Source organism: Enterobacter sp. BIDMC109, assembly GCF_001037885.1.
GTDB lineage: Bacteria > Pseudomonadota > Gammaproteobacteria > Enterobacterales > Enterobacteriaceae > Enterobacter > Enterobacter hormaechei_C.
On the sequence record NZ_KQ090002.1, the window covers coordinates 3721502 to 3779172 of the forward strand.

At 55.5% G+C, this 57671-nt stretch carries 54 protein-coding genes, 1 pseudogene and 1 other annotated feature (2 of these 56 running past the window's edge); of the genes and pseudogenes, 20 read left to right on the plus strand and 35 right to left on the minus strand.

All coding sequences use genetic code 11. The features are described 5' to 3' along the window. The 5 genes in view from surA to apaH are tightly spaced (at most 4 nt apart) and all read left to right on the plus strand, a layout consistent with a single transcriptional unit that may run on beyond the window. Positions 1–32, plus strand: the final stretch of a protein-coding gene (gene surA / locus SK62_RS17515) for a peptidylprolyl isomerase SurA (RefSeq protein WP_017383803.1). The gene continues 1255 nt to the left of window position 1, outside the view; 32 of the gene's 1287 nt are visible here — the last part of the coding sequence; its start codon lies off the left edge, out of view; it ends in the stop codon at positions 30–32. Continuing rightward, positions 32–1018 carry a 4-hydroxythreonine-4-phosphate dehydrogenase PdxA gene (gene pdxA, locus SK62_RS17520; protein WP_017694531.1) on the plus strand — a complete coding sequence of 329 codons (987 nt, stop codon included), beginning with the start codon at positions 32–34 and terminating at the stop codon, positions 1016–1018. Before surA ends, pdxA begins: the two co-directional genes overlap by 1 nt. Next, entirely contained in the window at positions 1015–1836 is an 822-nt protein-coding gene (gene rsmA, locus SK62_RS17525) for a 16S rRNA (adenine(1518)-N(6)/adenine(1519)-N(6))-dimethyltransferase RsmA (protein ID WP_003856423.1), read from the plus strand. Before pdxA ends, rsmA begins: the two co-directional genes overlap by 4 nt. A gap of 3 nt (positions 1837–1839) precedes the next feature. Then, complete coding sequence (gene apaG / locus SK62_RS17530; protein WP_003856425.1) at positions 1840–2217, plus strand: Co2+/Mg2+ efflux protein ApaG; 378 nt, start codon at positions 1840–1842, stop codon at positions 2215–2217. Between the two features lie 4 nt (positions 2218–2221). Then, on the plus strand, positions 2222–3070 hold the full coding sequence (gene apaH / locus SK62_RS17535; protein ID WP_015572649.1) for a bis(5'-nucleosyl)-tetraphosphatase (symmetrical) ApaH: 849 nt from the start codon (positions 2222–2224) through the stop codon (positions 3068–3070). Between the two features lie 39 nt (positions 3071–3109). Here the strand turns inward: apaH and folA are convergent, their stop codons facing one another. From folA to kefF, 3 genes are all read right to left on the minus strand, one after another. Beyond that, entirely contained in the window at positions 3110–3589 is a 480-nt protein-coding gene (gene folA, locus SK62_RS17540; protein ID WP_047718823.1) for a type 3 dihydrofolate reductase, read from the minus strand. Positions 3590–3703: 114 nt separating this feature from the next. Further along, positions 3704–5569 (minus strand): glutathione-regulated potassium-efflux system protein KefC, encoded by a 1866-nt coding sequence (gene kefC / locus SK62_RS17545; RefSeq protein WP_015572648.1) that lies wholly within the window; start codon positions 5567–5569, stop codon positions 3704–3706. Continuing rightward, entirely contained in the window at positions 5562–6092 is a 531-nt protein-coding gene (gene kefF, locus SK62_RS17550) for a glutathione-regulated potassium-efflux system oxidoreductase KefF (protein ID WP_023303067.1), read from the minus strand. The genes kefC and kefF overlap by 8 nt, the downstream gene beginning before the upstream one ends. Positions 6093–6463: 371 nt before the next feature. Here kefF and SK62_RS17555 point away from each other — a divergent pair, with 371 nt between their 5' ends. Beyond that, positions 6464–9457 (plus strand): autotransporter family protein, encoded by a 2994-nt coding sequence (locus SK62_RS17555; RefSeq protein WP_047718825.1) that lies wholly within the window; start codon positions 6464–6466, stop codon positions 9455–9457. Positions 9458–9505: 48 nt separating this feature from the next. On the opposite strand, the gene SK62_RS17560 is transcribed toward SK62_RS17555, so the two are convergent. The 5 genes from SK62_RS17560 to SK62_RS17580 form a co-directional block, all read right to left on the minus strand. After that, positions 9506–9739 (minus strand): YgdI/YgdR family lipoprotein, encoded by a 234-nt coding sequence (locus tag SK62_RS17560; protein WP_003856439.1) that lies wholly within the window; start codon positions 9737–9739, stop codon positions 9506–9508. A gap of 140 nt (positions 9740–9879) precedes the next feature. Beyond that, entirely contained in the window at positions 9880–13104 is a 3225-nt protein-coding gene (carB, locus tag SK62_RS17565; protein ID WP_023295906.1) for a carbamoyl-phosphate synthase large subunit, read from the minus strand. 18 nt (positions 13105–13122) lie between these two features. Next, positions 13123–14271, minus strand: coding sequence for a glutamine-hydrolyzing carbamoyl-phosphate synthase small subunit (gene carA, locus SK62_RS17570; RefSeq protein ID WP_023295905.1), 1149 nt, complete (start codon positions 14269–14271; stop codon positions 13123–13125). 454 nt (positions 14272–14725) lie between these two features. Then, entirely contained in the window at positions 14726–15547 is an 822-nt protein-coding gene (gene dapB / locus SK62_RS17575) for a 4-hydroxy-tetrahydrodipicolinate reductase (RefSeq protein ID WP_032620890.1), read from the minus strand. 132 nt (positions 15548–15679) lie between these two features. Beyond that, complete coding sequence (locus SK62_RS17580) at positions 15680–16687, minus strand: LacI family DNA-binding transcriptional regulator (protein ID WP_015572642.1); 1008 nt, start codon at positions 16685–16687, stop codon at positions 15680–15682. Between the two features lie 187 nt (positions 16688–16874). Between SK62_RS17580 and SK62_RS17585 the strand changes: the two genes are divergently transcribed. From SK62_RS17585 to SK62_RS17605, 5 genes are read left to right on the plus strand one after another with little or no spacing between them, the layout of a single operon-like run. Then, entirely contained in the window at positions 16875–18617 is a 1743-nt protein-coding gene (locus SK62_RS17585; protein ID WP_048249767.1) for a class I mannose-6-phosphate isomerase, read from the plus strand. 2 nt (positions 18618–18619) lie between these two features. Continuing rightward, on the plus strand, positions 18620–19048 hold the full coding sequence (locus SK62_RS17590; RefSeq protein WP_017383812.1) for a PTS sugar transporter subunit IIA: 429 nt from the start codon (positions 18620–18622) through the stop codon (positions 19046–19048). Between the two features lie 10 nt (positions 19049–19058). Continuing rightward, on the plus strand, positions 19059–19553 hold the full coding sequence (locus SK62_RS17595; RefSeq protein ID WP_015572639.1) for a PTS sugar transporter subunit IIB: 495 nt from the start codon (positions 19059–19061) through the stop codon (positions 19551–19553). Between the two features lie 10 nt (positions 19554–19563). Further along, on the plus strand, positions 19564–20361 hold the full coding sequence (locus SK62_RS17600; protein ID WP_047718828.1) for a PTS mannose/fructose/sorbose/N-acetylgalactosamine transporter subunit IIC: 798 nt from the start codon (positions 19564–19566) through the stop codon (positions 20359–20361). Next, entirely contained in the window at positions 20361–21179 is an 819-nt protein-coding gene (locus tag SK62_RS17605; protein ID WP_015572637.1) for a PTS system mannose/fructose/sorbose family transporter subunit IID, read from the plus strand. The genes SK62_RS17600 and SK62_RS17605 overlap by 1 nt, the downstream gene beginning before the upstream one ends. A 27-nt stretch (positions 21180–21206) precedes the next feature. Here SK62_RS17605 and SK62_RS17610 read toward each other — a convergent pair whose 3' ends face one another. The 8 genes and pseudogenes from SK62_RS17610 to SK62_RS23220 form a co-directional block, all read right to left on the minus strand. Continuing rightward, positions 21207–21977: a glucose-6-phosphate isomerase family protein gene (locus tag SK62_RS17610; RefSeq protein ID WP_047718831.1), complete on the minus strand. Its 771-nt coding sequence runs from the start codon at positions 21975–21977 to the stop codon at positions 21207–21209. Further along, entirely contained in the window at positions 21970–22524 is a 555-nt protein-coding gene (locus tag SK62_RS17615) for a glucose-6-phosphate isomerase family protein (RefSeq protein ID WP_032652534.1), read from the minus strand. The genes SK62_RS17610 and SK62_RS17615 overlap by 8 nt, the downstream gene beginning before the upstream one ends. 156 nt (positions 22525–22680) lie before the next feature. Further along, a complete protein-coding gene (gene ispH / locus SK62_RS17620; protein ID WP_017383814.1) occupies positions 22681–23631 on the minus strand; it encodes a 4-hydroxy-3-methylbut-2-enyl diphosphate reductase in 951 nt (316 codons plus the stop codon). Between the two features lies 1 nt (position 23632). Continuing rightward, complete coding sequence (gene fkpB, locus SK62_RS17625) at positions 23633–24082, minus strand: FKBP-type peptidyl-prolyl cis-trans isomerase (RefSeq protein ID WP_015572634.1); 450 nt, start codon at positions 24080–24082, stop codon at positions 23633–23635. A 116-nt stretch (positions 24083–24198) separates the two neighbouring features. Next, positions 24199–24699, minus strand: a complete 501-nt coding sequence (gene lspA, locus SK62_RS17630; RefSeq protein ID WP_003856452.1) for a signal peptidase II — start codon at positions 24697–24699, stop codon at positions 24199–24201. After that, a complete protein-coding gene (gene ileS, locus SK62_RS17635) occupies positions 24699–27515 on the minus strand; it encodes an isoleucine--tRNA ligase (protein WP_017383815.1) in 2817 nt (938 codons plus the stop codon). The genes lspA and ileS overlap by 1 nt, the downstream gene beginning before the upstream one ends. Before the next feature lie 45 nt (positions 27516–27560). Then, positions 27561–28487 carry a bifunctional riboflavin kinase/FAD synthetase gene (gene ribF, locus SK62_RS17640; protein WP_003856456.1) on the minus strand — a complete coding sequence of 309 codons (927 nt, stop codon included), beginning with the start codon at positions 28485–28487 and terminating at the stop codon, positions 27561–27563. 7 nt (positions 28488–28494) lie between these two features. Beyond that, a pseudogene (locus SK62_RS23220) lies at positions 28495–28700 on the minus strand (DUF2575 domain-containing protein); the annotation flags it as partial. 115 nt (positions 28701–28815) lie between these two features. On the opposite strand from SK62_RS23220, the gene rpsT reads away from it, so the two are divergent. After that, on the plus strand, positions 28816–29079 hold the full coding sequence (gene rpsT, locus SK62_RS17645; protein ID WP_003856458.1) for a 30S ribosomal protein S20: 264 nt from the start codon (positions 28816–28818) through the stop codon (positions 29077–29079). Between the two features lie 58 nt (positions 29080–29137). On the opposite strand, the gene nhaR is transcribed toward rpsT, so the two are convergent. From nhaR to dnaK, 4 genes are all read right to left on the minus strand, one after another. Next, positions 29138–30037, minus strand: coding sequence for a transcriptional activator NhaR (nhaR, locus tag SK62_RS17650; protein WP_003856462.1), 900 nt, complete (start codon positions 30035–30037; stop codon positions 29138–29140). A 59-nt stretch (positions 30038–30096) separates the two neighbouring features. Next, positions 30097–31272, minus strand: coding sequence for a Na+/H+ antiporter NhaA (nhaA, locus tag SK62_RS17655; protein ID WP_017383817.1), 1176 nt, complete (start codon positions 31270–31272; stop codon positions 30097–30099). 172 nt (positions 31273–31444) lie between these two features. Continuing rightward, positions 31445–32590 (minus strand): molecular chaperone DnaJ, encoded by a 1146-nt coding sequence (dnaJ, locus tag SK62_RS17660; RefSeq protein WP_014830600.1) that lies wholly within the window; start codon positions 32588–32590, stop codon positions 31445–31447. A gap of 87 nt (positions 32591–32677) precedes the next feature. Next, the gene (gene dnaK / locus SK62_RS17665) at positions 32678–34591 is read right to left on the minus strand and encodes a molecular chaperone DnaK (RefSeq protein WP_006810169.1); all 1914 of its coding nucleotides are present in this window, start codon (positions 34589–34591) and stop codon (positions 32678–32680) included. 296 nt (positions 34592–34887) lie between these two features. On the opposite strand from dnaK, the gene satP reads away from it, so the two are divergent. Next, positions 34888–35454 carry an acetate uptake transporter gene (satP, locus tag SK62_RS17675; protein WP_039271756.1) on the plus strand — a complete coding sequence of 189 codons (567 nt, stop codon included), beginning with the start codon at positions 34888–34890 and terminating at the stop codon, positions 35452–35454. Here the strand turns inward: satP and SK62_RS17680 are convergent. The 3 genes from SK62_RS17680 to tal form a co-directional block, all read right to left on the minus strand. After that, the gene (locus SK62_RS17680) at positions 35431–36753 is read right to left on the minus strand and encodes an MFS transporter (protein WP_033486730.1); all 1323 of its coding nucleotides are present in this window, start codon (positions 36751–36753) and stop codon (positions 35431–35433) included. The genes satP and SK62_RS17680 overlap by 24 nt on opposite strands. 122 nt (positions 36754–36875) lie before the next feature. After that, complete coding sequence (gene mog, locus SK62_RS17685; protein ID WP_039271759.1) at positions 36876–37463, minus strand: molybdopterin adenylyltransferase; 588 nt, start codon at positions 37461–37463, stop codon at positions 36876–36878. 110 nt (positions 37464–37573) lie between these two features. Next, the gene (gene tal / locus SK62_RS17690; protein WP_039271762.1) at positions 37574–38527 is read right to left on the minus strand and encodes a transaldolase; all 954 of its coding nucleotides are present in this window, start codon (positions 38525–38527) and stop codon (positions 37574–37576) included. 262 nt (positions 38528–38789) lie between these two features. Here tal and SK62_RS17695 point away from each other — a divergent pair, with 262 nt between their 5' ends. Together SK62_RS17695 and yaaA are read left to right on the plus strand one after the other, a co-directional pair. Further along, on the plus strand, positions 38790–40223 hold the full coding sequence (locus SK62_RS17695) for an alanine/glycine:cation symporter family protein (protein ID WP_023303057.1): 1434 nt from the start codon (positions 38790–38792) through the stop codon (positions 40221–40223). A 66-nt stretch (positions 40224–40289) separates the two neighbouring features. After that, positions 40290–41063, plus strand: a complete 774-nt coding sequence (gene yaaA, locus SK62_RS17700; protein ID WP_047718389.1) for a peroxide stress protein YaaA — start codon at positions 40290–40292, stop codon at positions 41061–41063. 32 nt (positions 41064–41095) lie between these two features. On the opposite strand, the gene SK62_RS17705 is transcribed toward yaaA, so the two are convergent. From SK62_RS17705 to yjjY, 7 genes are all read right to left on the minus strand, one after another. Beyond that, positions 41096–41383 carry a DUF2502 domain-containing protein gene (locus SK62_RS17705; protein WP_015572627.1) on the minus strand — a complete coding sequence of 96 codons (288 nt, stop codon included), beginning with the start codon at positions 41381–41383 and terminating at the stop codon, positions 41096–41098. 248 nt (positions 41384–41631) lie between these two features. Then, the gene (gene thrC, locus SK62_RS17710) at positions 41632–42918 is read right to left on the minus strand and encodes a threonine synthase (protein ID WP_047718387.1); all 1287 of its coding nucleotides are present in this window, start codon (positions 42916–42918) and stop codon (positions 41632–41634) included. 3 nt (positions 42919–42921) lie between these two features. Next, the gene (gene thrB / locus SK62_RS17715) at positions 42922–43851 is read right to left on the minus strand and encodes a homoserine kinase (RefSeq protein WP_022650380.1); all 930 of its coding nucleotides are present in this window, start codon (positions 43849–43851) and stop codon (positions 42922–42924) included. Between the two features lies 1 nt (position 43852). Then, positions 43853–46315 carry a bifunctional aspartate kinase/homoserine dehydrogenase I gene (gene thrA, locus SK62_RS17720; RefSeq protein ID WP_023295899.1) on the minus strand — a complete coding sequence of 821 codons (2463 nt, stop codon included), beginning with the start codon at positions 46313–46315 and terminating at the stop codon, positions 43853–43855. A gap of 24 nt (positions 46316–46339) precedes the next feature. Next, positions 46340–46457, minus strand: a sequence feature (Thr leader region). After that, on the minus strand, positions 46396–46464 hold the full coding sequence (gene thrL / locus SK62_RS22495; protein ID WP_015572623.1) for a thr operon leader peptide: 69 nt from the start codon (positions 46462–46464) through the stop codon (positions 46396–46398). (Overlaps the previous feature by 62 nt.) A 211-nt stretch (positions 46465–46675) precedes the next feature. Next, the gene (locus SK62_RS17725) at positions 46676–47362 is read right to left on the minus strand and encodes a tRNA/rRNA methyltransferase (RefSeq protein WP_023295898.1); all 687 of its coding nucleotides are present in this window, start codon (positions 47360–47362) and stop codon (positions 46676–46678) included. Between the two features lie 399 nt (positions 47363–47761). Next, positions 47762–47902, minus strand: coding sequence for a YjjY family protein (gene yjjY / locus SK62_RS22985; RefSeq protein WP_001541509.1), 141 nt, complete (start codon positions 47900–47902; stop codon positions 47762–47764). 95 nt (positions 47903–47997) lie between these two features. On the opposite strand from yjjY, the gene arcA reads away from it, so the two are divergent. Continuing rightward, the gene (arcA, locus tag SK62_RS17730; RefSeq protein WP_047718386.1) at positions 47998–48714 is read left to right on the plus strand and encodes a two-component system response regulator ArcA; all 717 of its coding nucleotides are present in this window, start codon (positions 47998–48000) and stop codon (positions 48712–48714) included. A 48-nt stretch (positions 48715–48762) separates the two neighbouring features. On the opposite strand, the gene creA is transcribed toward arcA, so the two are convergent. Continuing rightward, positions 48763–49233: a protein CreA gene (creA, locus tag SK62_RS17735; protein ID WP_017383825.1), complete on the minus strand. Its 471-nt coding sequence runs from the start codon at positions 49231–49233 to the stop codon at positions 48763–48765. Between the two features lie 214 nt (positions 49234–49447). On the opposite strand from creA, the gene robA reads away from it, so the two are divergent. Next, the gene (gene robA / locus SK62_RS17740) at positions 49448–50317 is read left to right on the plus strand and encodes an MDR efflux pump AcrAB transcriptional activator RobA (RefSeq protein ID WP_015572620.1); all 870 of its coding nucleotides are present in this window, start codon (positions 49448–49450) and stop codon (positions 50315–50317) included. Here robA and gpmB read toward each other — a convergent pair. Continuing rightward, positions 50314–50961 (minus strand): 2,3-diphosphoglycerate-dependent phosphoglycerate mutase GpmB, encoded by a 648-nt coding sequence (gene gpmB, locus SK62_RS17745; protein ID WP_047052512.1) that lies wholly within the window; start codon positions 50959–50961, stop codon positions 50314–50316. The two genes, robA and gpmB, sit on opposite strands and share 4 nt — an antisense overlap. 48 nt (positions 50962–51009) lie before the next feature. Here gpmB and yjjX point away from each other — a divergent pair, with 48 nt between their 5' ends. Beyond that, positions 51010–51525, plus strand: coding sequence for an inosine/xanthosine triphosphatase (gene yjjX, locus SK62_RS17750; protein ID WP_015572619.1), 516 nt, complete (start codon positions 51010–51012; stop codon positions 51523–51525). Between the two features lie 27 nt (positions 51526–51552). Here yjjX and trpR read toward each other — a convergent pair whose 3' ends face one another. Both trpR and sltY read right to left on the minus strand, forming a co-directional pair. Continuing rightward, complete coding sequence (gene trpR / locus SK62_RS17755) at positions 51553–51882, minus strand: trp operon repressor (protein ID WP_003856511.1); 330 nt, start codon at positions 51880–51882, stop codon at positions 51553–51555. Positions 51883–51937: 55 nt separating this feature from the next. Next, entirely contained in the window at positions 51938–53875 is a 1938-nt protein-coding gene (sltY, locus tag SK62_RS17760; protein ID WP_017694548.1) for a murein transglycosylase, read from the minus strand. 226 nt (positions 53876–54101) lie between these two features. Here sltY and ettA point away from each other — a divergent pair, with 226 nt between their 5' ends. Continuing rightward, positions 54102–55769, plus strand: coding sequence for an energy-dependent translational throttle protein EttA (gene ettA / locus SK62_RS17765; RefSeq protein WP_039271771.1), 1668 nt, complete (start codon positions 54102–54104; stop codon positions 55767–55769). Between the two features lie 129 nt (positions 55770–55898). Here ettA and SK62_RS17770 read toward each other — a convergent pair whose 3' ends face one another. After that, positions 55899–56798: a LysR family transcriptional regulator gene (locus tag SK62_RS17770; protein ID WP_032647182.1), complete on the minus strand. Its 900-nt coding sequence runs from the start codon at positions 56796–56798 to the stop codon at positions 55899–55901. 108 nt (positions 56799–56906) lie between these two features. Between SK62_RS17770 and SK62_RS17775 the strand changes: the two genes are divergently transcribed. Continuing rightward, on the plus strand, positions 56907–57671 hold the 5' portion of the coding sequence (locus SK62_RS17775; protein ID WP_023295896.1) for a zinc-binding alcohol dehydrogenase family protein. 237 nt of this gene lie beyond the right edge of the window; 765 of the gene's 1002 nt are visible here — the first part of the coding sequence; the start codon lies at positions 56907–56909; its stop codon lies beyond the right edge, outside the window.

Genomic DNA, 57671 nt, shown 5'->3' on the forward strand with positions numbered 1-57671 from the left:
CCAGCGCTTACGTGAAAGTGTTGAGCAACTGATGATACCGCATCGTGTTGTGATCACCCCCGGCGAACCCGCCGGGATTGGGCCTGACCTTGTGGTTCAGCTCGCCCAGCGCAGCTGGCCGGTAGAGTTGGTTGTCTGCGCAGATGCAACACTGTTACAAGACCGGGCGGCTTTGCTCGGTCTGCCTTTAACGCTCCTCCCTTACGTTGAAGGCCAACAGCCCGCACCGCAGCAGGCGGGGACTCTCACCCTGCTTTCTGTTCCGCTCCGTGCGCCTGTTGTCCCCGGTGAGTTACACACCGAAAACGGCCACTACGTTGTCGAGACGCTGGCGCGCGCCTGTGACGGTTGCCTTCAGGGCGAATTTGCCGCCCTGATCACCGGTCCGGTGCATAAAGGCGTGATCAATGACGCGGGCATTCCGTTTACCGGGCATACCGAATTTTTCGAAGAGCGTTCGCACAGCCCGAAAGTGGTGATGATGCTGGCAACCGAAGCAATGCGCGTTGCGCTGGTAACAACGCACCTGCCGATCAAAGCCATTCCAGATGCCATTACGCCTGAACTCCTGCGTGAGATCATTGGCATTTTGCATCACGATCTGCAAACCAAATTCGGCATTCCGCAGCCGCATGTGCTGGTTTGCGGCCTGAATCCGCACGCGGGTGAGGGCGGACATATGGGCACCGAAGAGATCGACACCATCATTCCGGTGCTTGAGGAGATGCGGGCGAAGGGGATGAACCTCAGCGGGCCTCTGCCTGCCGACACCCTTTTCCAGCCCAAATACCTGGATAATGCCGACGCCGTACTCGCGATGTACCACGATCAGGGTCTGCCCGTGCTAAAATACCAGGGCTTTGGCCGCGGGGTGAATATCACCCTCGGTTTACCCTTTATTCGAACGTCCGTTGACCACGGTACTGCGCTGGATCTGGCAGGCCAGGGAAAAGCGGATGTCGGCAGTTTTATTACGGCGCTTAATCTCGCCATCAAAATGATTGTTAATACTCAATGACTAATCGAGTCCATCAGGGCCACTTAGCCCGTAAACGCTTCGGGCAAAACTTCCTCAACGATCAGTTTGTGATCGACAGTATCGTTTCTGCCATTAATCCGCAGAAAGGTCAGGCCATGGTCGAAATCGGCCCGGGTCTTGCCGCGCTGACCGAGCCGGTAGGCGAACGCCTCGACGAACTGACCGTTATCGAACTCGACCGCGATCTGGCCGCGCGTCTGCAAACGCACCCGTTCCTCGGGCCGAAGCTGACGATTTATCAGCAGGATGCGATGACCATGAACTTTGGCGAACTGTCAGAAAAAATGGGACAGCCGCTGCGCGTGTTCGGTAACCTGCCGTACAACATCTCCACCCCGCTGATGTTCCATCTGTTTAGCTATACTGATGCCATTGCCGACATGCACTTCATGTTGCAAAAAGAGGTCGTTAACCGTCTGGTTGCAGGGCCGAACAGTAAAGCGTATGGTCGTTTAAGCGTGATGGCGCAATATTACTGCAACGTGATCCCGGTATTAGAAGTACCGCCTTCCGCATTCACGCCACCGCCAAAGGTAGATTCTGCGGTTGTGCGCCTGGTGCCACATAAAACGATGCCGTACCCGGTCAAAGACCTGCGCGTGCTGAGCCGTATCACGACAGAAGCCTTTAACCAGCGCCGTAAAACGATTCGTAACAGCCTTGGCAATCTGTTTACCGTTGACGTATTAGCTGAGTTGGGCATCGACCCGGCAATGCGTGCGGAAAATATTTCCGTAGAGCAGTACTGCAAGCTGGCTAATTACATCAGCGACAATGCGCCGCCGAAGGAGAGCTAAGCCATGATTGATTCGCCCCGCGTCTGTGTTCAGGTTCAAAGCGTCTACATTGAGTCCCAATCCACACCGGATGAAGAACGTTTTGTCTTTGCTTATACCGTAACCATTCGCAATCTGGGGCGGATGCCTGTGCAACTGCTCGGGCGCTACTGGCTTATCACCAACGGCAATGGCCGTGAAATTGAAGTCCAGGGCGAAGGCGTGGTCGGTGAACAACCCCATATCGCCCCTGGCGAAGAGTATCAGTACACCAGCGGCGCGGTAATTGAAACGCCGCTGGGTACCATGCAAGGCCATTATGAAATGGTCGATGCCGACGGCAATGCTTTCCGCATTGCTATTCCCGTATTCCGTCTCGCCGTACCTACACTTATTCATTAATCTAATGTCTACATATCTGATTGGCGACGTTCACGGTTGCTACGATGAACTGATCGCATTATTAAAACAGGTCGACTTCACCCCCGGGCAGGACACGCTCTGGCTGACGGGCGACTTAGTGGCGCGCGGTCCCGGTTCCCTGGACGTCCTCCGCTATGTCAAATCGCTGGGTGACAGCGTGCGCATGGTGCTGGGCAACCACGATCTGCATCTGCTGGCCGTATACGCCGGGATCAGCCGTAATAAGCCGAAAGATCGCATTACCCCCCTGCTGGAAGCACCGGATGCCGATGAGTTGCTCAACTGGCTGCGTCGCCAGCCGCTGCTACAGATTGACGAAGAGAAAAAACTGGTGATGGCGCATGCCGGCATCACGCCTCAGTGGGATCTTGAGACGGCAAAAACCTGCGCGCGCGACGCCGAAGCGGTGCTGGCGAGCGACTCCTACCCGTTCTTCCTTGATGCGATGTACGGCGACATGCCAAATAACTGGAGTGATGACCTCAGCGGCCTGGCACGACTGCGTTTTATCACCAATGCTTTTACGCGGATGCGCTACTGCTTCCCGAACGGGCAACTGGATATGTATTGCAAAGATACGCCTGAAAATGCCCCTGCGCCGCTTAAGCCATGGTTTGCGATTCCGGGCCCCGTGACAAACGAATACAGTGTGGTATTTGGACACTGGGCATCGCTGGAAGGAAAAGGCACCCCGGAAAATATCTATGCGCTGGATACCGGATGCTGCTGGGGCGGGGATTTAACCTGCTTACGCTGGGAAGATAAAACTTACTTTGTGCAGCCATCCAACCGACAGCTGGACTTAGGCGAGGGTGAGGCAGTCGCCTCCTGAAGATGTTTATCCTCTCCCTTCGGGGAGAGGATAAAACCGTTAACGACGTTCCAGAATTTCGAAGCAGTAGCTGTGTGAGTTCTGCGCATCCGCATCGTGAAACTCACTGAATACGGACTCCCACTCGTCCGGATCGTAATCCGGGAAATGGGTATCCCCTTCCACTTCCGCATCAATGTGCGTCAGATACAGTTTCTGCGCTTTAGGCAGGAACTGCTCATACACACGCCCCCCGCCGATCACCATGATCTCTTCGGCATCGCCGCAGGCGGCAATTGCTTCATCAACGGACTTAACCCACTGAACGCGATCGTCAGTGCCCGGCTGGCTACTGATCACAATATTCTTACGACCCGGCAGTGGACGACCAATCGACTCCCAGGTCAGGCGGCCCATCACTACCGGCTTGTTTAACGTAGAACGTTTAAACCATGCGAGATCGGCAGGCAGGTTCCACGGCATGGCGTTTTCCATGCCGATAACGCGGTCTACCGCCAGCGCTGCAATCAGACTGATCATTGAAAATTTCCCGGATGCAAAAAATTGCCGCCACTATACGGAAAGCTTAATCTTTCGTCGACTGGCGGCAGGGTAAAGAATTAGAAATTTTTTAATATTGCTGGCAACTCCACTTCACGCAGAGGGTTTACTCTCCGGTTCATCCGCAGGATCACCAGTATGCTTGCCCTCTTCCGTTCCTTGCCAGCCGTGGCGCTGAACCAGCGACAGATGATTACGATCCTCGTTGATGATCTCCGTCAGCATGGTGCTGGTGCGTTTAAACACCGCAGCGCGTTCGGTTGCCGTACTGCTCGCCATCGCCACCATCTCTTCCACCATCTCATGATTAAAACGGCGGAACAGATCGGCACGCTCACGTGCCTCATACGCGCCAAGCCCCAGGCTTTCCAGCGCCATGCGGCCAGATTTAAGCGCCCCTTCGAAGGTTTCGCGTTCAGGGGCTGCCACACCCGCCTGACGCAGCTGGATGTAGTGATCCACATCGCGCGCACGGGAGATAATGGTCAGATGCGGAAAATGCTCTTTAACCAGCTCAACCATCTGCATACTGGTCTCTGGATCGTCAATGGCATTAATCAACACCTCGGCTTTCGCCGCCCCGGCGGATTCCAGCAGATCAACCCGGGTCGCATCACCGTAAAACACTTTCATATCGAATTTACGCAGCGTATCGACATGGTCAGGATCGTGATCGAGGATAACCATTTTGACTCCGCTGGAGAGCAGTAAACGGCCAGTAATCTGCCCGAAGCGGCCAAATCCGGCGATGATCACCCGCGGCTGCTCCTCGTCGATCTCATCGGCTTCTCGCTCCTGTTCGCTTCCCGTTTTTTCCAGACGCGTCAGCAGCACCAGCAGGATCGGCGTTGCGGCCATCGACAGCGCAACCGCCAGCGTCAGCGCTTTTGCCCATTCCGGATCAAGTACATTTGCCATCTGCGCTGCGCCAAAGACAACGAAAGCAAACTCACTCCCCTGCCCCAGCAGCACGGCAAACCAGCGGCGTTGCGGTTTTGGCACATTTAACGGGCGGGCAATCAGCCACAGCATCGCCATTTTAATGACCAGGAAACCCACCAGCAGAATGATGATGCGCAGCGGATGGGTTACCAGCGTCCCGAAGTCGATAGACATCCCGACGCCGATGAAAAACAGCCCCAGCAGCAATCCTTTAAACGGCTCGATATCGCTTTCCAGCGCGTGACGGTATTCGGAACTTGCCAGTAAGACCCCCGCGAGGAAGGCGCCCATTGCCATCGACAGCCCGGCCTCTTCCAGCAGCAATCCAAAACCAAACACCAGGAATAACGCAACGGCGCTGAATACTTCGCGCAGGCCAGAGCGAGCAACAAAGCGCAGCAGCGGACGCGTTACGTAGCGACCAAGCAGAACAACCAGCGCCAGCGCACCGGCAACCTTCAGCGCTGATAAGGCAAATGCCCCCAGCGTCGTTGATGCGCCGCTGGTTGCCAGCAGCGGGATCATCGCCACCAGCGGGATGGCGGCAATATCCTGGAACAACAGTACGGAGAAGGTGCTGCGCCCCATTTGCGACACCGTCAGATTACGCTCGTTCATTGCCTGCATGGCAATCGCCGTCGAGGAGAGCGCCAGCGTCATGCCGATCAGCTCTGCGACTTTCCACTCCATCCCCAGCAGAATGCAGAACCCGCCCAACAGCAGACCGCAGGCCAGCATTTGCAGGGCGCCTCCGCCAAACACCGAGGCGCGCAGTTTCCACAGCCGCTGCGGATCCAGCTCCAGACCAATCACAAACAGCATCAGCACCACGCCGATCTCCGCAAAATGCAGGATCGACTCGGCATCCGTCACCAGCCGAAAGCCCCAGGGGCCAATCACACACCCGGCAATCAGATAGCCGAGCACCGAGCCCAGCCCCAGACGAACCGCCACGGGCACAATTAATGCCGCCGCGCCGAGGTAAATCAGCGCCTGTATCAGCGTATGGCTATCCATTGTGCGTCTCCTGCCACTCAAGTAAACGTTGTTTGTAGTGACGAGCCTGCGCCTGCAAGGTTTCATCGTCGCAGACAAAGGTACAGTGCATCGCAAAAGGCGGAAGCCAGTTCAGACCGCAGTAAAGGGCAGTAGCCTGGAGCGGCTGCGCCAGCACGTCAAATCCGGGGAAGGCGCCAATCTCAAAGTGGCTTTCCCCCCCGCCGGTGGTAACAGCCCACATCAGGCTTTTGCCCTGAAGCGCGTTGCCGTTGTGTCCATATGCCCAACCGTGGGAGAAAACTTTGTCGATCCACAATTTCAGCAGCGGAGGCGTGCTGTACCACTGCATCGGATGCTGCCAGACGATCAGTTCGGCACGGGAGAGCGCCTCCTGTTCGGCGGCGACATCGATATTAAAATCAGGGTAGAGTTGATAGAGGGAACGTATCTCTACGTTATCAAGCGTCCTTACCTGCTCAAGCATCCGCTTATTCGCATGCGAGTGCTGCGGATAGGGGTGCGCATAAATTATCAGAATCATGTATATGCCCGTCTTTTACTTTTCTTGTAGCAATGAGTGTAGACAGTTACCACCCCGACTTAAAGAGGCCATCTTACGCTTCAAAGTAAAACGCAAGTATTGGCAATCATCACCACCTTAACAGCGATTGCGGCGCTAAAGAAAGAAAACGACGCGTACGACAAATTCATGCCGCAAAATAATAATAACAATTCATATTGCCAACAGATATTTTTAGAGGACCTTAAGTCATTCTTTAATAAAACAGTCTGTACATAACCCATTGAAAAAATAATAATTTTACGCTCTTTGTTTTGAGCTCATTATTTAGGCGGTCGATATACGTTTCACACACGTGTCGAATATTCCTTCTCACTCAAATGGATGTGTACATGAGCAACAAACCCTCCCAATTAAATAATACAACCAAAACCCTGGGAAAGATATTTCCTGCCTTGTTGATATGCACCCCTGCGGTTGCGTTTTCTGCAACGATTGACCAATCAACTTCTGTTCCTCAAGATTTCTCAGCCGATGCTGAATATGTTATTAATAAAGACGTGACGATATCTTCCGCAGATAGTGAAGCGGCGGTATCTGTCACTGGGTTTACTATCAATAATGTCACTAACGAAGGGAATATTTCGGGTAGGGAAACTGGCCTGGATATAAATACTGGTGCGCAACGTGTTGTTATTAATAACGACATCGGTGCAACCATTTCTTCCACCACCGCGAATGCTGTGAATATTCAGTCATTACTCGGTGATTTCAAGAATAGTGGAAATATCATAGGTGCGGAAAATGGCATTTTTGTCAGTGAAAACTCCTCAGCAGTGAATATTACTAACTCCAGCACTGGAATGATAAAAGGAAAAATAGGTCTGAACTCTCAGACTGGCATTGGTATTAATAACAGTGGTGCAATTATCGGTACAAGCGGTGACGCTATCACACTGGGTACTGGCAATACAAAAATATTTAACAGTGGTACCGTGCAGGGAACCCAGAATGGCATTAATATAAAAGATACGGCAAAAGTAGATATCACGAATAGCGGAACGATTAGTGGTGATACAGCCGCTGTTATGTTTGCCAGCAATAAAAATAACACCCTGGTGCTTGATACGGGTTCCACTCTTATCGGTGACGTTATTTCCACCAATTCCACGGGAAACACTCTCACCCTGATCGGCACCGGTACGGAAGACAGTAACTTTGTGGGTCTGAACGAAGGCGACGGTTTTGCCAGTATAAAAATGATGGGCGAAAATTGGGCGCTGTCGGGCGATCTCGATATTATTGGCTCTGGCGATTCCTTGCTGATAGACACGGGCGCGTTAACCCTGTCAGGCGCGGTATCGAATACCGGTAATACACGGGTGGCCAAAGATGCTTCGTTGCAACTGGGCGATGGCGAAAAAACCGCGACCCTCAGCGGTGGGCTCACCAACAACGGTACCGTCATTTTTAACCAGGGAAGCGATTTCACTTTCGCCACCGACATGACCGGTAGCGGTAACGTCGAAAAAGTCGATTCCAACACCCTGACCCTGACGGGCAAAAATAGCTATACAGGGGATACGGTTCTGCACGGCGGTACCACGCTGGTCTCCACCGACGCAACGCTCGGCGTCAAGGGCAGTAACGCCACCGTTACCGTTGAAAATGGCGCGACCTTTGCCACCGCAGGCGAAGTGAACAACAACATCGCGGTTCTTAGCGGCGGTACGCTGGCGGCATGGAATGCAGTCCAGGGTAACTCCACGCTCAGCGCTTCCGGCGTCGATACCATCAACGGCAACGTGACTAATGGCGGCACGCTGTTACTCAGTGCGGCTGATAATAGCGTTGGCAATAATTTTACGATTAATGGCGACTACACCGGCTCTGACGGTAGCCAGATCGTGATGAACAGCACCCTGGGTGAAGATAATTCACCAACTGATCACCTCACTATTACGGGCAGCAGCTTCGGTCAGTCCGGCATCAGCATCACCAACATTGGCGGCGCAGGCGCGCAAACCATTAACGGTATGGAAATTGTCAGCATCGGCGGCAGTTCCGAAGCCCAACTGACGCTGGCAAAACCGGTCGTTGCAGGCGCCTGGGAATATAGCCTCTACCAGCACAGTGACGGCAACTGGTATCTGGAATCAAAGGCGACGCCTTCTGATGAGCCTTCCGATGACACCGATGACGGTGGCAATACTGATGATGGCGGTAATACCGATGATGGTGGCAACACCGATAACGGCGGCAACACCGACAACGGCGGCAGCACCGACAACGGCGGCAACACCGATGATGGTGGCAACACCGACAACGGCGGCAACACCGACAACGGCGGCAACACCGACAACGGCGGCAACACCGATAACGGCGGTAGCACCGACAACGGCGGCAGCACCGATAATGGCGGCAACACTGACAACGGCGGTAATAATACGCCGGAAGTCATGGCACCTGAAGTGGGTGCTTATTTAGGTAACTACCTTGCCGCACAGGGCATGTTCCTGCATAAGCGTGACGATCGCGACCAGATCACCTTCCGCAATGAAGACGACCTGAACACCTGGATGTACGTTAAGGGTCGCTATCACGAGAACGATGCGGGTGGCGATAAAGTCAGCTACGACACCACCACCACCGTACTGCAAGTCGGCAGCGATTTCATGAGCAAGCCAATGGATAACGGCATCCTGCGTGCTGGCGGGATGTTCGGTGCAGGCCAGGCGAAGACCCACTCTGATGCGAAGCACAACGTACGTAACGCACAGGGTAAGGTTGATGGCTTCAATGTTGGGCTGTACGCCACCTGGCAGGAAGATCAGAAATTACGTCTGGGCAGCTACGTTGATACCTGGGCCGCTTACAGCTGGTACAACAACAACGTCACCAGCAATCGCAACGATGAAGACTACGATAGTGAAGGTTTCGCCGCGTCTGTTGAAGTCGGCCACGCGTGGATAATCCAGTCTGAAAATGAACGCACCTGGAAGATCGAGCCGCAGGCGCAGGTGATTTACAGCTATCTCGATCAGGAAAATCATACCGATCGCGACGGCGTACGCGTCACTACCCTGGACAATGACAGCGTCTTTGGTCGTCTCGGCGTTAAAGCAAGCTACTTCCAGCAGAAGGACGTCAAGGCCTGGCAGCCGTACGTTGCGGTTAACTGGTTGAAAGGTGCTGGTCAAAACGATCTGGCATTCAACGACGAGACCGTCAGCAACGATACGCCGGAAGATCGTGGTCAGTTAGAGTTGGGCTTAACCGGCAACCTGAACGAAACCACGACGATCTCCCTGCGTGCCAGCGGCGAGTGGGGTGAAAACAGCTATGCCGCCTACGGCGGTCATATTTTGTTAAACCATCGCTGGTAATCGATCATCCTGAAGCAAAAAAGCAGTGGCATGTGCCACTGCTTTTTTTTAGTTATCCAGCTCGCCCATTGATTTAACCTGGTCACGGTTAATCTGTTCAGTTTGACCGGTTTCGGCGTTTTTGTACGATACCAGACCGGTATCGTCATCCACCTGCGGTTTCCCGTCAGTAACAATCGTTTTGCCATCGGTGGTTTTTACGGCCTGATTGGACGAACAGCCCGCCACGGTGAACATTGCAGTGGCAGCCAGAACGGAAGCGATCAGTAGTTTATTTTGCATGGTGTTTTCCCTTGCTCTCAGTTGAATTTTCGTTATCGACCTAACTATTTTAGGCTAACTGACTGAAAGCGGATGAAAAACCAGAAGGTTCTTAAGATGGGAAAATTGCCCGGTAACCGGATGGCACCGGGCAATGTGTGTTACTTGCTAATCTGAGCGTGCATTTCCTGCACCGAAATCACCTTCTCGGTGGCATCCGCATTCAGCGCCATGGCCGTCGCGAAACCGCCGTTCAGGGTGGTGTCGTAATGCACTTTGTACTGGAGCGCGCTGCGGCGAATCAGTTTGGAGTCTTCAATCGCCTGGCGACCCGCGGTGGTGTTAATGATGTAGGTGTACTCGCCATTCTTAATGCGGTCCTGAATGTGCGGACGACCTTCATGCACTTTGTTCACCAGACGCGGGTTGATACCCGCTTCACCCAACACAATCGCCGTACCGTGAGTGGCGTCCAGCTCGAAGCCCTGTTTCAGCAGCTTGGCGGCCAGGTCAACCACGCGCTCTTTATCGCCTTCGCGAACGGAGAGCAGCGCACGGCCAGATTTTCTCATGGTGGAGCTACTGCCCAGCTGCGCTTTCGCAAACGCTTCTGCGAAGGTACGGCCAACGCCCATCACTTCCCCGGTAGAGCGCATCTCTGGCCCTAACAGCGGGTCAACGCCCGGGAATTTGTTGAACGGCAGTACCACCTCTTTCACCGAGTAGTAAGGCGGGATAATTTCTTTCGTGACGCCCTGCTGAGCCAGCGTCTGGCCGGCCATCACGCGCGCCGCCACTTTCGCCAGCGGAATACCGGTCGCTTTGGAGACGAACGGTACGGTACGCGCCGCACGCGGGTTGACTTCAATCAGATAGACTTCGTTGTCTTTTACCGCGAACTGAACGTTCATCAGGCCGCGAACCTGGAGCTCGAAGGCCAGCTTCTGCACCTGCTGGCGCATCACGTCCTGAATCTCCTGGCTCAGGGTGTACGCTGGCAGAGAACAGGCGGAGTCACCGGAGTGCACGCCCGCCTGCTCGATGTGCTCCATGATGCCGCCAATCAGCACCCTTTCGCCGTCGCAGATGGCATCCACGTCGACTTCAACCGCGTCGTCGAGGAAGCGGTCGAGCAGCACTGGCGCATCGTTGGAAACGCTCACCGCCGTCTGGAAGTAGCGACGCAGGTCCGCTTCGTCGTAGACGATTTCCATCGCGCGGCCGCCCAGTACGTAGGATGGACGCACCACCAGCGGGTAGCCAATCTCTTTCGCTTTCTCAACGGCCATTTCAATTGCGGTCACGGTGGCGTTCGCCGGCTGTTTCAGTTTGAGACGGTCAACCGCCTGCTGGAAACGCTCGCGGTCTTCCGCACGGTCAATCGCATCCGGGCTGGTGCCGATAACCGGCACACCTGCTGCTTCCAGCGCGCGCGCCAGCTTCAGCGGAGTCTGGCCGCCATACTGCACGATCACGCCTTTTGGCTTCTCGATGCGCACGATTTCCAGCACGTCTTCCAGGGTGACCGGCTCGAAGTAGAGGCGGTCGGAAGTGTCGTAGTCGGTCGAGACGGTTTCCGGGTTACAGTTGACCATAATGGTCTCGTAACCGTCTTCGCGCAGCGCCAGTGAGGCGTGTACGCAGCAGTAGTCAAACTCGATGCCCTGGCCGATACGGTTTGGACCGCCGCCCAGCACCATAATCTTGTCGCGGTCGACGGACGGGTTCGCTTCGCACTCCTCTTCATAGGTGGAGTACATGTATGCGGTATCGGTCGAGAATTCAGCCGCACAGGTGTCCACGCGCTTGTAGACCGGGTGCAGGTCGTACTGGTCGCGCAGCTTGCGGATTTCCGCTTCACGCACGCCCGCCAGCTTAGCCAGACGCGCATCGGCGAAGCCTTTACGCTTCAACATGCGCAGGAAGTCTGCGTCCAGGCCGTTGATGCCCAGCTCCGCCACTTTCTCTTCCAGGCGCACCAGCTCTTCAATTTGCACCAGGAACCAGCGGTCGATGTTAGTCAGGTTAAATACGCCGTCGACGGACAGGCCCGCGCGGAAGGCATCGGCGATGTACCAGATACGCTCTGCGCCCGCGTCTTTCAGCTCGCGGCGGATTTTGGTCAGTGCTTCCGGGTCGTCCAGGCTGACTTTCGGGTCAAAGCCGGTCGCGCCCACTTCCAGGCCGCGCAGCGCTTTTTGCAGGGATTCCTGCTGCGTGCGGCCAATCGCCATGACTTCACCAACGGATTTCATCTGGGTAGTCAGACGGTCGTTGGCACCGACGAATTTCTCGAAGTTAAAGCGTGGAATTTTGGTCACAACGTAGTCGATGGACGGTTCGAAGGACGCTGGCGTGCGGCCACCGGTGATATCGTTCATCAGCTCGTCAAGGGTGTAACCCACCGCCAGTTTCGCCGCCACTTTCGCAATCGGGAAGCCGGTGGCTTTGGAGGCCAGTGCGGAGGAACGGGACACGCGCGGGTTCATTTCGATAACAATCAGACGGCCGGTTTTCGGGTTCACCGAGAACTGCACGTTAGAGCCGCCGGTTTCCACGCCGATTTCACGCAGTACCGCCATCGAGGCGTTACGCATGATTTGGTACTCTTTGTCGGTCAGCGTCTGAGCTGGCGCAACGGTGATGGAGTCGCCGGTGTGGATCCCCATCGCGTCGAAGTTTTCGATGGAGCAGACGATGATGCAGTTGTCGTTTTTATCACGCACCACTTCCATCTCGTACTCTTTCCAGCCAATCAGCGATTCATCAATCAGCAACTCTTTGGTTGGGGAGAGATCCAGGCCGCGCTCGCAAATCTCTTCAAACTCTTCGCGGTTGTAGGCAATGCCGCCGCCGGTGCCACCCATGGTGAAGGAAGGGCGGATGATGCACGGATAACCCACTTCAGCCGCAACGGCCAGCGCTTCTTCCATATTGTGCGCGATACCGGAACGTGCGGTATCAAGGCCAATTTTTTTCATTGCCACGTCGAAGCGGCGACGGTCTTCTGCTTTATCAATCGCGTCGGCGGTCGCACCGATCATGGTCACGCCGAACTCTTCCAGCACGCCCTGACGCTCCAGCTCCAGCGCACAGTTCAGCGCCGTCTGGCCGCCCATGGTCGGCAGCACCGCGTCCGGACGCTCTTTCTCGATAATTTTGCGTACCACTTCCCAGTGAATCGGCTCGATGTAGGTCGCATCCGCCATTTCCGGGTCGGTCATGATGGTGGCCGGGTTAGAGTTTACCAGGATGACACGGTAACCCTCTTCACGCAGGGCTTTACACGCCTGCGCGCCGGAGTAGTCGAATTCGCAGGCCTGGCCGATGACAATCGGGCCAGCGCCAAGAATCAGGATGCTTTTTATGTCTGTACGTTTTGGCATGGTCTTCTCAGCTCCTGATTATTTAGCGGTCTTACGGTATTGCTCGATAAGTTCGATGAAGTGATCGAACAGCGGCGCGGCATCGTGTGGGCCCGGGCTGGCTTCAGGGTGGCCCTGGAAGCTGAACGCAGGCTTATCGGTGCGATGGATACCCTGCAAGGTACCATCGAACAGTGACTTATGCGTCACGCGCAGGTTAGCTGGCATCGTCGCTTCATCCACAGCGAAGCCGTGGTTCTGCGCGGTGATCATCACCGTGTTGTTGTCGATATCTTTCACCGGGTGGTTACCACCGTGGTGGCCAAACTTCATCTTGACGGTGTTCGCTCCGCTCGCCAGCGCCAGCAGCTGATGGCCGAGACAGATGCCGAATACTGGGATGTCGGTTTCAAGGAAGGACTTGATGGCGTCGATAGCGTAGTCGCACGGCGCCGGGTCGCCAGGACCGTTAGAGAGGAAGATGCCGTCCGGGTTCATCTTCAGAACATCTTCAGCAGAGGTTTTCGCCGGAACCACCGTCAGGCGGCAGCCACGGTCAACCAGCATACGCAGGATGTTGCGCTTGGCGCCAAAATCGTAGGCCACCACGTGGAACGGCAGCTCGCTTTCCGGTTTCGCTTCCGGCAGGTCGCCTTCCAGCGTCCAGCTTCCCTGCGTCCAGCTGTAGGCTTCAGCGGTGGTCACTTCTTTCGCCAGGTCCATACCGTTCAGTCCCGGGAAGGCTTTCGCTTTTTCCAGCGCCAGCGTCGCATCGAGGTTATCCCCTGCGATGATACAACCGTTTTGTGCACCCTTCTCGCGCAGCAGACGCGTCAGCTTACGGGTATCGATATCGGCAATCGCCACAATGTTGTGGCGCTTCAGGTAAGAAGAGAGGTCTTCGGTGTTGCGGAAGTTGCTGGCAATCAGCGGCAGGTCGCGAATGACCAGGCCTTGCGCATGTACCTGAGAGGATTCTTCGTCAGCCGCATTGGTGCCGACATTGCCGATATGAGGATAAGTAAGAGTAACGATTTGGCGAGAATAGGAAGGATCAGTGAGGATTTCTTGATAACCGGTCATTGAAGTATTGAAAACGACTTCCCCAACCGCCGAACCCGTTGCCCCTATGGCCCGACCGATAAACTGGGTTCCGTCTTCCAGAACCAATAGCGCTGACTTAATCAAAACACCCTCCAGAGAATATTCACTCACTTTATTTGCATATTAATTCATAACCATGTCATGGATCAATGCAAATGTGTTGCCAGCGGATTTTTGGCAAACGGCGGCATTCTGGGGATTTGCCATGTAAAAGTCAACTTAAAACGGGAGTTTTGTATATTCTTTTGCAAGCCTGGCGGTCTGAAATCAGATTAAGCGGCAAAAAGATCAACTAAATCACTGTGGAAACCGCTTGCGCATGCAGTTTAATAGAAAGGAACGTCTTGCAGGAATAAAAAGTGGACCAAATGGTCAAAATTTACAGTTCAGCAACAGAAATTATCGAGAAAATACTTACTTTAAATCAGTTAGACACAATAAACATACCAAACAGACAAAATAAAAGGGCAATAAAATATTGCCCTATGCAATCAAGTAATTACGACTGCAATAACCACATCACGAAGGGTAATAATGCTTACAAATTGTTGAGTTCGAGGACATCTCGCATATCAAAAAGACCATTACGCTTACCTTTCAGCCACAATCCCGAACGTACCGCCCCGTTTGCAAATGTCATGCGGCTGGATGCTTTATGAGTGATTTCGATCCTTTCGCCAATATCGGCGAACATAGCGGTATGTTCACCGACGATATCACCCGCGCGAACGGTGGCAAACCCAATGGTGCCAGGCACGCGCTCGCCAGTGTGGCCTTCGCGAGAATAGACCGCGATGTCTTTCAAATCTTTATCCATTGCACACGCAATCGCTTCGCCCATTGCCAGCGCCGTGCCTGACGGAGCATCGACTTTGTGGCGATGGTGCGCTTCGACGATTTCAATGTCGGTGTAGTCGCCCATCACCTTCGCCGCCTTCTCCAGCAGTTTCAGCATGACGTTTACCCCCACGCTAAAGTTTGCCGCAAAGACAATCGCAATCTCAGTGGACGCATCCTGAATGGCTTGCTTACCGACCTCGTCAAAACCGGTGGTGCCAATCACCATCCCTTTACCGTGCTGACGGCAAAACGCCAGGTGAGCCAACGTGCCTTCAGGGCGGGTAAAATCGATAAACACGTCAAAGTCTTCTTTCACCGCCTCAAGGCTGCTCTGCACGGTAACGCCCGTCTGACCTGCGCCTGCCAGCTCGCCTGCATCGGCTCCCAAAAGCGATGAACCTTCACGCTCCAGCGCCGCGCCAAGCGCCACGCCATCCATCTGTAGTGCCGCCTGAATCAGCTGACGGCCCATACGTCCACCCGCGCCCGCAATGGCGACGCGGATCTGTGCATCATGCATAGTTATTCTCTTACGTTAAAATGATGTAAATCGTTTTCAGATTAACCAGCCTTTGCACAGGCTGCCACAGAAAACGCCGATAATTAGAATTTAATGATAAACAGGGTGAGATATCAGTGAAAGACATGATCGTCAGCGAAAACCGCATGATTCCCGCACCACCAGCGCAGGCGGCAGAATGATTCGTTTGGCGGGTTCGTCGTTGCCCTGTATGCGGCTGTAAAGTAACTCCCCTGCCTTACGACCAATCTCTTTCGCCGCCACCGATACGGTGGTCAATGCGGGCTGCACCAGAGCCGCTTCGGTAATATCATCGAAACCGACCAGCGCAAAATCACGTCCCGGCTCACGGCCCATCTTGCGTAAGCTTTGCATCACCCCCAGCGCCACAACATCCTGATAGCAAATTGCCGCACTGATGTGTGGATGCTCGAGAAGTAACGCCTCTGCCACGCGCGCGCCGTCGCTTTGGCTGGCGTGTGAGGTTCTGATCCAGGCAGGATTCGGCGTCACGCCGTATTCCAGCAGCTTGCTGGTAAAGCCCCCGATACGCTGCGCCCGAGAGCCCGAATTCTGACTCCCTCCAATGAACGCAATGTGCCGATGGCCCATTCTGAGCAGATGCTCCGTCGCCATCTGCGTGCCTAAGAAGTTATCCGTTCCGACAAAATCAAAATCCGGATCGTTCAGCGGGCGCACAACCATGATAGCCGGAATATTGCGCCGCTTCAGACCCTCAAAAAAGGCCTGGGGCGTTTCCCGAGCCGCACACAGCACCATACCGCCGACGTTATTACGCATCAGTGAATCAACAAATTTTTGCTGTCGCTCTGCCGATTCCTCGCTATTCGCCAGAAAAAGCATCAGCTCGTGGCGCTCCATTTCATGACTTAGCCCTGCCGTCATCTCGCTATAAAAAGGGTTGGTGATATCGTGCAAGAGCAGCCCGACCTGGTTACTGCTGCGGTTACGTAAATTGGCTGCCGTCTGGTTATAGACATAGCCGGATTCATCCAGCGCCTTAAGCACACGTTCGCGCGTGCTTTGCGAAATGCGGCCTTTGTTGCAGAGCACCATTGAGACCGTCGCCGTTGACACGCCGGCGCGTTTCGCGACATCGGCCAGTGTAATTCCCGTCATGTTGTCTCCTTCATCATCACTACAGGTTAATCGAATAACCTGTTTTTTGCATTTTTCCCTGTGAGACTCTTCACATTACCGGTGTTGTTCTGGATTCGATTCGCATTTATGGCGGGTTAATCGCGTTAACCACTCTTCTCAAATACGGTTAATCGAATAACCTTAAATAACGATTACGGAGGATACAATGACAACCTACGACAAATTCCCCACGGTGGCGATACAGGGTTTTGATGACAGCGCCTGGCAAGGCTGGGAAGCAATAACCCGCGTTCTTGAGTCACAAACCCAACAGCGCAGCCGCACGGTACTGGTGATTGACTGCTATCCGGGCGTGCGCATGACCGAGCTTGAAGAGAACGTGCTGCCGCGTCTACGCCCGACGCTGGCGATCAATGCTGAACAGGCGCGACGGGATGAGTGTGCCATTCATGAGATGCTGGCACGCAACCTCACAGACGATCGCGTCTTTGGCGTTCTCTCCTGCCACCAGCTTGGAGAGTTTTTCGATCCCGCGCGTCTGGAGGCGTTGCAGGTTCGGGTGAGCCAGTGTTCTGGGGGGCTGATTGTGATCTACGGTCCCGGTGCGACGCTTGTCCATCCGGGTGATGTGCTGGTGTATGCCGATCTGCCGCGCTGGGAGATCCAGCAGCGTATGCGCCGGGGTGAGACTGGGAACTGGGGCGCAGATAATCAGCAGGAAGATATGCTTCGTCGCTACAAGCGCGCCTTTTTTGTCGAATGGCGCGTCTTCGATCGCCACAAAACACCGCTGCTCAGGCGCACCGATTTTTTACTGGATACAACCCAGACGAACCAGCCCGCGATGGTCAGCGGCGAGGCCCTGCGAGCCGGGCTGAAGCAAACTACCACCCAGCCTTTCCGCGTGGCGCCCTTTTTCGATCCTGGCGTCTGGGGCGGCCAGCGGATGAAACAGCAATTCGATCTCGATCCCTCTGCACCCAATTACGCGTGGTGTTTTGACTGCGTGCCCGAGGAGAACAGCCTGTTACTGCGTTTTGGCGCAGTGCGGATCGAGATCCCCTCTCAGGATCTGGTTTTGCTTGAGCCCCGTGCTCTGCTGGGCGAGAAAGTTCACGCACGTTTCGGCGCGGAATTCCCGATCCGTTTTGACTTCCTCGACACCATGGGTGGCCAGAATCTGAGCTTCCAGGTCCACCCCATTACCGAGTACATCCAGCAGCAGTTTGGGATGCACTATACCCAGGATGAGAGTTATTACATTCTGGAAGCGGAGCCGGGTGCCGTCGTCTATCTGGGGACCAAAACCGGCACAGACCCTGAGGCCATGATGGACGATCTCAGGCGCGCGGGTCGCGGTGAAAAACCGTTTGATGACGACCGCTTCGTTAATCAGATCCCGGCAAAAAAGCACGATCATTTCCTGATCCCGGCTGGGACGGTGCACTGCTCCGGCGCGGGAACCATGGTGCTGGAGATCAGCGCTACGCCGTATATTTTCACCTTCAAACTGTGGGACTGGGGCCGCCTGGGCCTGGACGGGCTGCCGCGCCCGGTACACCTGGAGCACGGTGAAAAGGTGATCGACTGGCAGCGCGACGCACAGTGGGTTCATCAGCATCTGGTGAATCAGTTCGAACCTGTCGCGGAAGGAAACGGCTGGCGTGAAGAGCGTACTGGCCTGCACGAGCGTGAATTTATCGAAACCCGCCGCCACTGGTTTAGCGAACCCGTTTTGCACCACACCGGCGGCGGCGTGAACGTGCTGAATCTGGTAGAGGGCGACGAAGCAATTGTCGACAGCCCAACCGGTGCATTTGAGCCGTTTACCGTCCATTACGCCGAAACCTTCATCATTCCGGCAAGCGTAGGTGACTATCGCATTTCACCTTCAGCCCGTGCTTCCGGACACCCCCTCGCGACTATCAAAGCCTGGGTAAGGAGCTAACGATGATTCATTTTATTGTCGCCACTCATGGGCCGTTAGCCGCCGCGCTGCTGGAGAGCGGCCGGATGGTATACGGCGAGCTCCCCGGCGTACACGCCATTTGTCTGACCGAACAGGCGGGAATAGAGGGCTTCCGGCAGGATTTCATCTCCACACTGGAAGCGGCAAGCGTCAACGCTGACGGCGTGCTGGTGCTGTGCGACATGCAAAGCGGCACGCCGTGGAACGTGGCCTGTGAGGCCGCGTTTAACCCACATACGCAGCCGCCGGTCGCCGTGGTGGCTGGAGTCAACTTCCCGATGCTGCTGCAAACCGATGAGGTGATGATGGCTCGCGATGTTCATCAGGCTGCCGGGCAGCTTATCGAACTTACTCTGCCGACGCTGGTACAGGCGAAACCGGCAGATACTGCACAGACAGACGATTTTTAAGGAGCCGCATATGAGTATTTCTTTTGTACGCATTGACGATCGCGTGATCCACGGGCAGCTCATTACACGCTGGGCCAGGGAGCTGCCCTGCGACGGCATCGTTGCCATTGACGATGCCGTTGCGGCCGATCCGCTGTTATCGTCGGTCATGAAAGGAGCCGTATCAGATACTAAAGTGTGGCTGTTCGATACGGCAACCGCGATCGAAAAACTGCCAAAAGTGATTGCCAGCGAAAAGCGCTATTTCGTGATTGGCAAATCTCCACTCACGCTACAGCGCATTGAGCAGGCGGGCATTAGCCTGAAAAACAGCAATGGAAAAATTAACGTGGGCCCGATGAGCGCCCGGGCTAACACGATCACCATCGGCCCGAATCAATCGGTAACCCAGGATGAAGCGGCGGCGTTCGAGTGGCTGACCGGGCAGGGACACGCGATTGAATTCCGCCTGGTTCCCGATGCCAGTTTTTATACCTGGCAGGATGCCAGACAAAAGCTGAAATAAGGAGCAGATCATGATTATCGAAGCGGCTTTAATTGGCCTGCTGTGTTATCTGGGCGCACTCAGTAGTCCGTGGCTTTTAGGGCTGACGGGCGGCTGGTATCTCATCTCCCGACCGCTCATTTCCGGGATGCTGGTTGGCCTGATCCTGGGCGATATCAAAACCGGGATTATGATTGGCGTAGCGGTGCAGGCGGTTTATATCGCAATGGTGACACCCGGCGGCTCGATGCCAGCAGATTTAAACTTTGTGGCTTATCCGGCCATTGCACTGGGATTACTTTCCGGCAAAGGACCTGAGGTTGCCGTCGCGCTGGCGGCGACTATTGGGATCGCCGGAACCATTCTCTTCAATGCGATGATGGTGCTGAACTCCTTCTGGAACCATCGTGCGGATGTGGCGCTGGAGAACGGCGACGAGCGCGGGATCTACCTCAACAGCGCCATCTGGCCGCAGGCGATGAATTTTGTGCTGCGCTTTGTGCCTACCTTTATCGCCGTCTTTTTTGGCGCACAGTACATTAGCGGGTTTATGGACAGCCTGCCGCACATCGTCCTCTCCACCATGAATGTGCTGGGCGGCATCTTGCCCGCCGTCGGTATTGCCATCCTGCTTAAGCAGATCATCAAAAGCTATACCATGCTCATCTACTTTCTGGTGGGCTTCGTTTGCATCGTTTTCCTGAAACTCAATATGGTCGCGCTGGTGATCGTGGGCGCCCTGCTGGCACTGATTCATTACAACTATAAACCCGAGGCACCGCAGGCCGTGGCTTCAGCACCTGTCCCTGACGACGAGGATGAATTCTGATGGAAGAACGTAAACTCACCCGCAAGGATCTGCGCCGCTGCTGGCGAGCGTGGATGATGCACAACCTCTCCTCAATGAGCTTTGAACGCCTAGAATCCTTCGGCTTTTGCCTGAGCATGCTGCCGGTCGCAAAAAAGCTCTATCCCGACCCGGTACAACGTACCGAGATGCTGCGCCGTCACGCGTCGTTCTACAACACGGAGCCACAGATTGGCGCGATCGTTAACGGTATGGCGCTGGGGCTGGAGGAGAAAAAAGCCAACGGCGAGCCGATTGACGGTGAAACCATAAATACCCTGAAGGTAGGCCTGATGGGGCCAATTGCCGGGATCGGCGATTCGATGATCCCCGGCATGCTGATCCCGATCCTGCTTAGCATTGGGATGGCGCTGGCGGCAGGCGGAAATATCCTCGGTCCACTGTTTTATACCGTTGCCTGGCTGGCCATCATTATCCCTGGCTCCTGGTTCCTGTTTCTCAAAGGCTACCAGATGGGATCAGGCTCCGTGGAGATGCTGGTCAGCAGCAAATCTACCCGGCTACGGGAAGCGCTCTCGCTACTGGGCGTATTTGTCATGGGCGGCGTGGCGGCCAGCTACGTGAAGCTCGGCACCGGGCTGGAGTTCATCACCCGGGACGGGGTTAACATTCACGTTCAGCAGATGCTGGACGGTATTTTCCCGCAGCTGCTTCCGCTGGCGGTGGTGCTGGGGACCTGGTATCTGATGGCAAAACGCGGCGTGTCGCCGGTAAAAGCCATGATATTGCTGCTTATACTGGCAGCGCTTGGCGTGGCGTCCGGTTTGTTTGCAGGATAAGAAAACCGGGGCAATGCCCCGGCTTCTTTATGGATGGAAGTTATTCCACAGTTCTGCGACTTTATCCGGACGCGAAATAAACTGGAACCGTGCGGGGTCATCAATAAACTGCTGATAAACAGGCGCATCAGTAATGCCGAATTCCGGATAACTTCTCGGCATAATCATCTGCAAGCGCCCTGGTCTGTAGTGACTGTTATGCTGCCAGACAATATGATTATCCTGAACTAAGGGATACCAGGCCAGACCTTTTCGCGCACGAACGGCCTCATACTCAAAGCCATATTCCCGATCGCACCACGCACCAAACGTCAGCGGCTCATTGGGCGAGGCCGAAATCGTCGCATGGCCCCATCCGGGAGGGACCAGTACCTTTTCACCCGGCCCCGCGAGTACCGCAAAACAACGTCCCGGATCGTCGTCCACATACTCCTGCATGTAGATAATCGCTTTACCCTGCCAGATTTCGTACAGCTCAGGGGGCGACCATCCGCTGTGCTGGCTAATACGGTGAACATGTCCCTGGCTGCGGACCGGCTCATCGCCAAGCGTGCCTGCCGCGTAGGTGACCACACCAAAAAGCAGCATGCGTTTTTCGAGCTCCGGCCTGTCCGCCAGACGCGCCACGTCCATCGCGATGGCATATACCTGTTCAGGCCCTTCGCAGTCCGGATTGCGCAGCGACGGGCGGATCTGATCCAGCGTTCTGATCTCCGGCATCGGCCCGGTAACATCCTCTCCGTAGCAAAAACCGAGCGGCTGACGGTTGATGGTCATATCAAGGCCATAGTTAGCCATGGCGCACCTCGTAACCTTCCCCGGAGGCAAAGATCCGCAGGGTGAAGCCCTCTGCCAGCGCCGCATAGTCGTGTCCCGCAATGCTCGGCCAGACGGCAAGGGAGGATAGCGTCTCGTTGCCAGTGTTAATCAAACGATGCGCTGTAAAAGGAGGAATAATATGCACGGAGCCAGCCGTCACCTGCTCAAGCCGCGCGTCGCCCGCCTCCGTTTGCAGCAGCAACAAGCCACATCCGCGCAGGCCAAAATAGACCTCCCCCTGTTCGCGGCGCTGATGAAAATGACCGCGAGTCATAAAGAACTCATCGCCCACGTTACCCGCACGCAGGTGAGTTACCCCAACGAAGAGTGCCCCTTCCCCTACGGGCGAGCCCAGTACGTCTACGTCATACACACTTTTTTGAGGATTGCCGCACTTCCACGCCTCGCCGTCTGCGAAGATCCCAGGAAGATCCGCAAGACGAGTCGTTTTGCGGATAAGCGGCCCGCCGGCTAGCGCGCCGGTAGCCCACGTCAACTGAGGTGGCATAAAGATGTCTGAATTCATATCGCTCTCCGGCCCGAGGAGAACAGCAATATCATGATGGCAGATTAAACGATTAACCTAGTGATAAAAGCGTCAATATTGATGGTGAATCACAGTTAACCAGAAACAAAAATGCCGGAGGCTTTCGCCACCGGCATTTTGAAGATTGAGAGGACATTATTCCACTTCGCGGGCGTCGATTCGCAGCTCTTTCGGCACTTCGAAGACAATGTTCTCTTCACGGCCTTCCAGCGGCACCGCTTCGCCACCGCCCAGCTCTTGCAGGCGGGCAATGACGTTTTGCACCAGGATATCCGGCGCTGAAGCGCCTGCGGTAACACCGACGCAGGCCGCGTTTTTCACCCACGCTTCCTGAATGTCCGTTGCGTCGTCGATCAGAAAAGCTGCTTTCCCCATACGCTGCGCCAGTTCGGCCAGTCGGTTGGAGTTAGAGGAGTTTTTCGAGCCGACCACCAGCACCACATCCGCCTGTTCAGCCAGGGCGCGTACGGCTTCCTGACGGTTGGTGGTTGCATAGCAGATATCATCTTTGCGCGGCCCGACGATTTTCGGGAAGCGCTGGCGCAGGGCGTCAATCACGTCTGAGGTGTCGTCTACGGAAAGCGTCGTCTGGGTCATAAACGACAGACGGGCTTCGTTTTTCACGTCCAGCGTAAAGACATCTTCCGGTGACTCAACCAGATACATGCCCCCTTCCGGGTTGCTGTACTGGCCCATGGTGCCTTCAACTTCCGGGTGACCGGCGTGACCAATCAGAATTGACTCTTCACCACGACGGCTGGCGCGCGCCACTTCCATATGCACTTTTGTCACTAACGGACAGGTGGCATCGAATACGGTCAGATCGCGGCTTTTCGCCTCGTTGCGTACCGCCTGAGAGACGCCGTGCGCGGAGAAGATGAGGATTGCGCCGTCCGGCACTTCGCTGATCTGCTCGATAAAAATCGCACCGCGCTCGCGCAGGCTGTCGACCACGTAACGGTTGTGCACCACTTCGTGACGCACGTAAATCGGCGCGCCGTAAATCTCCAGCGCGTTTTCAACAATGCTGATAGCGCGGTCTACACCGGCGCAGAAGCCGCGCGGGTTAGCCAACAGGATCTGCATTTTACTCCTCCAGTGCCGGATCGATCTCCAGCACTTCGACATCAAAATGAACGGTACGCCCGGCAAGCGGATGGTTGAAATCGACGGTGATAGAATCGCCGTTGATTTCTCGGATCACGCCAGGCATTTCGCTGCCGTCCATAGCGGTAAAGAGCATAATCGCCCCGATTTCTGGTTCACCCGCATCCATAAACTCACGACGCGAGAAATACTGGATCAGGTCCGGGCTTGGCACGCCAAATGCCGCATCCGGCTCCAGCGAAAACGCTTTTTTCTCGCCCTCTTTCAGACCCAGAAGCTGCTGCTCAAGGCCTTCAGACAGGGAGGTGTCACCCAGACGAAACAGCGCCGGTTTGCCATTGTTGCGGGTGGATTCGGCCGTGGAGCCGTCATCCAGCTTCAGCGTGAAATGAACGAGAACCGCGCTGTTGCTCTGTACGGATTTAGACATGCAAATTGCTCGCTTGTTTTGGGTCACCTGTTGCCCGGTGGCGCTACGCTTACCGGGCCTACGGGGGCCACAAATTCTGTAGGCCGGGATCGCTACGCGTCACCCGGCTGGTTTTGTTACGCCTGCTCTTTCGCGGCCGGTTTAGGCAAGAAGCCTTCCAGCACGATTAACGCCGCACCAACGCATATTGCGCTATCGGCGAGGTTAAAGGTCGCGAAGTGCCAGTCGCCAACGTAGAAGTCGATCATATCGACCACAAAGCCGTGCCACAGGCGGTCAAACAGGTTACCCAGCGCGCCGCCAATGATCAGCGCGTAGGCGATATTATTCAGCTTTTGCGTGGCCTTTGAGCGGTACATCAGCACCGCCAGCACGACGCAGATACCGATAGCGATACCCGCGAAGAACCAGCGCTGCCAGCCACCGCTGTCGGCAAGGAAACTAAACGCCGCACCATAGTTGCGGGCATAGTGCAGGTTAAGCGACGGAAACAGCGGGACCGTATCCCCCAGAGCGAAATTCTGGAGGATCAGGAACTTGCTGCCCAAATCAATAATCAGCACCACCACCACCAGCCACAGCCAGCGCAGTCCTGTTGAACAGAGAGTTTTACTCATCAGGCAAACTTACGTTTTTCGCCGTCACCGGCGACGTTGCTTACACAGCGTCCGCAGATGTCTGCGTGTTCCGCCACCTGACCGACATCAGTGGTGTAATGCCAGCAACGCGGGCATTTTTCACCGTCGGCTTTGCTCAGTGCGACCTTCAGTCCTTTGAGCAGTTCACTCTGCTGAGCATCAGCAGTAGCTTCGGCATAATCCGCAACTTTCGCACCGGAGGTCAACAGGACAAATCGTAATTCATCGCCCAGCGCGGTCAGTTTGGCCGCCAGCTCCGGTTCGGCGTACAGGGTCACGGTCGCTTCCAGCGAACCACCGACTTTCTTGTCAGCGCGCGCCTGCTCGATAACCTTATTCACTTCGCCACGCACTTTCAGCAGCTCGTCCCAGTAGGCATCGTTCATTGCTTCAGTGCTGGAGAGGTCGAACAGACCTTCGTACCACTCGCCGGTGAAGACATACTTCTCGCGTTCGCCCGGCAGGTAACCCCAGATTTCATCCGCGGTGAAGGACATGATCGGCGCCATCCAGCGTACCAGCGCCTCTGCGATGTGGAACAGCGCAGTCTGGCAGCTACGACGCGCCACGCTGTCCGCTTTCGCGGTGTACTGGCGGTCTTTGATGATGTCGAGGTAGAACGAGCCCATCTCGATGGAGCAGAAGCGCATCAGGCGCTGCACCACTTCGTGGAAGTCGTAAGACTCATAGGCTTTAAGAATATCTTCCTGCGCCGCTTTCGCGCAGCCTACCGCCCAGCGATCGAGCACAACCATCTCTTCCGGCTTCACCATGTCTTTCACCGGATCGAACCCGTTCAGGTTCGCCAGCAGGAAGCGCGCGGTGTTACGAATACGACGATAGCTGTCAGCAGCACGTTTCAGGATCTCATCAGAGACCGCCATTTCGCCGGTGTAGTCGGTAGAGGCCACCCACAGACGCAGAATGTCCGCGCCCAGTTTGTTCATCACGTCCTGCGGAGAAACGGTGTTACCGATAGATTTGGACATCTTACGGCCCTGACCATCCACGGTGAAGCCGTGGGTCAATACCTGGCGGTAAGGTGCTTTACCCTTCATGGCGGTGGAGATCATCAGCGATGACATGAACCAGCCGCGGTGTTGGTCAGACCCTTCCAGATACATATCGGCAGCGTGACCAGCAAACTCCGGACGCACATCAACCACGGAGGAGTGGGTAGACCCGGAATCGAACCACACGTCCAGGGTATCCGGCACTTTCTCGTAGCTGTCTGCGTCAGCGCCCAGGATGTCGCGGGCGTCGAGATCCCACCACGCCTGAATGCCGTCAACTTCGACGCGCTTCGCCACTTCTTCCATCAGTTCCAGAGTGTTCGGGTGCAGCTCCTGCGTCTCTTTATGTACGAACAGAGACATCGGCACGCCCCAGGTGCGCTGACGGGAGATACACCAGTCAGGACGGTTAGCCACCATGGATTCGATACGCGCCTGGCCCCAGTCAGGGATCCACTGCACGCCTTTGATCTCTTTCAGAGACTGGGCGCGCAGGCCTTTCTGATCCATGCTGATGAACCACTGCGGGGTCGCACGGAAGATGATCGGGGTCTTGTGACGCCAGCAGCACGGATAGCTGTGCTGCATTTTCTCAACGTGCAGCAGCGCGCCGCTGGTGCGCAGCATGTCAACGATGATGTCGTTAGCTTTAAAGACGTTGATGCCGTCCAGCGCCGGGTACGTGCCTGGCAGGTAAGAGCCGTCCGGACCAACCGGGTTAGCGATTTCCAGACCATATTTCAGGCTGATGTTGTAGTCGTCAGGACCGTGGCCACCGGCGGTATGCACCGCACCGGTACCCGCGTCCAGCGTGACGTGGTCGCCCAGGATCGCCGGAACGTCGAAGTCCAGGAACGGGTGTTTGAAGCGCATCAGTTCCAGCGCGTCACCTTTTACGGTGCCCAGCACGGTGTAATCGGTGATGTTCGCGCGTTTCAGCACGCTTTCGACCAGGTCTTTCGCCAGGATAACCGCACGGCCATCAATCTGCACCAGCGCATACTCAAACTCGCCAGAGAGGGAGATCGCGCGGTTAGCAGGCAGCGTCCACGGGGTGGTGGTCCAGATCACCAGAGAGATCGGGCCGCTTACGCCAGGCAGACCAAATTTAGCTTTGATCGCATCCTGATCGACCGCTTCGAAGGCCACGTCGATAGAAGGCGAGGTTTTGTCGTAATACTCCACTTCCGCTTCTGCCAGCGCAGAGCGGCAGTCGACGCACCAGTGCACCGGCTTCGCGCCTTTGTGCAGGTGACCGTTGCCGATGATTTTACCCAGCGCACGGATGATGTTGGCTTCGGTTTTGAAGTCCATGGTCAGGTACGGGTGCGACCAGTCGCCCAATACGCCCAGACGGATGAAGTCAGCGCGCTGACCGTCAACCTGGGTGGCAGCGTATTCGCGGCATTTCGCGCGGAATTCTGCGGCGGTGAACTTCTCACCCGGCTTACCGTACTCTTGCTCAACTTTCAGCTCGATTGGCAGACCATGGCAGTCCCAGCCCGGAACGTAAGGCGAGTCATATCCCGCGAGTCCTTTGGACTTCACGATAATGTCTTTCAGAATCTTGTTTACAGAGTGACCAATATGAATGCTGCCATTCGCATATGGAGGGCCATCATGCAGAATGAAGGTTTTTTTGCCTTTTTTGGCTGCACGAATGATGCCGTACAGGTCATCATCGGTCCAACGCGCCAGCATTCCCGGTTCACGCTTGGCGAGATCGCCGCGCATCGGGAACCCTGTTTCCGGCAAATTCAGGGTTGATTTATAGTCACTCATCAGATTCTCGGTTCCGTATTTATCACGTAGGCAGTTAAGCCGGTTCTAAAGCCCAAAAAACTCGCGGGCCGTTAATTCATCTCGCGCGATTTGCGCCTTAAGTTCATCCAGCGAAGCGAATCGCTGTTCATTGCGTATTTTTTTACGCAGTATCACATCTATATGGCGACCGTAGAGGTCCATTACAACGTCCAGCAGGTGTACTTCTAACTGTTGACGCACACCGGCAACCGTTGGACGTGTGCCAATGTTGGCGACGCCGTAGAAAGGCTTCTCGCCCAGTCCTGCCACTTCCACCGCATAGACCCCTTTAACCGGGGAGACCTGACGACGCAGCGGTATATTCGCCGTCGGGAAACCTATCGTGCGGCCCAGCGCATCGCCATGGACCACGCGACCTGAAATTGTGAACGGGTGACCCAGCAGCGTTTCTGCCGTGTCCAGTTCATCATTCGCCAGCGCCTGACGTACCGCCGTGCTGCTTACGCGCACGCCGCCCTCACAGAAGGTCATCGTGCTGGTGACGTCAAACCCGTACTCCAGGCCAGCCTTCTGTAATAACAAGAAATCGCCCTGACGACCAGCGCCAAAGCGGAAATCATCGCCCACGGCGAGAAACTGCACGCCAAGCTGCCTGACCAACAGGTCGCTGACAAAATTTTGTGCGGTCAGCGCGGCAAAACGACGGTCGAACCTTACGCACAGGACGTAGTCCACCCCTGACTCCGCCAGGTAGCGTAACTTCTCACGCAGACGCGTCAGCCGCGCGGGGGATTTCTCGCCTGCAAACAGCTCCAGCGGCTGAGGCTCGAAAATCATCACCACGACGGGCAAGCCTCGCGCCTCGCCTTCTTTACGCAATCCCTGCAACAGCGCCTGATGCCCACGATGCACGCCGTCAAAATTACCAATGGTCAGCACGCACCCGTGCGGGGCTTGACTGAGATTATGTATGCCGCGTATCAGCTTCATGACTGGCTCAAAACAGTGAAAATCGCCAAAGTATACCTTGTACAGCGGTTAAGGTTAACCGGCGATTGTTCACGCTAAACAGAAAGCCGTATGATTTCATCACGCTGACCTTTCACAGCAAAAAAATCTGTCCGCGAACTGCGATTTTTACGCCGAAAAGCTGTATTCACGAACGACAAGCTGGTAGAATCCTGCGCCATCACTACGTAACGTAGCGTCGCCACATTAACGGCGCTTATTTGCACAAATCCATTGACAAAAGAAGGTATAGAGGGCATATTCCTCGGCCTTTGAATTGTCCACATAGATCATATTTGGGAGTTGGACCTTGGCTAATATCAAATCAGCTAAGAAACGTGCCGTTCAGTCTGAAAAGGCTCGTAAGCACAATGCAAGCCGTCGCTCTATGATGCGTACTTTCATCAAGAAAGTATACGCAGCTATCGAAGCTGGCGACAAAGCTGCAGCGCAGAACGCATTTAACGAAATGCAACCAATCGTGGATCGTCAGGCTGCTAAAGGTCTGATCCACAAAAACAAAGCAGCGCGTCATAAAGCAAACCTGACCGCGCAGATCAACAAACTGGCTTAATCGCCACTTGTTGTTGCTTGTTTGAAAGAACCCGCTTAACGCGGGTTTTTTTATGTCTTCAGATTGCCGGCGGCGTAAAAAGCGCCGAATAGTCGCGATTGCAGATTCGCTGCACAGCCGGATGCTGAATCATCCTTTCGGCGAATATGGCGTGATACTCTTCCATCACGTTATCCACCCTGCCGATCTCGGTTATTTTGTCGTCTGAATAGAGATCGTGCGCGTACAGCGTTGGAGCAACGAAGATAGCGTTATGCGCTTCGCCAAAGGCTTTCATCAGCGCCGCATCGTCGAACTCACCGAGAATTTCTACGTTCAGCCCCTGCGAGTTAAACCAGTTCAGCAGCTTCCGTCCGAGCATGGACCTCCGACCCGGCACCAGCAAGCGGCGCTCTTCCAGGCAGGCAGGAAACGGTTTTTCCGGTGGCGGATTGATGCACCAGAAACTGACGCCGCATTCGCCAATTTTCACCGAGAACAAGCCTTCCTGCTGCGTGGAATCGATAGGGCAATCCGAAATAATCATATCCAGCTTATGCTGGCTCAGCTGTTCCAGCAGCATCTCGTGAGTGGACTCAAAGCAGCGTAAATGGATCTGTTCATCTTCCACCACCGCCGCATCCAGCACGCCACTCACCAGCCGTTTGGACAGCGCATCCGCCACCCCCACGTCAAAAAGCAGGTTAGACTCTTTGCGGTAGTTGACGATATCCAGCATCTCCTGGCTCAGGGTGAACATTTTATCCGCATAGCGGAACACCAGCTCGCCCAACTCACTGGGCTCAATCCCACGGCCCTTGCGCTTGAACAACTTGCCCTGTAACCGCTCTTCCAGGGCTTTGATTTGCCCGGTAATGGTTTGTGGCGTCAGGTAAAGCGCTTCTGCCGCCCCCACGACCGAGCCCTGTTTATAAACGTGCCAGAAGTAATAAAGATGGTTGTAATTCAAATGAGACATCGCGTGTTCTCTCCCTGAGTGTGTATCGGGAGAAGGAGCCCCCTCCTCCCGGTTTTCCGTTATGCTTGGACAGCCTGTCCGGACAATTTCACCTTCAACAAGGTATAACCAATGACTGCGGCCAGTAATGACCCGATGAGAATGCCGAGTTTTGCCCAGACGATAAGCTCAGGCGCGTTTGCGCCAAACGCCAGCGTCGAGATAAAGATCGACATGGTGAATCCAATACCGCACAGCACGCCGACGGCCATAATCTGGCTAAAGGTGGTCCCGTTTGGCAATGACGCCAGCTTCAGCTTCAGCGCCAGCCAGCAGAACAGGCTGATACCCAGCGGCTTACCGATAAACAGACCGGCGATGATACCCAGCGGCAGCACGGAGGTGAGTCCGTCCAGGGTTACCCCGGCCAGGGAAACACCCGCGTTGGCAAACGCAAACAGCGGCAGGATCATAAAGCCCACCCACGGATGAAGCACATGCTCCAGCTGTCTGGCAGGCGATTTGCCGTCCTGCTCCTTCAGTGGAATAAAGAAGCCAACGATGACGCCCGCCAGCGTGGCATGCACGCCAGACTTCAGCACCGCCGTCCACAGCACCATGCCCACCAGAATATAAATACCCGTACGTCGGACGTTGAAGACGTTCAGCAAGGCCAGCACCACAATAGCCACGGCCGCCACGCTCAGCGACAGAACCGACAGATCGCTGGTGTAGAACAGCGCGATAATCACGATAGCGCCCAGGTCATCGATAATCGCCAGCGCCATCAGGAAAATTTTCAGTGCTACCGGGACGCGGCTACCGAGCAAGGCTAAGACCCCGAGCGCAAACGCGATATCCGTTGCAGCCGGGATCGCCCAGCCGTCACGCGCAACCGGATCCTGCCACGCAAACGCGAGAAAGAGCAACGCCGGAACGATCATCCCGCCAATCGCCGCGATCACCGGAAACGCCGCGCGCTGACGGCTGGCAAGCGAACCGATCACCAGCTCACGTTTAACCTCCAGACCCACCAGCAGGAAGAACACCGCCATCAGCGCATCGTTGATCCACAGCAGCATGTTCTTGTTAATTTCCAGCGCCCCGACTTTCAGCTCGACGGGCGTTTCCAGAAATGCGTGATAGAGATCGCGCGTCATGCCCATATTGGCGAGCAGCATAGCGGCCGCAGCAGCAATAATCAGGATGACGCCGCCGGATGCCTCACTGCTAAAGAAACGGTGTAGTAATTTCACGTTTAAACTCTCTGTTACAACAATACCTCGGTAAAACCATAATATCAGCGCAAACAGATCGGTAAAAACAGATTAATATTGGGTATATATTCAGTTTAACCGAGGAATAACGCTATAAACAAAAAGCCCGGAATTGCTTCCGGGCTTTAAAGGATAGTAACCAGCTAGCGGGTTAGCGGGTTAAATCGTCGAAGAATTTTTTGACGCCATCGAAGAAGCTTTTGGAGCGCGGACTGTTTTTCTCACCCGTCGGGCCGCCAAAGCTTTCCTGAAGCTCTTTCAGCAGCTGTTTCTGCTTATCGTTCAGGCCGACCGGCGTTTCCACGACCACGCGGCATAAAAGGTCACCCTGCGCGCCACCGCGAACGGATTTAACGCCTTTGCCGCGCATGCGGAACAGCTTCCCGGTCTGGGTTTCGCCAGGGATTTTCAGGTTAACGCGACCGTCCAGCGTCGGCACTTCGATTTCGCCACCCAGCGCCGCCATCGCAAAGTTGATCGGCACTTCACAGTACAGGTTGTTACCTTCACGCTCGAAGATGGCGTGCTGCTTCACCTGAACCTGGACGTACAGATCGCCTGCCGGTGCGCCGTGCTCGCCGGCTTCACCCTCACCTGCCAGACGGATGCGGTCGCCCGTATCCACGCCTGCCGGGATCTTAACGGACAGCGTTTTGGTTTTCTCCACGCGACCGTGACCGTGGCATTTGGTGCACGGATCTTTAATCAGCGTACCGCGACCATGACAGTGCGGACAGGCCTGCTGCACCGCGAAGAAGCCCTGGCGCATCTGCACCTGACCGGAACCGTGACAGGTTGGGCAGGTCTGTGGCTGAGTCCCCGCTTTCGCGCCGCTGCCGTGGCAAACGTCACACTCTTCCAGCGTCGGAATACGGATCTCTTTGGTGACGCCGCGAACCGCTTCTTCAAGCGTCAGCTCCATGTTGTAGCGCAGGTCTGCGCCGCGCGCCGCGCGCTGACGACCACGTCCGCCGCCGAAGATATCGCCAAATACATCACCAAAGATATCGCTGAAATCAGCGCCGCCGCCGAAGCCGCCGCCACCAAATCCACCGCCGCCCATGCCGCCCTGTTCAAAGGCCGCGTGACCGTACTGATCATAGGCCGCACGTTTTTGTGCATCGGTCAGGACTTCGTAGGCTTCTTTAATCTCTTTAAATTTGGCTTCAGCCTCTTTGTCACCCTGATTACGGTCAGGGTGGAATTTCATGGCCAGGCGCTTATACGCCTTTTTGATTTCACGCTCTTCCGCAGTTTTCGGAACGCCTAAAATCTCGTAATAGTCTTGCTTTGCCATTGGTTTTTTTAAGCCCCTTAACATGCGAGCACGGGCGTGGAGAATTCTCCTACGCCCGTGCCGATTACTTACCCTGCATCAGGGCGATTATTTTTTGTCTTTCACTTCTTCGAACTCAGCGTCGACAACATCGTCGTCTTTCGCGTTGTTCTGGGAAGCATCAGCGCCCGCCTGCTGCTGTGCGTGCTGCTGCTGAGCGATTTCCATCAGCTTCTGAGAAACCTGTGCCAGCTCCTGCATCTTCGCTTCGATGTCCGCTTTGTCTTCGCCTTTCAGAGACGTTTCCAGCGCGCTCAGTGCAGTTTCGATCGCAGTTTTGTCTTCCGCTGGCAGTTTATCGCCCGCTTCTTCAACCTGCTTACGGGTGCTGTGCAGCAGATGGTCACCCTGGTTACGGGTCTGAACCAGCTCTTCGAACTTACGGTCGGATTCCGCGTTAGCTTCGGCATCACGAACCATTTTTTCGATTTCCGCTTCGTTCAGGCCAGAAGATGCCTTGATGGTGATCTTCTGCTCTTTACCGCTGTTTTTGTCTTTCGCAGACACGTGCAGGATACCGTCAGCATCGATGTCGAAGGTGACTTCGATCTGTGGCATGCCGCGTGGTGCCGGGTTAATACCGTCCAGGTTGAACTGACCCAGAGATTTGTTATCCGCCGCACGCTTACGCTCACCCTGAATCACATGGATGGTTACCGCAGACTGGTTGTCTTCAGCGGTAGAGAACACCTGGCTGTGTTTCGTCGGGATAGTGGTGTTCTTGTTGATGAGCGGAGTCATCACGCCACCCATGGTTTCGATACCCAGAGACAGCGGGGTAACGTCCAGCAGCAGTACGTCTTTCACTTCACCGGTCAGTACACCACCCTGTACCGCAGCACCGATAGCAACCGCTTCGTCCGGGTTCACGTCTTTACGTGGCTCTTTACCAAAGAATTCAGCAACTTTCTTCTGAACCATTGGCATACGAGTCTGACCACCTACCAGGATAACGTCCTGAATGTCAGACACGGACAGGCCAGCGTCCTGCAATGCAACTTTCAGTGGCTCGATAGAACGGTTCACCAGGTCTTCTACCAGGCTTTCCAGTTTCGCACGGGTCACTTTGATGTTCATGTGTTTTGGACCGGTCGCGTCTGCGGTGATGTACGGCAGGTTCACGTCGGTCTGCTGAGCGGAAGACAGCTCGATCTTCGCTTTCTCAGCGGCTTCTTTCAGTCGCTGCATGGCCAGCGGGTCGTTACGCAGGTCAATGCCCTGATCTTTCTTGAACTCGTCAACGAGGTAGTTGATCAGACGGGTATCGAAGTCTTCACCACCCAGGTGGGTATCACCATTGGTTGCCAGAACTTCGAAGGTTTTTTCGCCGTCAACGTCGTCGATTTCGATAATAGAGATATCGAAGGTACCACCACCCAGGTCGTAAACCGCGATAGTACGGTTGCCAACTTCTTTATCCAGACCGTAAGCCAGTGCTGCTGCGGTTGGTTCGTTGATGATACGTTTTACTTCCAGACCTGCGATACGGCCAGCATCTTTGGTTGCCTGACGCTGAGCATCGTTGAAGTAAGCAGGTACGGTGATAACAGCTTCAGTTACCGGTTCACCCAGGTAATCTTCCGCGGTTTTCTTCATTTTCTTCAGCACTTCAGCAGAGATCTGCGGAGGTGCCGTTTTGGTGCCTTTCACATCAAGCCATGCATCGCCGTTATCGGCTGCGATGATTTTGTAAGGCATGATGGAAACGTCACGCTGAACTTCTTCGTCCTGGAAGCGGCGGCCAATCAGGCGTTTGATCGCAAACAGGGTGTTTTGCGGGTTTGTCACGGCCTGACGTTTAGCCGGCTGACCAACCAGAGTTTCACCATCCTGGGTATAAGCAATGATAGAAGGCGTGGTGCGATCGCCCTCGGCGTTCTCCAGCACACGTGCAGTAGTGCCATCCATAATCGCTACACAAGAGTTGGTAGTACCCAGGTCGATACCAATAATTTTACCCATCTAAACGTCTCCACTAAAAAATCAGTCAACATGTGGTTGTGTACCTGTAATAAGGGCAGAACGTGCTTTTTCAACTGCCCAGATTTGATTTTTTTCAGGTCCACACACTGCGGTTGCTTACAAGATGGGGTCACAACGGCATCCATCAAGGGGGAAGGATAAAAAATTTTTTAATTTCACCCCGGTGAGATCATAGACGGCGTCGATGCCGCCCATTATGATGCCGCGCCCCGTCAGGTAGAACTGGCGCGGGTTTAACCATTTCACCATATTAATGCTGATTTTTTTGAGGACTTATGGGCAACACTAAGTTGGCTAATCCGGCTCCGCTGGGCCTGATGGGTTTTGGCATGACCACCATTCTGCTGAACCTGCACAATATCGGGATGTTCCCGATGGACGGCATTATCCTGGCGATGGGCATTTTTTACGGCGGTATCGCACAGATCTTTGCGGGCCTGCTGGAATATAAGAAAGGCAACACCTTCGGCTTAACCGCCTTTACCTCTTACGGTTCCTTCTGGCTGACTCTGGTCGCGGTTCTGCTGATGCCTAAAATGGGCCTGGCAGAGGCGGCAAACGCCCATTTCCTGGGCGTGTACCTGGGACTGTGGGGCGTGTTCACCCTGTTCATGTTCTTCGGTACCCTTAAGGCGAACCGCGCACTGCAATTCGTCTTCCTGAGCCTGACCGTACTGTTCGCTCTGCTGGCCATCGGTCACCTGGCGGATAACGAAGGCATCGTTCACGTTGCCGGCTGGGTAGGTCTGGTTTGCGGCGCAAGCGCAATCTACCTGGCCATGGGTGAAGTGCTGAACGAGCAGTTCGACCGCACCATTCTACCGATTGGTGAAAAACACTGATCCCTCTGTCGTGCCCGCGTCGCGGGCACGACGTCCCTCTGACTGGCGAAGCCACCCCCCCAAAACCAGTCCCATCAGCGATAACGCCAGCACGTACCACGCAGGTGCAAGGGGTGACACCCCCATCAACACCGTCACCACAATCGGGGTCAGCCCACCGAAAATGGCATACGAGACATTATAAGAGAAAGAGATCCCAGTGAAGCGTACCTCCGGCGGGAAGGCGCGGACCATTACGTACGGTACGGCGCCAACGACGCCCACGCACAGCCCGACGACACCGTATAGCAGGAACAGCTGTTCAGGATGGGTGCCCGCAAGATGATAAAATGCCCAGCTCGACGCGGCCAGAAGCAAACTGCCGACAATAAAGGTCGCGCTTGCGCCGAAACGATCCGCCGCCAGCCCGGCGGCCAGACAACCAAAGCAGAGCATAATTGTCGCGATACTGTTCGCCTGTAACGTCACGGCAGGCGCAAAACCGTACTGTTTTTGCAGCCAGACCGGCGACATCAAAATGACCACCACGATCCCCGCAGACAGCAGCCAGGTCAGAAGCATCGACACCACTACCGCTTTTTTATGCCGCACTACTACGGTTTTCACCGGCAGTTCTTGCGCCAGCGCCTTCCGCTGCTGCATTTCCAGAAATATTGGCGTCTCCTGCAACCAGCGTCGCAGGTACATTGCCACCAGCCCAAACGCCCCGCCCAGCAGGAACGGTATACGCCAGCCCCAGTCGTGAACGGCCTGTTGCGTCATGCTGGTATTGATGATGGTTGCAACCACGGAGCCAAGCAGGATCCCGATCGTCAGCCCTGCGGTCAGCGTTCCGCACGCAATGCCGATGCGGCGCACCGGGACGTGCTCAGCGACAAACACCCAGGCGCCCGGCACTTCCCCGCCGATGGCCGCGCCCTGGAGAATACGCATCAGCAGCAGCAATAACGGGGCGATAATGCCCATCGACTCATAGGTAGGCAAAAGCCCAATCGCCAGCGTCGGCACGGCCATAAGCAGGATGCTGAGGGTAAACATCTTCTTGCGCCCAACCAGATCGCCAAAGTGCGCCATGACAATGCCGCCCAGCGGGCGCGCCAGATAGCCGGCAGCGAAAATGCCGAAGGTTTGTACCTGACGCAGCCATTCCGGAATATCCGCCGGGAAAAACAGCGCCCCCACAACGGCGGCGAAGAAGACAAAGATGATGAAGTCGTAAAACTCCAGCGCTCCGCCCAGAGCAGCGAGCGTGAGGGTTTTGTAGTCCTGTCGATTCAGAGGTCGGGTGTTATGTGACATAGCGAACCATTGTGCATGTGTTGTGGATTATTTTTTACAGTAATCGTAAAGAAAAAATTACTATATCGTAAATCCATTTACACGCTACAGCGGCTGGCGCTAATGTTACATTTTAAAGAATTTCAGGAGATTGTTTCGCGGCGAGCGCTTTTAGGGCGAAATGCTGCTACCACATTGCCGTCAGTTTCCACATACGGACCGTTAAGCAGTTGTATACAATACGGTACACTTGCAAAGATACCGTGGACGATAACGCTGCCGTCCTCGGCTTTTACCCCTTCAAGCGTTTCTTTTATCGACTTCGGCTGCCCCGGCAGGTTCAGGATCAGCGCCTGTTTGCGGATCACCCCGACCTGACGGGAAAGAATGGCCGTCGGGACAAAGTGTAGACTGATCTGGCGCATCTGCTCACCGAAGCCCGGCATTTCACGATCGGCGATAGCCAGCGTCGCGTCCGGCGTTACATCGCGGCGCGCGGGGCCGGTTCCGCCCGTCGTCAGCACCAGGTGGCAGCTCATCTCATCCACCAGTTCACACAGGGTTTGCTCGATGATCGGCTGCTCGTCCGGGATCAGGCGAGTCTGGATCTCAAACGGGGTAGTGAGCGCGCTGCCCAGCCACGCTTCCAGAGCAGGGATGCCTTTATCCTGATAAACACCGCTGGAGGCGCGGTCAGAAATCGACACTAAGCCGATGCGTAAGGTATTCATATCCATTCCATTCAAAAAGTACTGATTAAAGGGAATGATACACGCAGAGAGAAAATTCAGACAGAGGCGGGGGAAAGACGCGTGACCGGGAACCCGGTCACGCAGAATGATTACAGCAGGTCGCCGATCATTTTTTCCAGTTTTTCCTGGTCGATAGCAAACTTACGGATACCGTCCGCCAGTTTATCTACGGCCATTGGATCCTGGTTGTGCTGCCACAGGAACTCGGACTCGGTGATGCGCTCAGGGCGTGCTTTCACTTCGCCGGTGTAGGACAGTTTACGCTCGATAGCACCTTCGCTTTCTGCCAGCTCTTTCAGCAGCGCAGGAGCGATGGTCAGGCGGTCACAGCCAGCCAGCTCGATGATTTCGCCGACGTTACGGAAGCTTGCGCCCATAACAACGGTCTCATAGCCGTGCTGTTTGTAGTATTCGTAGATTTCAGTCACTGAAATCACGCCAGGATCTTCAGACGCCGCGTACTCTTTCTTGTCGGTGTTGGCTTTGTACCAGTCCAGAATACGGCCCACGAACGGAGAAATCAGGTATACGCCAGCTTCGGCACATGCACGCGCCTGCGCGAAGGAGAACAGCAGAGTCAGGTTACAGTTGATGCCTTCTTTTTCCAGCTGCTCAGCAGCGCGGATGCCCTGCCAGGTAGACGCCAGTTTGATCAGGATACGGTCATTGCTGATGCCCGCATTGTTGTACAGTTTGATCAGGCGTTTTGCTTTTGCGATAGACGCTTCGGTGTCGTAGGACAGGCGAGCATCAACTTCGGTAGAGATACGGCCAGGAACGAGCTTCAGGATTTCCAGACCGATGTTCACTGCCAGTTTGTCAGTAGCATCCACAACCTGCTGCGCGCGGTCATTGCTCTGTGCTTTTGCCCAGGTCACCGCCTCGTCGATCAGTTTGCGATACTCAGGGATCTGCGCGGCGTTAAGGATCAGAGAAGGGTTGGTTGTGGCATCCTGCGGCTGGTACAGCTTCATTGCCGCGATATCTCCGGTGTCAGCGACGACAGTGGTGAACTGACGAAGGGAGGTCAATTTATCCGTCATGATAGTGTTTCTCTTTTAACGTGCCCTGGATAATTCACACTACCGACAGCTTGCCAGCAGCGGAAAAATGACAGGTTTACTTGTTAGGGGGATGTAACCGGTCTGCCCTGATGATAACACGAGTGAGAGGCAGCGCAACCGCAGACAGTGCGCTTAGGCAGAGTATGATAAACTCAGAATATTAACAGGCTGCTAAGTAACAGCATGCACAATCAGTGGTAGCGCTTACATATTCACTTTGGCATCAACAAGAGGGACGTTAGTGCCTGATTTCTTTTTCTTTATCAACGAAGTCCTCTGGGGTTCGATCATGATATACCTGCTTTCAGGAGCAGGTATCTGGTTTACGTGGCGCAGCGGTCTGATTCAGTTTCGCTATATCCGCAAATTTGGCAGAAGTCTGAAAAACAGCGTCACCCCACAGCCGGGCGGCCTGACCTCGTTTCAGGCGCTCTGTACCAGCCTGGCCGCGCGCGTCGGCAGCGGTAACCTGGCCGGTGTCGCGCTGGCGATCGGCGCGGGCGGTCCGGGCGCGGTATTCTGGATGTGGGTGACGGCGATTATCGGTATGGCCACCTCCTTTGCTGAATGCTCGCTTGCGCAACTCTACAAAGAAAAAGACGGCAAAGGTCAGTTTCGCGGCGGTCCCGCCTGGTATATGGCTCGCGGGCTGGGAATGCGCTGGATGGGCGTTCTGTTCTCGATCTTTTTGCTGATTGCCTATGGCCTTATTTTCAATACCGTTCAGGCAAATTCCGTCGCCCACGCGCTGCGCTTTGCCTTCAATTGTCCGGAGTGGCTGACAGGCGGCGCGCTTGCCCTTCTCACCCTGCTGACCATTGTGACCGGGCTCAAAGGGGTTGCCCGCCTGATGCAGTGGCTGGTTCCGCTGATGGCGCTGCTGTGGGTGTCCACCAGCCTGATGGTATGCGCGATACATATCGATGAGGTGCCGAACGTCATCGTCACCATTTTCCAAAGCGCGTTCGGCTGGCGCGAAGCGGCTTCCGGCGCGCTGGGTTACACCCTTAGCCAGGCACTCACTGCGGGTTTTCAGCGGGGTATGTTCTCCAACGAAGCGGGAATGGGCTCCACGCCGAATGCCGCCGCAGCGGCCGCATCCTGGCCCCCACATCCCGCCGCGCAGGGCATTGTACAGATGATTGGCGTCTTCACAGACACCATTGTTATCTGCTCCGCCAGCGCGATGATAATGCTGCTGGCCGGTGCCGCTGAACAACCGTCCGGTAGTACGGCAGGCATTCATTGGGTACAACAGGCGCTGGTCTCCCTCGTCGGCAGCTGGGGCGCGGGCCTTGTCGCACTTGTCGTGGGACTTTTTGCCTTTAGTTCCATTGCGGTGAACTATATCTATGCCGAAAACAACCTTATCTTCCTGAAAGTTGACTCGCGTCTGGCCCGCAACATCCTTCGCGCGGGCGTGCTGGCGATGGTGTTTGTAGGTTGCCTGCTCAGCATGCCGATGATCTGGCAAATAGCGGACGTCATTATGGCGCTGATGGCCATCACGAACCTGACGGCCATTTTGCTGCTTTCACCGGTTGTGGCGCTGATCGCGCGCGATTATCTGCGTCAGCGCAAGCTCGGCGTACAGCCCGTCTTTGACGCCTCACGCTATCCCGAAATCGAGTCACAAATTGCCCCTGGCACCTGGGATGATTTGCCGCGGCAATAACAGCTATCGATCAATTCAGGGCGATTTTTTGTTAAAGTCGCTCTAAATTTCCTGCAAGGACTGGATATGCTGATTCTGATTTCACCTGCCAAAACGCTCGACTACCAGAGCCCGCTCGCCACTGAGCGTTATACCCAGCCGGAATTGCTGGACTACTCGCAACAGCTGATCCACGAGGCGCGTAAGCTTTCGGCTCCGCAAATCGCTTCGCTGATGAGCATCAGCGATAAACTCGCCGACCTGAATGCCACCCGTTTTCATGAGTGGCAGCCTGACTTCACGCCCGCCAACGCCCGCCAGGCGCTGTTGGCCTTCAAAGGTGACGTCTACACTGGCCTGCAAGCAGAAACGTTTAGCGAAGCCGATTTCGATTTTGCCCAGCTGCATCTGCGCATGTTATCCGGCGTGTACGGGGTGCTGCGACCGCTGGATCTGATGCAACCGTATCGTCTGGAGATGGGTATCCGCCTGGAAAACGCTAAAGGTAAAGATCTGTACCAGTTCTGGGGCGATGTCATTACCGACAAGCTTAACGCGGCGCTGCAAGCCCAGGGGGACAACGTGGTGATCAACCTGGCCTCCGATGAGTACTTCAAATCGGTGAAGCCGAAGAAGCTGGATGCGGACATTATCAAGCCGGTATTCCTCGACGAGAAAAACGGCAAATTTAAAGTGATCAGCTTCTACGCCAAAAAAGCGCGCGGTCTGATGAGCCGCTTCATCATTCAAAACCGTCTGACGAAGCCAGAGCAGCTCACCGGCTTTAACAGTGAAGGGTATTTCTTCGACGAGGCATCGTCAGGAAAAAACGAGCTGGTGTTTAAGCGTCACGAGCAATAAAAAGACAACCCCGCCAGCTGGCGGGGTTTGTGTTAATGGTGCTTCCGGTCCGGGCCCGGGCGACGATCGTCATGACGGTGGTGATCGTCACGATCGCGATGTTCATCGTGCGGACGCCAGTGGTTATCGCGCCAGTCATAGTGCGCTTTCCACCAGTCATGGTCGCGCCAGCGGCCGCCATCCCAGTAGTGCCCGTTATTATCCCGATCGCCAATTTGCAGTTTTACCGCTGGCACCAGGGTGATCTCAGCTGCCTGCACCGCCATGGGAGCGACCAGCATCAGTGAAAGCGCGATAAGTGCAGGTTTCAGTGTAGACATAGGTGACTCCTTATTCTTCTTGCCCAACGTGGGCCGATGTAAGGAGAGTACGTGATGGGAACGGGGGATGTTATTCTCTGCAATCCTAAACGCTAAGTGACCGCATTTATTGGGAATTTCTGCTTTTTTCCTGCTGTTTTTCTCCTTAATTTCTTCACAAAAAAGCCGGGTGGCGCTGCGCTTACCCGGCCTACGATGAGTTCGCCGTTGTAGGCCCGGTAAGGCGAAGCCGCCACCGGGCAGCACAATCACGCTCGGGCCATCATCAGCTTACGCAGCGCGGCAAAGTCTGCGGGCAGCTCATGAGACAGCAGCGGCAGGTCGGCGCGCTCGGCCAGCTCTTTTGGCAGCGGCAGCGTTTCCCCCAGGATCGCTTCCACGCTCTCTTTGAACTTGGCCGGATGGGCGGTGCCGAGGAACAGGCCATACTCACCTGGTTGAAGCTGATCGCGCAGGGCACGATAGGCAATCGCCGCGTGCGGCTCAGAGGTATAGCCCACCGCTTTCAGCTCGCGCATGGTGGCTTTAGTGGTTTCGTCCGTCACCGCTGCGTAACCCAGATCGCCCAGACGCCAGACCTTACGGCGGAACAGCTCTTCCACACGCGGCCAGTTGTTAGGCTGTGACACATCCATCGCATTGGAGAGCGTGGCCTGAGTCGCGTTCGGCGCCCATTTTCCGTCCTTCAGGAAACGCGGCACGGTGTCGTTGGCGTTGGTGGCGGCGATAAAGCGCTTCACCGGCAGGCCGAGTGATTTCGCCAGCAGGCCTGCCGTCAGGTCGCCGAAGTTCCCACTTGGCACGGAAACCACCAGTTGATTGCGCGCCTCCTGCGGCAGCTGCGCCACCGCTTCGAAGTAGTAGCAGATCTGCGCCAGCAGACGGCTGATGTTGATGGAGTTGGCAGAGTTCAGCCCCAGCGCCGCCTTCAGCTCTTCGTCATCGAAGGCCTGCTTCACCAGCGCCTGACAGGCATCGAAATCGCCGTCGATCGCCACGGTTTCAATGTTGCCCCCAAGGGTGCAGAACAGTTTTTCCTGAAGCGGGCTGATTTTGCCTTTCGGATAGAGGATCACCACGCGGACGTTTTTCAGGCCGTAGAACGCATGGGCCACCGCCGCTCCGGTATCGCCTGAAGTCGCGGTAAGAATGGTCACCGGTTTGTCGCCGCTAATGTGGGTCAGCATCTGCGCCATAAAGCGACCGCCGAAATCTTTGAACGCCAGCGTCGGGCCGTGGAACAGCTCCAGACAACCAACGTCAGGCTCCACCTGCTTCACCGGCGCCGGGAAAGCAAACGCCGCACGCACGCGCTCTTCGAGCAGCTCCTGCGGGATTTCGTCGCCGATAAAGGCAGACAGAATTTTGGTGCTGCGGGTGACAAAGTCCTGCTTCAGCAGCTCATCGATTTCGGTCAGCTGAAATTCCGGCAGGTCGTGGGGGAAGAACAGCCCCTGATTTTTGCCAAGCCCCTGCGTTACCGCCTGCGCGAAGCTGACCTGCTCGTTATGATCTTTAAGGTTGTAGAGTTTCATTCGTTATCCCAGTACTCGTGCGCCAGCCGTGTCCAGACGGCAAATATGAACAAAGCCTTCCTGATTTTGCAGGTAGTGTTTAGAGAGCCAGTCCGCCACGCGCTGCGCGGTGTCTGGCTTGTCGCATAAGGCGAACAGCGTCGGGCCGGAGCCGGAGATGCCGCACGCCTGTGCGCCGATATCCATGGATGCCTGTCGCGCTTCGTTAAAGCCCGGCAGCAGCTTCGTGCGATACGGCTCGGCAATGACGTCTTTCATCAGTTTCGCCGCCAGCTGCGGCTGACGGGTGTAGCAGGCGTGAATAAAGCCCGCCAGATGACGCCCGTGGGCGATACAGTCCTGACGACGATACTGCGCCGGCAGGATCGCACGCGCTTCGGCGGTAGACACTTTAATGCCCGGATAGGCCAGCACCCACAGCCACTCATCAAACCCTGGCACCTGCTGGCTGATGATGCCATTTTCTTCAATCATCAGCTGCATGCCGCCAAGGAAGCACGGCGCCACGTTATCATAATGAATGCTGCCGGAGATGCGCCCTTCCAGCTCGCCCATCAGCGCCAGCAGACGGCTGTTGTTCAGCGGCTTGCCGCAATGCTCATTCATCGCCACCAGCGCGGCGACCACCGAGCAGGCGCTCGAGCCCAGCCCCGAACCAATCGGCATGCTCTTTTCCAGCGTCATGGCGACCGGCACGTTTTTGCCGATCTCCTGACAGAAGCGTTCCCAGCACTGATAAACGATATTCTCGCGCGGTTCAGACGGCAGCTTACTGGCGAAGCGGCCTATGTTATTCAGGCTGAAGCGCTCTGCCGCCTCAACCGTAACCGTATCGCCCAGCAGCGAACCGTCCACCGGCGTGACCGCCGCGCCCAGCACGTCAAATCCGACGCTCATATTGGCGCTGGAAGCCGGGGCATATACTTTAACCATCTTAAACTCCTAACTTCCATGACAGGGTACGCAGCAGATCGGCAAACACGCCTGCCGCCGTCACATCATTCCCTGCGCCATAGCCGCGAAGCACCAGCGGCAGTGGCTGATAATAATGGCTGTAGAACGCCAGGGCGTTCTCGCCGTTTTTCACCTTGTACAGCGGATCGTTGCCATCCACTTCGGCAATCTTCACCCGGCAGACGCCGTCTTCTTCAATGTTGCCAACATAGCGCAATACCTTACCTTCATCACGGGCTTTCGCAACGCGTGCGGCAAAGGCGTCGTCAAGCTGCGGCAACCTGGCCATAAAGGCGCTGACGTCACCGCTGTCATCAAATTCTGCTGGCAGCACCGGCTCAATCACGATATCCGAAAGCTCCAGCTCGCGGCCAGTTTCGCGGGCCAGGATCAGCAGCTTACGCGCCACGTCCATGCCGGAGAGGTCGTCGCGCGGATCCGGCTCGGTGTAGCCCAGCTCGCGCGCGGCGCGGGTGGCTTCCGACAAGCTCATCCCTTCGTCCAGCTTGCCGAAGATAAACGACAGGGAGCCGGAGAGGATGCCGGAGAAACGCTGTAGTTCGTCGCCCGCGTTCAGCAGGTTTTGCAGGTTCTCGATGACCGGCAGGCCCGCGCCCACGTTGGTGTCATACAGAAACTTACGGCGCGACTTACTCGCCGCCAGCCGCAGCTGATGATAGTAATCCATCGACGAGGTGTTGGCCTTTTTGTTTGGCGTCACCACGTGGAACCCTTCGCGCAGGAAGTCGGCGTACTGATCGGCCACCGCCTGGCTGGAGGTACAGTCAACAATCACCGGGTTAAGCAGGTGATATTCTTTCACCAGGCGGATCAGGCGGCCTAGGTTAAATGGCTCTTTCGCCTCTTCCAGCTCCGCCTGCCAGTTTTCCAGATTCAGACCGTGGACGTTAGTCAGCAACGCTTTCGAGTTCGCAATGCCGCAAACGCGCAAATCGATATGTTTCTTCTTAAGCCACTCCTGCTGGCGCTTCACCTGCTCCAGCAGCGCGCCACCGACACCACCGACGCCCACCAGGAACAGCTCAATCACCTGGTCGGTGTTGAACAGCATCTGATGCACCACGCGCACGCCGGTAGTGGCGTCATCGTTATCCACGACAACGGAAATGGAACGCTCTGATGAGCCCTGGGCAATCGCCACGATATTGATATTAGCCCGCGCCAGCGCGGCAAAGAATTTGGCGGAGATACCGCGCAGGGTGCGCATGCCGTCGCCGACCACAGAGATAATCGCCAGACGCTCCTGAATCGAGAGCGGCTCCAGCAGCTCTTCTTTCAGCTCCAGATAGAACTCTTCTTCCAGCGCGCGACGGGCACGCAGGCAATCACCCTGCGGAACGCAGAAGCTGATGCTGTATTCGGAAGAAGACTGCGTGATCAGCACCACGGAGATCCCGTTGCGGGACATAGCGGCAAAGACGCGTGCCGCCATGCCGACCATGCCCTTCATCCCCGGGCCGGAGACGCTGAACATCGCCATGTTATTGAGGTTAGAAATGCCTTTCACCGGCAGGTCATCTTCATCCGCGCTGGCGCCAATCAGCGTGCCCGGCGCCTGAGGGTTACCGGTATTCTTAATCAGGCAAGGGATTTGGAACTGGGCAATCGGGGAGATGGTACGCGGGTGAAGAACTTTAGCGCCGAAGTAGGAAAGCTCCATCGCTTCCTGGTACGACATCGACTTCAGCAGCCTGGCGTCCGGTACCTGGCGCGGATCGCAGGTATAAACGCCGTCGACGTCAGTCCAGATCTCACAACAGTCTGCGCGTAAACAGGCCGCCAGCACGGCGGCGGAGTAGTCAGAGCCGTTACGCCCCAGCACCACCAGTTCGCCCTTCTCGTTACCGGCGGTAAAACCTGCCATCAGGATCATATGGTCAGACGGGATTTTGCTCGCCGCAATACGGCGTGTCGACTCGGCAATGTCGACGGTGGATTCAAGGTAGTGGCCCACAGCCAGCAGTTTTTCAACCGGATCGATGACCGTCACGTGGTGACCGCGCGCTTCCAGCACGCCTGCCATGATGGCGATAGAGAGTTTTTCACCCCGGCAAATCAGCGCCGCGTTGATGCTGTCCGGACACTGACCAAGCAGGCTGATACCGTGAAGAACGTGTTTAATCTGGGCAAATTCAAGTTCAACGGTGCTTTTCAGCTGCGCCAGCGGGAAACCAGGCTGGGCGTCGGCCAGCCCCTGAAGCAGATCGGCAAAGATACGCTCGGCGTCGCTGATGTTCGGTAGTGCATCCTGACCACCGATGGTTTTTTCAATCATCGCCACCAGGTGGTTCGTGATTTTGGCCGGGGCAGAGAGCACGGTGGCAACCTGCCCCTGCCTGGCGTTGCTTTCCAGGATATCGGCAACACGCAGAAAACGTTCTGCATTTGCCACTGACGTACCGCCGAACTTCAACACTCGCATGGTTCTACCTCATTTCCTTTAGCCGAAAAAAAAGCCCGCACTGTTCAGGTGCGGGCTTTTTTCTGTTTTTCCTGTACGCGTCAGCCCGCATCGTTACCTGTGGTAATGATGATGGTTGTAGTAATGGTGGTGATGCTGATGCGTTTCATGGATGTTGTGTACTCTGTCATTATTATCTGTCTGTGCTCTATTCTTTTAGGGTTAAAGGATCGAGCCCCTTAAGTCAATGAATTTTTAATTCGATCACAATTCGGGACATTCTCACGTCCCGCTGCGGGCAGATTTATTTTCATCGGAATAACCCAGATGCAACCCCAGACATCAGCAGGATCGGCCATAATAAAAAACTATGACACTATTTTACTCGGCTAATTTTTTTTCAATATCATGAAGCAATCGGTGCAGCATTGCCGTATCGCGCTGCTCAAGACGCCCCAGGCGCTGCTGTAACCAGTCCACCATTTTCTGATCGTCAGCGACGCCCAACTGCTCAAGAAGGTTATTTGCACGAACACGCAGTGCCGCCAGCTGGTTTTCATCCGAAACTGTCACCGGTGGCTGAGAAATTTGTATTAAGGATGCTAATTGATAGCAATAGACCATCACCGCCTGCCCCAGATTGAGTGACGGATAATCCGCCACCATCGGCGCGCCCGTCAGCACGTCAGCCAGCTCCAGCTCTTCGTTAGTCAGCCCGGAATCTTCTCGCCCAAACACCAGCGCGGCTTTCTCCAGCCACTGGCTTTTCTCTTCCAGCATCGGCACCAGTTCAGCAGGCGTGGCGTAATAGTGAAACTTCGCCCGGCTGCGCGCGGTCGTCGCGACGGTAAACGAAATATCGTGGAGTGCGTCGGCGAGCGTAGCGTAAGTGGTTATATTATCGAGAATATCACCCGAACCGTGCGCCACCCAGCGTGCAGCAGGCTCCAGATGCGCCGTGCTGTCCACAATACGCAAATCGGTAAAACCCATAGTCTTCATGGCACGCGCCGCAGCGCCAATATTTTCAGCTCTTGCTGGTGCCACCAGCACAATCGACAGATGCATTTACGCTCTCTTTTTAATCAGTTAGCAGGTAAAAATGTGATTCAGTTCAACATATTACGCAGCACGAATTTACAATTTTGCAACACAAATCACCGAAATAGCGTTTCATAACAATTAAAAAAAGCTAAACTATTTTGTGGCTGAACAATCAGTTAGAATGTTAACAGAAGTCCATTATCCTTATGTTTTGTAATGATAATGACCATATGAATACTCTTTTCTGATTGGATTCGTACCGTTTATCAATCAATGTCCGCAACTAGTTGGTTTATTGAAAAATTGTGACAAAGGCTAGCATTCAGCTACGATGATTTCATCAAACTGTTAACGTGCTACAATTGAACTTGATATATGTCAACGAAGCGTAGTTTTATTGGGTGTCCGGTGTCACTTAGCCTGTTATGTTGCTGTTAAAATGGTTAGGATGACAGCCGTTTTTGACACTGTCGGGTCCAAAGGGAAAGTACCCACGACCAAGCTAATGATGTTGTTGACGTTGATGGAAAGTGCATCAAGAACGCAATTACGTACTTTAGTCACGTTAAGCCGATCATGTTAATTTGCGACATGCATCAGGCAGGTCAGGGACTTTTGTACTTCCTGTTTCGATTTAGTTGGCAATTTAGGTAGCAAACATGCAGACCCCGCACATTCTTATCGTTGAAGACGAGTTGGTAACACGCAACACGTTAAAGAGCATTTTCGAAGCAGAAGGCTACGATGTCTTTGAAGCGACCGATGGCGCAGAGATGCATCAGATCCTTTCTGAAAATGATATCAACCTGGTGATTATGGATATCAACCTGCCGGGCAAAAACGGGCTTCTTCTGGCGCGCGAACTGCGTGAACAGGCGAACGTCGCGTTGATGTTCCTGACGGGCCGTGACAACGAGGTTGATAAAATTCTTGGTCTGGAAATCGGCGCGGATGACTACATCACCAAGCCGTTCAACCCTCGCGAGTTAACCATTCGTGCACGCAACCTGCTGTCCCGCACCATGAATCTGGGTACGGTAAGTGAAGAGCGTCGTAGCGTCGACAGCTACAAATTCAACGGCTGGGAACTTGATATCAATAGCCGTTCGCTGATTAGCCCGAACGGTGAGCAGTACAAACTGCCGCGCAGTGAATTCCGCGCGATGCTGCACTTCTGCGAAAACCCGGGCAAGATTCAGTCCCGTTCAGAACTGCTGAAGAAAATGACCGGTCGTGAGTTGAAGCCACACGATCGTACCGTTGACGTAACCATCCGTCGTATTCGTAAACATTTCGAATCTACGCCGGATACGCCGGAAATCATCGCCACGATCCATGGTGAAGGCTATCGTTTCTGCGGTGACCTCCAGGAGTAATTCTCCCGTCACGCAGTAAAAAACGGCGCATTTGCGCCGTTTTTTTTATCAATGCCACGGCATAATCGGTACCGCGCTTATCGCGTTTTTCGGTGAGCCGTCCACGACTTTGTCGGAATAAGCCAGATAAGCCAGGGTGTTACGCTTCGCGTCATAAAAACGGACCACCTGTAGCTTTTTGAACACCAGCGAGGTCCGTTTCTGGAATACGACGTCGCCCTGCGCTTTGCCGTTTTTGATTTTGTCACTCAATTCCACCGGGCCAACCTGCTGGCAGGAGATGGCCGCGTCAGACGTGTCTTCAGCCAGCCCCAGGCCGCCTTTAATCCCGCCGGTCTTTGCCCGGCTGACATAGCAGGTGACGTTTTTAACGTCCGGATCGTCAAAGGCTTCCACCACAATTTTGTGGTCCGGCCCAAACATTTTAAACACAGTATCCACGGAGCCAATTTGCTCCGCCTGTGCCACGCGCCCTGCCATCAGCGCCAGTGCTGCAAAGACTAAAACCTTGTATTTCATATTGTTACCATTCATAAAAATTACGCTGAGCGATTATTCAACAGGTTAGATAAAAATGTAGCAAGATCACAGGATTAGAATATATCCGCACATAAATCACTACAAAAAGCATTTATGCGCAAAAAAAACACTGAATGCTAAAACGTCAAAAAATGCTATTATCCGCTAACCTGTAAACAGGCACCTGCGGCAGTTTTAAGGATGAGGATAGTATATGGATCAGGCTGGAATTATTCGCGACCTGCTCACCTGGCTGGAAGGTCATCTCGACCAGCCTTTGTCACTGGATAATGTGGCGGCAAAAGCAGGCTATTCCAAGTGGCATCTGCAAAGGATGTTCAAGGATGTCACCGGTCATGCTATCGGTGCCTATATTCGCGCACGTCGTTTATCAAAGTCTGCTGTCGCGTTGCGCCTGACCGCGCGACCAATCCTGGATATTGCCCTGCAATATCGCTTCGATTCACAGCAAACCTTCACCCGTGCCTTTAAAAAACAGTTCTCGTTAACGCCAGCACTTTATCGCCGCTCGCCGGACTGGAGCTCCTTTGGTATGCGTCCGCCGCTGCGTCTGGGCGAGTTTGCGATGCCAAAATATGAAATCATCACCCTGCCGGAAACGCACCTGGTCGGCACCACGCAGAGCTACTCCTGTTCCCTGGAGCAGATCTCCGAGTTCCGCCATCAGATGCGCGTTCAGTTCTGGCGCGAATTTTTAAGCCATGCTCCGGCGCTCCCGCCGATTCTGTATGGCCTGAACGAAACGCATCCCAGCCAGGAAAAAGACGACGAGCAGGAGGTGTTCTATACCACGGCGCTGACGCCTGACATGGCGAACGGTTACATTCATGGCTCGAAGCCTGTCGTGCTGGAAGGCGGCGAGTATGTGATGTTCTCATACGAAGGTTTAGGAACGGGCGTTCAGGAGTTCATCCTGACCGTTTACGGGACCTGCATGCCGATGCTGAATCTGAATCGCCGTAAAGGTCAGGACATTGAGCGCTACTATCCGGCGCAAGATGCTAAACCGGAAGAAGGCCCTATCAATCTGCGTATGGAATTCCTGATTCCGGTACGTCGTTAACGCTGCAATTCGTCCAGAGCAGGGGCATCAAGATGCGAAATGTCCCCTGCCATCTCAACTACCCACCCCGATGCCAGCCAGGCACTTTCCTGATAGTCGATACGGGAAATGGAACAGTTGCGCAGCCGCAAACGGCGTTCTGCGTAAGCCGGCAGTCCCAGAATGGTGCTCACCAGGCAACCCAGCGCGATACCGTGGCTTACCAGCAGCGGTCGGCTACCTGCCGGGAGTTTCAGGCACTCGGCCAGCGCGGCATGCATGCGCACGCTCAGCTCCTGCATGGATTCCCCTTCAGGGATGCGACCATCTTCAGTGCCGTTCACCAGCGTGCGGCGCCAGCCTTCTTCGGTTTCCGTCAGCGTATCGATAGGACGTTTTTCCAGCACGCCCATATCCAGCTCGCGCAGGCGCGGTTCGAGGATCACGTCGCAGCCACAGGCATCGGCGATGATGCGTGCCGTCTGCTGCGTGCGGCCTAAATCACTGGAGATGACGTGAGTGATACCCAGCGTTCTGGCGCGCTCCGCCACCTGCCACGCTTGCTGCACACCTTTGTCGGTGAGAGGACTGTCTGACTGGCCTTGAATACGTCGCTCGGCGTTCCACTGCGTTTCACCGTGGCGAACAAGGTATACCTGTAACATGCTTTTTTTCCGTTATACTGCGATGAATTTTTTAAATCGAGCTTAATTATGCACCATGTTGTCTCTGCTACCACCAATCCTGCCAAAATTCAGGCAATTCTAAGGGCATTTGAAGAGATCTTCGGCGAAGGATCCTGCCATATTGATGCCGTCGGCGTCGAGAGCGGTGTGCCGGAACAGCCGTTTGGCAGCGAGGAAACACGCGCTGGCGCACGAAATCGCGTGGCGAATGCAAAAGCCGCCGCGCCAGACGCTGACTTCTGGGTCGCGATTGAAGCAGGTATCGACGAAGGGGCGACCTTCAGCTGGGTTGTCATTGAAAGCCGTGAGCAGCGCGGCGAAGCGCGTTCTGCCACGCTGCCGCTGCCGGAGGTCATACTGGAGAAAGTCCGTGCGGGTGAGGCGCTGGGGCCGGTAATGTCGCACTACACCGGCATTGATGAGATTGGTCGTAAAGAGGGGGCGATTGGCGTCTTTACGGGTGGCAAGCTTACGCGTTCAGGCGTTTACCACCAGGCCGTTATCCTGGCGTTAAGTCCGTTCCATAACGCGATTTATCGTTAAGTTTGTAGGCCGGATAAGGCGAAGCCGTCATCCGGCGTTTTTCAGCAATACCGCTTCCAGCCACTGGCGCAGTTCAACCGGCGCCGACTTCAGGCTGTTTGAACCCCGGGTGATGGTCGCGATACCCGCGCCCAGCTCGTTTTTCAGCTCGCGCTGGCTCATTTCGCCGCGCAGCAGTTCCTCAATAATGCGTACCCGCGTGCCCAGCGCTTCACGTTCATCGGGCGTCAGCATCAGCTGTAGCAACGGTAAATGCAGATCTTTGTCATAAGACTGGCGGAGCAACTCCACAAAACGAAGCCACTCCTGATGACGCTGTTCGGCCATGGCCGAGGAATACGGGGAATGCTGGGTCATGTTATGCTGCCTCTTGTACTCATTAGCGAGTACAGCATAACACAACCCGCGCCGATCAGTAACGTCTCTGCCACTCGGCATCGCTCATCAGGGTATCTTTCTGCCCCATGAAGTAGCGATAGTAGGCGTCATACGCCAGCACGTTCTTCACATAGCCGCGCGTTTCCGAGAACGGAATGCTCTCGACAAACGCCACGGCGTCGATGCGCCCTGCGCTGTTGCCAAGCCATGTCCGCACGCGGCCAGGCCCGGCGTTGTACGCCGCTGACGCGAAGATACGGTTATTACCGAACTGCTGATAGACGTACTGCAAGTAGCTGGTACCGATGTTGATGTTGGTCTCCGGATCCAGCAGCTGGGACGGGCTACTGTAGCCTGGAATATTAAACATCTTCACCGTGTGCGTCGCGGTGCCCGGCATAATCTGCATCAGACCGCTGGCACCCACCGGAGAACGCACTTTCGGGTTCCAGGCGCTCTCCTGACGGGCGATCGCCATCGCGTAGCTTTGCGGAATATCTTTGCCGCTGGTGTAGCGATCGAACAGATCCTTATAAGCCAGCGGGAAACGCTCTTCGAGATGATCCCACAGTTTGCCGGCGATCGTCGCCTGCACGCTCAGATCCCACCAGCGATTATCAAATGCATAGCGGGCAAGCTGCGCTTTCTCATCGGTGGTACGGCTGGTGACCAGATTCGCCCATTCGCTGCGCGCGGTATTATCCAGATTCCAGTACATCAGCTCGCGCACGCGCGCCATTTCCGGCCCCTGCGTCAGCGCCGGGTTCGCGTTGGCTGGCGCTTTGTCGATCTTCAGGGTGTACTCCTCGCCCAGACGCTGCGCCGCCGCCATCGGGTAGAATCCACGCTGCTGCATCAGGGAGTGGAGGATCTCTTTGGCTTCATCTTCACGACCACGTTCCAGCAGCATGTCCGCCTGCCAGTAACGCCATTCATCTTTCTCTTTGGCATCCATCGGCAGACGCGCCAGCCAGGTATTGAGGCCACGACGATCGCCCGTTCCCAGCGCCATGCGCACGCGACGCTCCACCAGCGAGACAGAGTTCGAACGCATCACCGCATCGTCACGCCAGCGCGCCTGTTCGTCGGTGACATCTGTCCCCATCAGTCGCCATGCAACGATATCGCGCAGCTCCTGAGTTTGATCGTCATTAAGCTGCTGGGCCTGCACCAGCTGCGGGATCATCAGCCGGGCGTTTTCCACATCATCACGCGCCACGCTGGCAAAGGCCACCGCCGCCATCTGGCGGGTAAAATCGGTCGCGCCGGTGGTACGCGCAAACGTCAGCACGGTATTGGGATCGTTTGCCAGACTGATAACGGCAGACGCAATGGTCTGATAATCTGCGGGCATCTGGCCCGCCAGCACGGTGACCAGCCGGGTGTTTCCGGCCTTCATCGCCAGGCGAATACGTTCCAGGTAAGAGAGCGGATCCTGCTTGCCCGAGGCGCGCCAGGCGCTGAACAGCGGGTCACAGGCGTTTGGCTGGCTTTTGCCCGTCAGCCACAGCTCTTTCGCGCCGGTCCAGGCTTCCTCCTGCTGACCGGTCGCCCATTTCGCATAATAGTAATTACACTGCGCTTCCGTCGCGCCCGGTTTATCCGGGCTGAAGGCCAGCAGGCCGCGCCAGTCTTCGCGACGGGCCAGCTCGTTCACAAACCGGGACTTCAGGGTGCGCGCAGGCGGCAGGGTCGGGTTCGCCTGAATGAAGTTATTCACGGTGACGGTCGGTTGATTCATGAGATCGTCCGTGATCTGACGATACTCAAGATACGGATACAGCGGATAATCCTTCAGCGTCGGCATCAGCGCCTGCACGGTATCCATCTGCTTGTTGTCCCATGCCTGTTTAATCTGGGCATAGCGGTTACGTTGTTCATCCAGTGAATCGGCATGCACCGCCTGGCTTACCGCCATTACGCATACGCTGGCAGCCAGCAGACGCCAGACCACCCGTTTGGCTTTTTCCACAAGCTCTTCCTCATTGTTTTTCGTCAGTTGCAGCGTCTTGCCACGTCAAAGTTACATCAACTTATGCTAACCAGGCATCCCACAACGCGCCACGTCATGGACACTTTTTTACCTTTCTTGCGCGTTTTAACACTCCCGACGTTCCTGGCTGGGATTAGGGCGTGAAAAAGGCTACACTTCGAGGCTGAAATTCATTCTCATCACGATAAAAGAGGCGAAGTCCAACGTGGCTCAATTCGTTTATACCATGCATCGTGTCGGCAAAGTTGTCCCGCCGAAACGTCATATTCTTAAAAATATCTCGCTGAGCTTCTTCCCGGGCGCAAAAATCGGTGTTCTGGGTCTCAACGGTGCCGGTAAGTCCACCCTGCTGCGCATCATGGCCGGCATCGATACAGACATCGAAGGTGAAGCCCGTCCGCAGCCTGGCATTAAGATCGGCTACCTGCCGCAGGAACCTCAGCTGAACCCGGAACACACCGTGCGTGAATCCGTTGAAGAAGCGGTATCCGAGGTGGTTAACGCCCTGAAAGGTCTGGATGAAGTGTATGCCAAATACGCCGAGCCGGATGCGGACTTCGACAAACTGGCCGCTCAGCAGGGCAAATATGAAGAGATTATCCAGGCGCACGACGGTCACAACCTGAACATGCAGCTGGAGCGCGCGGCCGATGCCCTGCGTCTGCCAGACTGGGATGCGAAAATCGCTAACCTGTCCGGTGGTGAACGCCGTCGCGTGGCGCTGTGCCGCCTGCTGCTGGAAAAACCAGACATGCTGCTGCTCGACGAACCTACCAACCACCTGGATGCGGAATCCGTGGCGTGGCTGGAGCGCTTCCTGCACGACTTCGAAGGCACCGTGGTGGCGATTACCCACGACCGTTACTTCCTCGACAACGTTGCGGGCTGGATCCTAGAGCTGGACCGCGGCGAAGGTATTCCGTGGGAAGGCAATTACTCCTCCTGGCTGGAGCAGAAAGATCAGCGTCTGGCGCAGGAAGCATCTCAGGAAGCGGCGCGTCGTAAGTCTATCGAGAAAGAGCTGGAGTGGGTGCGTCAGGGCGCGAAAGGCCGTCAGTCCAAGGGCAAAGCCCGTCTGGCACGCTTCGAAGAGCTGAACAACACTGAATACCAGAAACGTAACGAAACCAACGAACTGTTTATTCCACCTGGCGCACGTCTGGGGGATAAAGTGGTTGAAGTGACCAACCTGCGTAAGTCCTACGGCGACCGTCTGCTGATCGACGACCTGACCTTCTCCGTGCCGAAAGGCGCTATCGTTGGCATCATCGGTCCGAACGGCGCAGGTAAATCGACCCTGTTCCGCATGATGTCCGGTCAGGAACAGCCTGACAGCGGCTCTATCACCCTGGGTGAAACCGTGAAGCTGGCTTCCGTGGACCAGTTCCGCGACGCAATGGACAACAGCAAAACCGTGTGGGAAGAGGTTTCCGGCGGTCTGGATATCATGCGTATCGGCAACACCGAGATGCCAAGCCGCGCTTACGTTGGCCGCTTTAACTTTAAGGGCACTGACCAGGGCAAACGCGTGGGCGAGCTGTCCGGCGGTGAGCGCGGTCGTCTGCACCTGGCGAAGCTGCTCCAGGTTGGCGGCAACGTTCTGCTGCTTGATGAACCTACCAACGACCTGGACATCGAAACCCTGCGCGCGCTGGAAAACGCCCTGCTGGAGTTCCCGGGCTGCGCGATGGTTATCTCGCACGACCGCTGGTTCCTGGACCGCATCGCAACCCACATCCTGGACTACCAGGACGAAGGTAAGGTGGAGTTCTTCGAAGGTAACTTCACCGAATACGAAGAGTACAAGAAACGCACGCTGGGCGCAGACGCGCTGGAGCCGAAGCGTATTAAGTACAAGCGTATTGCGAAATAAAAGCAAAACGGCAACTTCGGTTGCCGTTTTTTATGTTTGTAACCTCTCCCCGTGGGAGAGGGCCAGGGTGAGGGCATCAGGCCGCACAGTGTGTAGGCCGGGTAAGGCGAAGCCGCCACCCGGCTTTTTTTATTTGCCCACGTAATACCGCTTCACCTCATCAAACTGCATCGCAAAGTCGATATAGCTCATCAGCGCAGGCGAATTGAGCTTACGGCTCGGGTAGGCCAACCAGAGATCGTTTCCCTCAACGCTCCACGCCGGCAGCACCTTCACCAGCGCGCCCTTTTCGATCTTATCTTCCAGCAGGAATGCGGGTAACAGCGTGATCCCCGCCCCGGCAATGGCGCATTCCCGGGCGTACACCAGGTTATCCGTCATGTGGGCGTTATCCGGCAGGTAGCGGTAATCCTCACTCTCGCTTCGCAGAAGCCACTCCGACCATGCCCGGTGCGTAATGCAGCGGTGCTCCACCAGCTGTCGGGGATGGATTAACGGCGCCCGACGCGCCAGGTAGTCGGGCGAGGCCAGCATGTAGCGAGGACAGTGCCCAATCATGCGGCCAATCAGGGAAGAATCCTGCGGTTTGCCGGTGCGCAGCGCCACGTCAAAGCCAGACTCGACCAGATCCACCACGTCGTCTGAGATCGACACATCCAGCGACACGTCCGGATAGCGAAGCTGGAACTCGGCATTCATATGCGCCAGCAGCGTCGCGCCAATTCCCGCCGGACAGGTGATCCGCAGCCGCCCGCTGGGGTTTTCGCGCAGCCGCTGAATGGCATACTCCGCGCGCTCGCTGGCCGCCAGCATTTCACGACAGTGCACCAGATAGTGTTCGCCCGCAAACGTCAGGCTTATTCTGCGCGTGGTGCGATTCAACAGACGGATCCCCACCTGTTGCTCCAGCTGGCTAATCCGCTGGCTGACGCTGGATTTCGGCAGTTCCGCCTTCTGCGCCGCCGCGGTAAAGCTGCCCATCTCGGCCACCAGCGCAAACAGCGCCATATCCTGAAGCTGTTTAAACATGATTGTTCACCCTGTACGAACGCTGAGTTCTGGATTGTCCATCTTATCATGCAGCTGACCACTTAATAGACTAGCCTCAACAAAACGCATGCCATTGAGGAGCACACCATGTCAGTGAAAGCCATTGCCGTTAACCCGGAAAATCCGTCCACCTTCGTTGAAATCACTCCGCCGATGCCGCAGCCCGGTGAACACGATCTGCTGGTGGAGGTAAAAGCCGTCTCCGTAAACCCGGTGGACACCAAGGTACATGCAGGCATTGCCAAAAGCGGACTGAAGGAGCCGCGCATTCTCGGGTGGGATGCCAGCGGGATCGTAAAAGCCGTTGGGGCTGGCGTCACCGGATTCAAACCGGGTGACGAAGTGTGGTACGCGGGGGATATCACCCGCCCGGGCAGCAATACTACGCATCAGCTGATCGATGCGCGCATTGTCGGGCACAAGCCTGCAAGCCTTGACTGGGCCGCCGCGGCTGCACTGCCGCTGACGGCGCTCACCGCGTGGGAAGGCCTGTTTGAACGGCTGAAGATTCAGGATGCCGACGCAGATAAAACGCTGCTGATAATTGGCGGCGCGGGTGGAGTCGGATCGCTGGCGATCCCGTTTGCGAAGCACAACAGCAAGGTGAAGATCGTCGCAACCGCTTCACGAGAAGATTCCGCCCGGTGGTGTCGCGATCGCGGGGCTGACATTGTCGTAAATTACCGCGACCTGAAGGGTGAACTGGCGAAACAGGGGCTCACCTTTGTGGATTACATTTTTATCCTCAACGATACCGACGGGCACTGGGATGCGGTCAGCGATCTGATTGCCCCTCAGGGACACATTTGTTCCATCGTTGAAAACGCGCATCCGCTGAACCAGGACAAGCTG

Bases quoted from the DNA above. Each gene is read 5' to 3' on its own strand.
- SK62_RS17680 (WP_033486730.1), bottom strand. From the start codon at position 36,753: ATGTCACATAACACCCGACCTCTGAATCGACAGGACTACAAAACCCTC.
- tal (WP_039271762.1), bottom strand. From the start codon at position 38,527: ATGACGGATAAATTGACCTCCCTTCGTCAGTTCACCACTGTCGTCGCT.
- SK62_RS17585 (WP_048249767.1), top strand. From the start codon at position 16,875: ATGACAACCTACGACAAATTCCCCACGGTGGCGATACAGGGTTTTGAT.
- yjjX (WP_015572619.1), top strand. From the start codon at position 51,010: ATGCACCATGTTGTCTCTGCTACCACCAATCCTGCCAAAATTCAGGCA.
- robA (WP_015572620.1), top strand. From the start codon at position 49,448: ATGGATCAGGCTGGAATTATTCGCGACCTGCTCACCTGGCTGGAAGGT.
- trpR (WP_003856511.1), bottom strand. From the start codon at position 51,882: ATGACCCAGCATTCCCCGTATTCCTCGGCCATGGCCGAACAGCGTCAT.
- mog (WP_039271759.1), bottom strand. From the start codon at position 37,463: ATGAATACCTTACGCATCGGCTTAGTGTCGATTTCTGACCGCGCCTCC.
- SK62_RS17595 (WP_015572639.1), top strand. From the start codon at position 19,059: ATGAGTATTTCTTTTGTACGCATTGACGATCGCGTGATCCACGGGCAG.
- SK62_RS17610 (WP_047718831.1), bottom strand. From the start codon at position 21,977: ATGGCTAACTATGGCCTTGATATGACCATCAACCGTCAGCCGCTCGGT.
- SK62_RS17560 (WP_003856439.1), bottom strand. From the start codon at position 9,739: ATGCAAAATAAACTACTGATCGCTTCCGTTCTGGCTGCCACTGCAATG.
- creA (WP_017383825.1), bottom strand. From the start codon at position 49,233: ATGAAATACAAGGTTTTAGTCTTTGCAGCACTGGCGCTGATGGCAGGG.
- nhaR (WP_003856462.1), bottom strand. From the start codon at position 30,037: ATGTCTCATTTGAATTACAACCATCTTTATTACTTCTGGCACGTTTAT.
- carB (WP_023295906.1), bottom strand. From the start codon at position 13,104: ATGCCAAAACGTACAGACATAAAAAGCATCCTGATTCTTGGCGCTGGC.
- SK62_RS17600 (WP_047718828.1), top strand. From the start codon at position 19,564: ATGATTATCGAAGCGGCTTTAATTGGCCTGCTGTGTTATCTGGGCGCA.
- kefF (WP_023303067.1), bottom strand. From the start codon at position 6,092: ATGATTCTGATAATTTATGCGCACCCCTATCCGCAGCACTCGCATGCG.
- thrA (WP_023295899.1), bottom strand. From the start codon at position 46,315: ATGCGAGTGTTGAAGTTCGGCGGTACGTCAGTGGCAAATGCAGAACGT.
- ribF (WP_003856456.1), bottom strand. From the start codon at position 28,487: ATGAAGCTGATACGCGGCATACATAATCTCAGTCAAGCCCCGCACGGG.
- apaG (WP_003856425.1), top strand. From the start codon at position 1,840: ATGATTGATTCGCCCCGCGTCTGTGTTCAGGTTCAAAGCGTCTACATT.
- SK62_RS17555 (WP_047718825.1), top strand. From the start codon at position 6,464: ATGAGCAACAAACCCTCCCAATTAAATAATACAACCAAAACCCTGGGA.
- gpmB (WP_047052512.1), bottom strand. From the start codon at position 50,961: ATGTTACAGGTATACCTTGTTCGCCACGGTGAAACGCAGTGGAACGCC.
- satP (WP_039271756.1), top strand. From the start codon at position 34,888: ATGGGCAACACTAAGTTGGCTAATCCGGCTCCGCTGGGCCTGATGGGT.
- thrC (WP_047718387.1), bottom strand. From the start codon at position 42,918: ATGAAACTCTACAACCTTAAAGATCATAACGAGCAGGTCAGCTTCGCG.
- SK62_RS17580 (WP_015572642.1), bottom strand. From the start codon at position 16,687: ATGACGGGAATTACACTGGCCGATGTCGCGAAACGCGCCGGCGTGTCA.
- lspA (WP_003856452.1), bottom strand. From the start codon at position 24,699: ATGAGTAAAACTCTCTGTTCAACAGGACTGCGCTGGCTGTGGCTGGTG.
- dnaJ (WP_014830600.1), bottom strand. From the start codon at position 32,590: ATGGCAAAGCAAGACTATTACGAGATTTTAGGCGTTCCGAAAACTGCG.
- dapB (WP_032620890.1), bottom strand. From the start codon at position 15,547: ATGCATGATGCACAGATCCGCGTCGCCATTGCGGGCGCGGGTGGACGT.
- folA (WP_047718823.1), bottom strand. From the start codon at position 3,589: ATGATCAGTCTGATTGCAGCGCTGGCGGTAGACCGCGTTATCGGCATG.
- SK62_RS17605 (WP_015572637.1), top strand. From the start codon at position 20,361: ATGGAAGAACGTAAACTCACCCGCAAGGATCTGCGCCGCTGCTGGCGA.
- dnaK (WP_006810169.1), bottom strand. From the start codon at position 34,591: ATGGGTAAAATTATTGGTATCGACCTGGGTACTACCAACTCTTGTGTA.
- ispH (WP_017383814.1), bottom strand. From the start codon at position 23,631: ATGCAGATCCTGTTGGCTAACCCGCGCGGCTTCTGCGCCGGTGTAGAC.
- rsmA (WP_003856423.1), top strand. From the start codon at position 1,015: ATGACTAATCGAGTCCATCAGGGCCACTTAGCCCGTAAACGCTTCGGG.
- SK62_RS17770 (WP_032647182.1), bottom strand. From the start codon at position 56,798: ATGTTTAAACAGCTTCAGGATATGGCGCTGTTTGCGCTGGTGGCCGAG.
- arcA (WP_047718386.1), top strand. From the start codon at position 47,998: ATGCAGACCCCGCACATTCTTATCGTTGAAGACGAGTTGGTAACACGC.
- kefC (WP_015572648.1), bottom strand. From the start codon at position 5,569: ATGGATAGCCATACGCTGATACAGGCGCTGATTTACCTCGGCGCGGCG.
- SK62_RS17590 (WP_017383812.1), top strand. From the start codon at position 18,620: ATGATTCATTTTATTGTCGCCACTCATGGGCCGTTAGCCGCCGCGCTG.
- SK62_RS17705 (WP_015572627.1), bottom strand. From the start codon at position 41,383: ATGTCTACACTGAAACCTGCACTTATCGCGCTTTCACTGATGCTGGTC.
- pdxA (WP_017694531.1), top strand. From the start codon at position 32: ATGATACCGCATCGTGTTGTGATCACCCCCGGCGAACCCGCCGGGATT.
- ileS (WP_017383815.1), bottom strand. From the start codon at position 27,515: ATGAGTGACTATAAATCAACCCTGAATTTGCCGGAAACAGGGTTCCCG.
- apaH (WP_015572649.1), top strand. From the start codon at position 2,222: ATGTCTACATATCTGATTGGCGACGTTCACGGTTGCTACGATGAACTG.
- yaaA (WP_047718389.1), top strand. From the start codon at position 40,290: ATGCTGATTCTGATTTCACCTGCCAAAACGCTCGACTACCAGAGCCCG.
- SK62_RS17725 (WP_023295898.1), bottom strand. From the start codon at position 47,362: ATGCATCTGTCGATTGTGCTGGTGGCACCAGCAAGAGCTGAAAATATT.
- thrB (WP_022650380.1), bottom strand. From the start codon at position 43,851: ATGGTTAAAGTATATGCCCCGGCTTCCAGCGCCAATATGAGCGTCGGA.
- SK62_RS17615 (WP_032652534.1), bottom strand. From the start codon at position 22,524: ATGAATTCAGACATCTTTATGCCACCTCAGTTGACGTGGGCTACCGGC.
- fkpB (WP_015572634.1), bottom strand. From the start codon at position 24,082: ATGTCTAAATCCGTACAGAGCAACAGCGCGGTTCTCGTTCATTTCACG.